This window comes from Deltaproteobacteria bacterium IMCC39524 (assembly GCA_029667085.1).
Lineage (GTDB): Bacteria > Desulfobacterota > Desulfuromonadia > Desulfuromonadales > BM103 > M0040.
This window is the reverse complement of record JARUHJ010000006.1, coordinates 1-57,671: the sequence shown is the minus strand read 5'-3', so window position 1 is coordinate 57,671 and position 57,671 is coordinate 1. Positions and strand designations below refer to the sequence as shown.

The following is a 57,671-nucleotide window of genomic DNA, read 5'->3' as shown; positions in this document are numbered from 1 at the left end:
TAGACCTGTTGCTGAGATTGGCGGTCGCTTCCATGTTTCTCTTGCCATGATGATTGAGGAGGTCTGCTCGCAAGTTCGCAAGCAAACCGGCCTTTCTTTGGTCGTTCTTTCCGGAGGGGTTTTTCAGAATTGCCTGCTCACCGAACTGGCCTTAACCCGTCTTGAGCGGTCCGGTTTTCAGGTCCTGACCCACTCACTGGTTCCGCCTAATGATGGGGGTATTGCTTTGGGTCAGACTGCTGTGGCCGTGAGTTAAATCCCCAAAGTCGCCGCCAGCTTGAGCAAAGTCTCATCAATGTTTCTGCGACCGGCCTGAACAGTTTTCTCCAGATCTGTCTGGATAATCGCTCCGCAGCCAAGCCCCAGCATTTTCCCTGATGTCCTTTGAAGAAGCGCCTCTACTGCGGTCACGCCGAAGCGGGCGGCCAAAAGTCTGTCAAAAGAAGAAGGCGAGCCTCCGCGCTGATAATGGCCAAGCACCATGATGCGTGTTTCAAAGCCGATACGATCCTTGATCTGGTCGGCGATGTCCTGGGCTTTGCCCGCTCCTTCCGCGACCATGATAATCGAGTTGTCTCGACCCTCCTGAAAACGCTGCAACAGGTGTTTGCTGATCTCGTCGATGTCGTAGGCTGATTCTGGAATCAGGGCGTACTCGGCACCGCAGGCAATACCGGAGACGAGGGCGAGGTAGCCGCAGTCTCGGCCCATGGTTTCAACGACAAAGGTGCGGTCGTGGGATGAGGCGGTGTCTTTCAGGCAATCGACGGCGTGCAGGATATTATTCAGGGCCGTGTCGACCCCGAGGGACATGTCGGTAAAGGGGATGTCGTTGTCAATAGAGGCCGGGATCGCTATCACAGGCACGCCGCGTTTTTGCAGTTCATAGCCGCCGCGATGAGAGCCGTCGCCGCCTATGACAACCAGCCCTTCAGCCCCCATCTCTTCAAGGGTTTTGACTGCCTGTCTGCGACCTGGTTCTTCGAGCATTTCCAGACAGCGGGCACTTTGTAAAAACGTTCCGCCGACCTGTAGTTTGCCACTCACCGATTTGGTTGTCAGCAGCTCATATTGTTGATCAATCAGCCCTTGATAACCTTTCTGAATGCCGATCACTTCCAGGTTATTGCTTAGCCCTGAACGGACTACGGCGCGAATCGCTGCGTTCATTCCGGAACAATCGCCGCCGCTGGTCAGTACTGCTATGCGCTTCATATTGTCTCCCCATGTTGATACAGTTTAAATGTGTATGAAGTTAAACAGCAGACAGACCCTTTGTCAAAATCTGGACCGATAGATCGCTCGCTGCGAATTCTGGTTTTTTCCTGCAAAGATGTGATACATCTAAAAAACGTAATGTCTTGCTCGACCGGGCGAGACGACATGGTTATAATGTACGATAACTTAATGAAATAATTTAGATAGGACATAATAAAAATGAGACAGATCAAAGGCTTGAAATATTTACTTTTTGGGGTGCTGCTGCTCGGTTCTGCCGGTATTGCTTTGGCGAGTAGTTCCCTTGAGGAGAAGGTGGTTGAGCATCAACTTGCCAACGGCCTCAAACTACTGGTGGTCGAACGCCATGACACCCCGGTTGTTTCCGCCTATATCACCATCGGGGTCGGTTCGGTGCATGAAACCAGCGAGACCCGTGGCGTCGCTCATCTGCTCGAGCATATGTTGTTCAAGGGCACCAAGACCCTGGGCACTACTGACTACGAGAAAGAAAAACCTCTCCTTGAGAAAATAGAAGTTGTCGGCAGCAGGCTCGATGCCCTGCGTCTGCAGACTGATGCCGATCCGGTCGCTGTTACAGCCCTTAAGGAAGAGCTGTTAGCTCTGCAGGCCGAGCACAAGCAGTACGTGGTCAAAGATGTTTTCTCGAATATTTATTCTGAGAATGGCGGCGTCGGTTATAACGCTTTTACCAGCAAGGATCTGACGACCTACCTGATCTCCCTGCCGTCTAACAAGCTGGAACTCTGGGCACTGATCGAGTCGGATCGCATGAAGAACCCTGTCCTACGTGAGTTTTACACCGAGCGAGACGTTATTCGCGAAGAGCGGCGGCGTTCCTACGACACCAATCCTCGTCGGCGCCACTATGAGACGCTGGTGACCAATGCCTTTACTGTGCACCCCTATCGTAACCCGATCATTGGCTGGCATTCCGATATCGCCAACCTGAGTCCGCAAAAGACCCGTGAGTTTCTGCAGAAATATTACGCTCCGGTCAATACCGTGATCGCGCTGGTCGGTGACGTCAAGGCCGACGATGCTATCGCCATGGTGGAACGCTATTTTGGTGACCTGCAACCGGGCACCCCGGTTCCCAATGTATCGGCTATTGAGCCGGAACAGAATGGCGAAAAACGGGTGATCGATATCTTTGATGCCGAACCGCGTCTCGCCATGGCCTGGCACAAGCCGACCATGCCGCATAAGGACGATTACGCCTTTGACCTCATTGATCAGATCCTCGGCAACGGTCGGACGTCGCGACTTTACAGGTCCCTGGTTGAAGAGAAGAAACTGGCGACCTCCGTCTCCGTGTATGGCGCGCCGGGTTCGCGCTATGCCAACCTGTTTGTGATCGATGCCGTCCCACGTTATCCCCACACCACGGCTGAGCTTGAGGAGGCCGTTTACGCTGAGCTGGATAAGCTCAAGCAGGAGCTGGTCGAGGTGGCCGAGCTCGATAAGGTCCGTAACCGCCTGTTGACCGACCAGTTACGTCAACTCAGAAGTAACTCAGGCCTTGCCCGGCTACTCACCAGCTATCAATCTCTTGCCGGAGACTGGCGCTATGTCTCGAATTATCAACGTGAAATCGAACAGTTGACGGTTGAGGATATCAAGCTTGTCGCGAACACTTATTTCACAGACTCCAACCGCACGGTTGTCGTTCTGAAGCGGGAGGACGCGTTATGATGTATCTTCGCCAGCTACAACTGTGCCTGGTCGGCATGACCTCTGCTCTGGTTTTCTCCGGGTGCGGCGCGCCTCTGCCAACCTCTTACCAGCAGCTTGAATATCCCGATCTGACGTTCCAGCTCCCTGAAGTGGAAACTCTGGTTCTGGACAACGGCATTCGTCTTTACCTCAAGGCTGATGATGAGTTGCCCCTGGTGCAAGTAACAGCCATGATCGGTTCTGGTGGGATCAGCTCTGCAGAGGAGAAGACAGGGTTCGATGATCTCTTTGGCAGCGTCTGGCGCAGTGGTGGTGCGGGCGACCGGACGCCTGAAGCCCTGGATGAATACCTTGACTTCCTGGCAGCTAACCTGAGTTCCAGTATGGACACCTATTCGTCCCAGCTGGATCTCTCTTTACGGTCAGCAGATCTCCCCGCAGGGTTGAGCATACTGAGTGATCTGTTGTTACGTCCTGGCTTTGACTCAGAAAGACTCGAACTGGCTCGACTCCAGGCGCAGGAGCATCTGCGGCGTCAGAACGACAACCCCGGTTCCATCTCCCGACGACTCCTGATGAAGGCGCTCTATCCGGGTCATTATCTCGGCAGAACCGCAACCGAGCAAAGCCTGGCGGCAATCACCAGACAGGATCTGGTTGATTTTCATGACACTTATTTTGCACCGAACAACCTCTGGATTGCCGTGTCTGGTGACTTCGATCGAGACACTCTGCTGGAGGCCCTCAATAAGGAACTGGGCGATTGGCCTCAAGGTCATGTCCCCGAACAGCAACTGCCTCCGGTTAAGGCCCCTGATGCCGGCCTGATTCAATTGGCGGCCAAGGACCTGTCGCAGACCTCCATCCTTATTGGAGACCTGGGTTTGAGTAAAGAGAATCCCGATCAATACGCTGTCCGGGTGCTTAACTATATCCTCGGTGGCGGCGGTTTTAATTCACGCATGATGCGTGAGATCCGTTCAAACCGAGGTCTGGCCTATTCAGCCTACTCCTATTTTCAAGTCGGTCGACGTTTACCCGGACCTTTTGTTGCGGGCACTGAGACCAAGAATGAGTCTGTTGTTCCGGCGCTCAGTCTGACGCGAGAAATCATGAACGATTTGCGTGACACCCCGGTCACTGATGAGGAGTTGCAGCTTGCCAAAGAAAGCCAGATTAACTCCTTCGTTTTCGGTTTTGAAAACACCCATTCGGTCGTCAGTCAACAGATGTCTCTGGCATTTTTCGAGTATCCGGCGAATTACCTCGCTGACTATCGTGACAAGATTGCCGCTGTGACGATTGCCGATGTGCAGCGGGTGGCACAGGAATTTATTGACCCCTCGAGGCAGCAGATTGTGCTGGTGGGCAACCCGGAAGAATTTAGCGATGAGCTGAAACAGTTCGGCTTGCCCGTCATCGAAGTCGACCTGAATGAGACTCCCTGACGGCTTTCTGGAAAAGTGAGGTTCTCTTGAGCGCATTACATTCTCTGATTGATCGAAGCCGTAATTTCCTGGAGCATGAGCTGTGGGAAATGGATGCGGTTGACAAGCCCTGGTGGCAAAAGTTTCTTGTTAATCAGGGGCAGATACTGGCTATTGTGGTCCGTGGTTTCATTGCTGATGGCTGTATGTTGCGGGCTTCGGCGCTGACCTTTACGACTCTTTTGTCACTTGTTCCCCTACTGGCGTTGGTCTTTTCGGTTCTCAAGGGTTTTGGTGTGCAAAATGAACTTGAACCACTCCTCCTCGAGCAGTTGGCCGTTGGTGGTGGCGCCGCAGTCACCAAGATCGTTGAATACATCAATAACACCAATGTTGCCCGTCTGGGCAGTTATGGCCTGATTTTCCTGATCGTTACCGTACTGACTCTTTTGTCCAATATCGAAAAATCATTTAACCGTGTCTGGGGAGTTGTGGAAACACGCCCTATGCTGAGACGTTTTACCGATTATTTCTCGGTAGTCACCATTGGTCCGTTGTTGGTGGTGGTTGCAATTTCCATGACCAGTACTTTGAAAAGCCAGCAGCTGGTGATAACCCTGATTAAGTACGAATACCTTGGAGAGGTTTTACTCTTCATGTTCGAAATCTTACCGTTTATGGTGATGTGGCTGGTGTTTGCCGGGCTGTATCTCTTTATGCCGAACGTCAAGGTCAGCCCACGAGCTGCCCTGATCGGTGGAGTCTTCGGTGGTACACTCTGGCAACTGAGCCAGTGGGGTTATCTTAACTTTCAGGTTGGCGTGGCCCGTTACAACGCTATTTACGGAACTATGGCGGCCCTGCCAATCCTCATGATCTGGATTTATCTTTCCTGGATGATCGTTCTCCTGGGCCTGGAAATGACCTACGCCACGCAGAACCTGAGGACTATTCGTCAGGATCTCAGGGGCCAGAGGGTTAGTTTCGCCAGTATCGAGTTTATTGCTCTGACGGTGCTTCTCTTTGTCTCCCGGCGCTTCTACGCCGGCAAACCGGCTCTGGGTCAAGAGGACCTGGCTTCGCATCTTGATGTCCCCCCTCGTCTTTTACGGACAATTCTTGAGGAGTTGACGCGTCTCGGTTTTGTTGTGGAGACGACACAGGAAATCGATGGCTCCGGATACCAGCCAGCGCGGGCTCTGGAAAAGATCCGCTTGCACGATGTGATTCGAGGTTTGGCCGTTGACGGTACAGACTACAGCCACCTTCGTCAGAGTCCTGAACGTGGGATGGTCGCCAGCCTAGAAGAGACTTTGCAACGGGCCGAGCGTGAGGCGCTGGCTGATATGACGTTAAGAGATCTGGTCTTAAGGGTCGAAGAATCGGGCGATCAGGATACAGAATTGGACGGGTTGGTGTCGACCGGGTAGGTCTTCAGGCTGAAGGCGTGGTTTTCGTAGACTGCGTAGGAAAATTGCGTGATCCAGTCACCCAGGGCGATGTGTTCTCCATCGCCCAGTTTTTCGTGAAAAGGGTGATGGTAATGACCGGTGACAAGAGCCTGGTAACCTTCGGCAAGAATTGCTTCAGCGTAGGGCCGCAAGATTTCGCGAGCCGGCCAGCGACTGCGCCTTTCCCCCACACTCTTCCGGCTGTTGTAGCTGCCCCGGGTCGCTATAGCCATGGTCAGGCTGTTTGGCGCGAAACGGAGCAGAGTGCGTATCAAACCGCTGCGCAGAAAGGTGCGCAGGCGGCGATAGCTTTTGTCTGCGGGGTTGGCAAGGTCGCCGTGCGCGAGGAACACTTTTTTGCCGTCAAGCTCAATACTGCCGCCCTCAGGCAGAACCTGGCAAGCTAACCGATCGGTAAAGATCGGCCCCAGGTGGAAGTCGTGGTTGCCCTCCACGTAAACCAGTTTTGTGCCTTGCTGGTGCATTCTCTCGAGGGCATCGATGACAGGCACGTAGGCTTCAACCACGCTTGCCTTGCCGATCCAGAATTCGAAGATGTCGCCAAGCAGAACCAGCGTGTCCGTTTTGCCGCACTGATCTTTAAGGAAGGCCAGCATGGCATGGTAGTTCGGATCGGAGGGCTCGCAAAGGTGCGCGTCTGCCAGGAAAATTGCTCTCATGGCCGTCACTATAGGACTGGGCTTTGGATATGTCAACATCACTAGGAAGAGTGCTTAAAATATGGAAATAACAGAGGAACAGGTTCCGCCAATCCTGCAGCGTATTCGTTTTGGGGCCATCGAAGGCTGGTGGACGGTTTTTAAGATGATCAAGTTTGTCCTGCCGCTCTATATTATTGTCGACCTCTGCAAAGCCTATGGTCTGCTCGACAGTCTGGGGGTCTGGTGTGCTCCGCTCATGGAACTGTTCGGTCTGCCTGGGGCAACGGCTTTTGCCTTTATCGCCGGGGGACTGATCAACCTCTACGCCGCTATTGCGGTTCTGGCACCCCTTGACCTGACGCCATGGCAGGTTACCCAGTGCGGGGTCATGATGGGCATCGCCCATAACCTGGTCCTTGAAGGCGGTGTGTTAAGCAGTACCGGTGCCCGTGGTGGCGTTCTGACTCTCTGCCGCATTCTGCTTGCGGCCGTGGCCGGCTGGTTGATGTTCGGCATGCAGGTCCTGGGGGTGGCAGGATGATGACGATCCTCTATGAGGCCATCCTCGGCGGATTGATGCTATGTGGTAAGCTGGTAATCATAGTCGTGCCACTGGTAGCAGCCTTTGAAGTCCTGCGTTATGTCAGAGTGTTTCGTGACCTCGGTTCACGGACCGAACCGGCTATGCGTTGTCTTGGCTTGGGAAAATCTGCTGTTCTGCCGCTCTTTACCGGGATATTCCTCGGCATCGCTTATGGCGCTGGCATTATCATTCGTTCGGCGGCTACCGGGCAGATGGATAAGCGCGAGCTTTTTCTTACGGGACTCTTTCTGGCCACCTGCCATGCTGTGATTGAAGACGTTTTGATCTTTGTTGTTTTAGGCGGCGATGCTGTTGTCATGCTTGGTCTGCGACTCGCCTTGGCCATCTTCTTAACCAGCCTGCTGGCCTGGCTCTGGAAACCTCAAGAGGGATCATTCGGTCCGGAGGTTTGATTCTTGACCACAAAAGCTGAAATCACTTTGCCGATCTACGGCATGAGCTGTCAAAAGTGTGTTGCCAAGGTCTCTGCGGCCTTGCAGGCGGTGGACGGGGTGAGTGCGGTTGTGGTCTCGTTAGAAGAGCAACAGGGTCGAGTTCAGGTTGTGGGTGGAGGCCCTGGTCGCGAAGAGCTGCTGGGTGTCGTTGTCGCTACGGGCTTTCAGGTCGTGGCACCTATTGCCAAGGATGAAGCTGAGACAGCAGAGAACCGTGCTCCCGAGAATTCCGTCAAGATGGAAAAAAAACGCACGAGTACATTTTTCTTGCAGGGAATGACTTGCGCCAATTGTGCGCAAACCATTGAAAAAGGCCTCGCCAGAATGCCTGGTGTCTCTTCGGCCACTGTCAACTTTGCTGCCGAAAAACTCTCTGTTAGCTATGATCCCAATCTCGTGCAAAGCACTGATCTGATCCTCAAGGTCGACGCTCTCGGGTATCGCGCTGCCGCCGAAGATTCCGAAGATCTGCATGAAGGTCGCAGACAACTCTATTGGCTGATTTTTGCCGCCAGCCTGTCACTGCCGATCATGCCGCTGATGTGGTTCACCCCTTTCGGTTCCGCAACTCTCTATCTCATCTGTGGTCTGTCGACTCTGGTTCAGTTCAGTGCCGGTTTAACTTTTTATCGCAGCGCCATGAAATCGCTTAAAAATCTTTCGACCAATATGGATGTGCTGGTCGCTATGGGGATCACTGCCGCCTATGGCTATTCGCTGCTGGCCTTCTTTCATATCTTTGGTCTTTTCGGTGAAGTTTTTTTCGAAACCAGCGCTATGCTGATCACCTTTATCCGTTTCGGCAAGTGGCTGGAAGCCCGTGCGAAAGGGAAGGCCAGCCAGGCGTTGAAAACGCTTTTAAACCTGCAGGCCGATCGCGCCCTGCTGCTGGTGGATGGCAAGGAAGAGGAAGTGCCTGCCAGTCAGCTGCGGGTCGGTGACCAGGTGGTGGTCCGCCCCGGTGAGAAAATCCCTGTGGATGGCATTGTTGTGGAAGGTTCTTCGGCAGTTGATGAGGCGATGGTCACAGGTGAATCGCTGCCGGCGGAAAAAGTGCCGGGAGCCGAGGTTACCGGAGCGACGATCAACACCTGTGGCCGGCTGGTTGTTGAAGCGACCCGGGTTGGCAGTGAAACAGTGCTGGCGCAGATTGTGCGCATGGTCGAAGAGGCCCAGGGCGATAAAGCGCCGATCCAGAGATTGGCTGATGCGGTCTCCAACTGGTTTGTGCCGGTTGTCGTGGTCATTTCAACCCTGACTTTTATCACCTGGTACAGCCTGGTCGATGCCGGCTTCCTGTTTGCCTTTAAGATGGCGATTGCTGTCCTGGTGATTGCCTGCCCCTGTGCTCTTGGCCTGGCCACACCAACGGCGATTATGGTGGGCAGTTCCGTTGGCCTTTCAGCCGGGATTCTTTTCAAAAAGGCTTCGGTTTTGGAAAACATCTCGCGCTTGCAGGTGATCCTGCTCGATAAAACCGGAACTCTGACCAAAGGCGCGTTTTCCGTGACTGATTTGCAGAGCGTAGATGCTGTTAGTGACGCTGAGTTGCTCAAGTACGCGGCCGCCGTGGAGGCGGCCAGCAGTCATCCCCTCGCCAGGGCCGTTGTCGAGCATGCCGAGAGCAATGCGGTCACTTACCCGTCGGTTGGTGATGTTGAGGAAGTGGGCGGCTACGGTCTGGTCTGCCAGGTTGATGGTGCTCGGCTTCTGGCTGGAAGCCATCGCTTGATGGAACGTGAGTCGATCGACGTTGCGGCTTTTCAAGATCAGGTCAACGCCTGGGCCGAGGTTGGCAAGTCTGTGATTTATGTGGCCAGGGACGGGCAGGCGATGGGCGTCCTTGCTCTGGCTGACACGATCAAGGAAGGGGCCGCAGAAACAATCTCCCGATTACGGCAGCTCGGTTTGGAAACGGTCATGATGACCGGAGACCGGCTGGCTGCAGCCGATGCAGTTGCCTCTCAACTGGGCATTGACCTTGTTGAAGCCGAAGTCTTGCCTGCCGACAAACTCAACGTGGTGAGGCGCTACCAGGAGAAGGGCAGACGGACCGGTATGGTTGGAGACGGTATCAACGATGCTCCGGCTTTGGCTCAGGCTGATGTCGGCATTGCGATTGGCAGTGGTACCGATGTCGCCAAGGAAACCGGTGACCTGGTTTTGGTTAAAGGGGATATCCGTGATGTCGAGCGTAGTATCCGCCTTGGCCGTAAGACACTTGCCAAAATCAAACAGAACCTGTTTTGGGCATTCTTCTATAATGTTGTTGGCATCCCGATAGCTGCAGGCCTGCTCTACCCGGCTTTCGGTATTGTCCTCAAACCGGAGTTCGCCGGACTGGCCATGGCTTTCTCGAGTGTGTCTGTGGTGACAAATAGTTTGCTGCTAAAGAGGTTTGCCGGAAAACTTTGATAATGCAGGAGATGAAGGGAAAATTGGTGACAGTGACCTCATCCAAATGTTGTGTTGAGAAATGAGGTGACTGTCACCTTATTTTTGTGTCCGGTTTACTTGCTGCCACCCATTGGCATCGAGCCGAGCAACGGCATCAGTTGCGCCAGGTCCAAGCCGCTTTCCTGAACGATGCCGAGGAAGACAGGCAATAGCTGCATCAGAAAAGTTTTGTCTTCCATGGCATCCTTCGCCAGGCCGGGAAGGGTTTCAAGGATGAATGCTTGTTTTTCTTCGAGTGATAGCGCCATTACGGCATCGGTGATCTCTTGCTGAGTCATAGATTGGACCTTTCTTGTTTCGTTAAATAATTACCCGCAGCACTTTTTATATTTCTTGCTGCTGCCACAACTGCATGGATCATTGCGACCGATTTTGTTTGCGGTTATCGGCTGAGATTTGACCCTCTCACCTTCTGTGAACAGCCATGTTCCCTTCTCGCGTTTGAATTGACCTCGCTCGTGATGGCTGCGTCGACCTTCTTTGTCGCGGAATTTGGCAATAAATTCCACTTCCCCTTGCTTGTCTTCGGGGCCACCTTGGCTGGTGCTGACAATCTCCAGGCCATACCATTCCGATTCCTCGGCCCACTTGCGTGTTCCCTTGTGATCGTAGCCTTCTCGATGTTTGGGATGGGTGCTGTTGTAAATGAAGTCGACCTCGACTTTTACATGAGCTGAATAACGCGCCCGCATCGTTTGTTCTGCTGTGTCGGCCTTCTTCGTGCCGCTTATGATCGGTTCGCAGCAGGCAGCGTAATCATTGCCACTTCCGCATGGACAGCTGTTCATAGGTTTATTCTCCTTGATTGGTCATCAGACCGGCTTCAAAAGTCTGCCGAAGTCTATTCATCCAGGGGGCGGCTGTCAAGATAACCGTCCCCTTTAAAAACCGAGTCGAGGAGATAAAAGCCCCTGCTGTCAGTAAAACAGGGTACCCATTTCAGTTTTTTCAACTATAATCTAACGGATATTCTTTAATGGTTACATTTTCTGTGGAGGTACTTGAAACATGATCCAGTCCAACACCAACGAATATTTCAGACTCTTTTTCGAAACGGCCCAGGCGATTCTTTCTGCTAGCAGCTTGCAGGAAACTCTCGATTCTCTGGTGCAACGTACTGTTGCTGCTCTGGAGATTAAAGCGGGCGGCTTGCGACTGATTGATGAGGAGAGCCATAACCTGAAACAGGTTTCATCGTTCGGTTTAAGTGAAACCTATTTGAATAAAGGCGCGCTTAATGCTGACCAGAGTATCCCTGAAGTGTTGGATGGGCTGGTCGTTTATGTCAAGGACGCCTGTAGCGACCCTCGTATCCAGTACCCGGAGGCCATGCGCGCAGAAGGGATCGCTTCTGTTCTGTCGGTGCCTGTTATTGCCAGCGATAAAGTGATTGGTGTGTTGCGCCTCTATAGCGCGGAGCCTCATGATTACAGTGATGAGGATATCGAGTTCGTCTCGGCTCTTGCTGAAATGGGCGGTATGGCGATTGTCAATGCACGGATTTATCAGGATAAGGATGAGCAGCTTGCATCCCTGTTCGAAGAGATAGGTGTAGACCTGCCGACGACGGTTGAAGCGGTAATCCAGGAGCTCAGCGTCTCTGCCGTCCAGGAGATTGATCCGAGTAAGAGTCTGGGCTATTTCCGCACGCTGCATGAAATCACCAGTGCGGTTCTCTCGACTCTTGATTCCAAAGAGGTTGTCCAGCTGATTGTTGATAAGGTGATCAGCATCATGCAGGTTAAAGCGAGCGCGCTGCGCCTGAGGAATGAAACAACCCATGAGCTTGAGCTGATCGCCACGTCTGGTCTGAGTGAGACGTTCCTGGCCAAAGGGCAACCGCACACTGACCAGAGTATCAGCGAGACCCTGGCCGGAAGGCCCGTTCTGATTACTGACACCGCCAATGATCCGCGCCTGGAATACCCTGTTGAAACCGTTGCCGAAGGGATTGCTTCGATTCTCTCCATGCCGATCATCGCCCAGCAACGTGTGGTTGGCGTTCTCCGCCTTTACAGTGCCGAGAAGAGACTCTACAGCCAGGAGGAGATTACCTTCCTCTCTGCCTTGGCTGAGATCTCTGGTATCGCCATCATGAATGCGAAAATCTACGAAAAAACCAACAATGACCTGTCTTTCTGGACGGCGACTCTTGGCTACATGCAGGACTGATCCTTACACACCACCATGCAGGCAAATCGGGGGCACATCACTGATGTGTCCCCGATTTTTTTGATTATTGTTTTGTGAATTGCAGATGTGTATCAACACAAGCGTAGTTGACCATCCTCGTCACTGTCGAATTCTGACTCTTCCCTGACCGGAACCGATTCCTGTTTGACCGGCGGTAAAGGCTCGGCTACGGCCTCTTCGAACGCCACGGCCTTCTCGGGTGAATGGGTCTCTTCAGTCTTTCTGATATTGACTTCGACTGCACGCTTGGCCAGCTTGTCACAACGTTCATTGAACGGGTGCCCTGAGTGCCCACGAACCCATTCCCAGGATATTTCATGTTGTTTGGAGAGAATTTCAAGCTGTTTCCAGAGATCCTGGTTGGCGAGTGCCCCCGGTTCTTCCAGTCGTCCATTGCGAGTCCAGTTGTGAATCCATTTGACCATGCCCTGGACGAGATACTGGGAGTCGCTGAACACATGAACCCTGCTGCGGTTATTCAGGGCCTCCAGACCCTTGATCGCAGCGATCAGCTCCATCCGTTGCGATGTCGACTCAGGTTCATAACCACTCAACTCTTTTTCGTGACCTGCATAGCGCAGCACGACACCAAATCCACCGGGGCCTGAGTCCGTGCCCGAGCCGTCACTGTAGAGCTCAACCACACCCGGAGCCGGTGCTGTAAAAGCAATTTCCAAAGCCTCGAACTCCAGCTCGCGCAACAAGGGTATCAAGGTCATAAGGTTCGGTTCCTGTCTTGCGAGATCGTCAAGAGAAACGTCTAGCTCAACATCGTAGCGGACTGTTGCAAGAGTTTTCGATAGTCTGGCCTGGTCGGCATAGAGTTGCAGGTTCTCCTTTCGTTTTTTGCCACTCACCAGATGTTTCCATTTGAGGACATCTTCGAGTGAGCCAAAGCGTCGAACCAGTTCGGCTGCGGTCTTCTCACCAACCCCGGGAACACCCGGAATGTTGTCCGAGGTGTCTCCGGCCAACCCCAGTACGTCTGGTACACTTTCTGCGGGGACCCCGAAGCGCTCAAGAACCTCCTGGGGGCCGGAACGTTTATCCTTCATGGTGTCCAGCAGGGAGATCTTTTGGTCGACAATCTGCATCAAGTCTTTGTCGCCGGTAACGACGGTCACCTGCAGTTCTTCGCTGGTATAGCGTCGCGCCAGCGTCGCAATGACATCGTCAGCCTCAAAGCCGGCAATTTTCATCGTTGAAATATTGAGTGCCTGCAGAATTTTCCTGATGTACTGAATCTGGTCGGCCAGGTCTTCAGGCATGGCGTCCCGATTTGCTTTGTACTCTGGGTAGAGCTCTCTCCGAAAGGTCTCTTCTCTGGGAGGATCAAAGATGATGGCCAGGTAATCGGGTTGCTTCTCCTGAAGAAGATTCAGGAGCATCTTTGTGAAGCCGAAGACGGCATTGGTTGGCATGCCGGTCGAGGTCGCAAGATCTCTGTAGCCGTAGTAGGCCCGATATATGTAGCTCGATCCATCGAGCAGGTAGAGTTCTCGAGGCGTCTCTGCCGGCTCTGATGATATGCGGCTCTCAGCGGGTTGATTTATTGTTTTCATGATGGTTTTAGAATCGCATATTCCGGGCGTTCATCAAACAGCTTTGTTTTGCTCCTGCGTTGCTGCTTTGTGGACGTTTAAAGGGTGCATGTCGGTGAAGCCGCTGCGCATCAACGCCTTGTCAGGCTTCTTACTATGTCAACTTCTCTCTGTCGGCCCAGCGCTCTTAGCGTTTCAATCGTACTCTCGCTGTGTTCTTTTGCTTCTCCGGTGAGGTACGCAAACAGAAAGGATGCCAGCGTGGCCTGTGCGGTCGCGTGCTTTTCTCTCAACGTTGTCCTCTTCCCGGCTTCGAGCCACAGCTCACCGGAACGCTTCTGGTGAAAGGCAATGGCCTCGCTCGTGATTGCCAGTTGCTTCTCCAGGGTCTGGTCTTCGTCGTATTTAAAGGCTTCCACAATTTTTTCGGGGAAGTCCTCCTGGATATAATCAGCAAGTTGCCTCAGTTTATTTCTCACGATGACCCCTGTCGCTTGTGAATTCTGGTGTTTCCCCGTTGGCTTAATGCAGAAAATGATAATATGCTCTTCTCTGGCTGACGGCCAGATTTGTTTTTGTCTTCAGCCATGATTATACTGAGTGCGCAGACACTGACTGTTCCTTCTTTCTGTCGTCCTGTTTTGCGTTTTTCTTTTTTTTGGGGTTTAATGCTTCTTCGAGTTTAAACGCCTGCTTGTATTTTAGAGACCTTCATGAACAATTGTTGTAAAACGATTATCGGTGTTATCGGTGCTTCGCAACCTTCGCCAGAGGGCCTGGTTATGGCAGAAGCTGTCGGTCGTGAGATTGCCTCGCAGGGCGCGGTTCTTGCCTGTGGCGGTCTCGGTGGTGTTATGGAAGCCGCTGCAAAGGGGGCAAACGAGGCCGGAGGCGAAGTGCTTGGAGTCCTGCCAGGCTCTGACAAGGCACATGTAAACCCTTACGTGACAATTGCGGTGCCGACAAATATGGGCCATGCTCGCAATGTGATTATTGCTCATACTGCTGATGCTTTGATCGCTGTTGAGGGGGAGTACGGTACCCTCTCCGAGGCGGCGATTGCGTGTAAACTCTGCAAGCCGGTCTTTGTCTTGCCCGGCGGGCCACAACTTGCTGGAACTGTCGCAGTGAGTTCTCCGCAGGAAGCGGTGACTCTTGCTTTTGAAAGTATGAAACGATGACCTCAAAAATGGACTGTAACAAATCTCACTCTAAAGAGTTCTCTACGGAGATTATAGAAGGACTTCGTGGCAAGGGGTCAATCCTGATTGTCACCCACGATCATCCTGATCCCGACGCCCTTGCCGCTGCGGTGGCTTTGCAACATTTGATCCTGGTTAAGACCGGACAGGAAGCCACGATCGCTTTCGGTGGCGTTATTGGTCGCCGTGAAAACCTGGTGATGGTTAACGAACTGGAGATCAAGACAAAGTCGATCGACGATCTTGACCTTGATACGTTTAATGCGATTTGCATGGTTGATACCCAGCCGGGTACCGGCAATAATTCTTATCCGGCTGATCGGCGAGTGGATCTGGTGATTGATCATCATCAGATAAAAGAGTGCACACAGGCAAGTCGTTGGGTTGATGTTCGTCCTGAATACGGGGCTTCGGCCAGTATCCTTTTCGAATATCTGCAGTCTCAGGAGGTCAAGATCGCCACCAAGTTGGCAACAATCCTCTTTTATGCGATCAAGTCAGAGACAGAAGACCTCGGTCGAGACTGGACCAAGTCGGATCGTGACGCCTACTTGAAACTGATGCCCCTTTGCAATAATCGCATCCTGCATGAAATCACCCATCCAAAATCATCTCGGGTTTATTTTAAGTATTTTGATACGGGTATAAAGAATGCGAAGATTTATGGAAATGCGTTGATTTTTAATCTTTACTTGATTGATCACCCTGAAATTGTCGCGGAAATTGCGGATTTTCTGATGCGTGTTGAGGGCATAGAAATCGTTTTAGGCATAGGTTGTTACCACGAAGAGGGTGTTCTTTCCATGCGAACCAGTCATCAGGAGACCCATGCCGGGATTCTCATGCAAAAGATAGTTGAAGGTCTTGGTACCGGTGGTGGTCATAGTATGACGGCTGGTGGTCAGGTCCGGTCTTTGCCGGCTGAGCGCAGGAGTCTCGGTGCCTTGGAGTATGATTTGGCCGGCCGTCTTCTGGCCGCCCTGGGTCGGGAGCACAGCGAACCTGAACTTCTGGTTAATCACTAGTATTCCCTCGAAAATGTCTGCGTTGACACCCTCGCGCATCTGGAGTATAAAACGCGCCATGCCTCGCTTTACACTGCAATCATTCTGTCTGTTCATTTTTCTGCTTGTGGCCGTTTTGCCGGCCAGTGCTCTTGTTGAAATTGGTCGCCCCGGTGAAGAGTCTCTGGTGGTTGAGGATGTCTACCTGCGTGAGGGAACGGCCTTTGTTTCCATCGATGATGTTATGGCGGCCCTCGCTTTGGAGGGTGAATGGAATTCTGTCGCCCATGTTTATGTCATTAAAACTCCGCATGGCCGGGCCATTATATCCCCCGGGAGTCAGTATCTGAAGTTGGGTGACAACTTTATCCCGATCTCTCATCGTCCACGCTTTATCGACGGCAAACTGCAAATTTCAGAAGTCTTTCTGCTGCAGCAGTTGGCACCTCTGCTGACAGAGCCTATTCACTATCGCAATCATAATCCTCCCGCGCCGACACAAAATGAGGACCCCCTCGATCGTCTCTTTGCTTTCCTGTTGCGCAAGAAAGAGCCGGTCGCTGATGGCAGCAAGTGGACGGTTTCCATTGATCCCGGACATGGCGGAGAGGATAGCGGAGCGCTGGGCTTGAACGGTAGTAAAGAGAAGGCTGTGACGCTCGCTGTCGGCCAGCGACTGGAAAAGCTTCTGAAGATGCATCAGGATGCACCGGTTGTTCTGACGCGTGACGGAGATTACGCTCTCGACATGGACCGTCGGCTTGAAGTTGTTGCACAGGGCCAGTCTGATGTGTTGATCTCCTTGCATGCCCAGGCGTTTTTCTCTGAAGAGGCTTCAGGCGTCAATCTTTATGTCCAGCCGCAAACCGAGCGCGATGTTCCCGATGGTCTGGTTGTGGAGAACTCCAGTTTGAAGCTCGCTGAAAGGTTACGTGAAAAGCTGCAGAAAAACGGCTTTGACGTTAACGCTATTAAAGAGCTTCCGATTTATCCCCTTGGACGAGGTGACTTGCCTCGCGTACTGGTAGAGATGGGCAGCTTGAGCAACTCTATCGACTTTACCACCTTGCAGGATCCGATTCGTCAACAGGATTTCGCCCGCGCTCTCTTTGATGGTTTGCAGGCGTTTTTCGATAGCTTCTCTGGAGTCAATCAATGAGTTCTACTCTACCCGCCCGTCACGATGGCCGTCGGGCCAATCAGCTTCGCCAGGTTAAGATCGAACGTGGTTTTACTCGCTATGCGGAAGGCTCGGTGCTGATCTGTTTCGGAGAAACGCGAGTCCTCTGTAACGCTTCTGTTGAAGAGAAGGTGCCATCATTCATGCGCGGCCAGGGTCGTGGTTGGGTGACCGCCGAATACAGCATGCTGCCACGTGCGACGCAAACCCGCTCCGGGCGTGAAGCCGCTCGTGGCAAGCTGGGTGGCCGGACTATGGAGATCCAGAGACTGATCGGTCGGGCTTTACGCGCCATCGTCGATTTCGAGTTGCTTGGAGAACGTACTATCGTCATTGACTGTGATGTCCTGCAGGCCGACGGGGGAACCCGTACTGCTTCAATCACCGGGGCCTGGATTGCTCTTGCCGACGCGGTAGAAACGCTACTCGAGCAGGGGCTGATCAAAAAGTCGCCTTTGAAAGACAGCGTTGCAGCGATCAGTTCGGGAATTTTTAAGGGCCAGCCGGTCCTCGACCTCGACTACGTTGAAGACTCCGGCGCCGAGGTTGACATGAACTTTGTAATGACCGGTGAGGGTCGGTTTGTCGAAGTTCAAGGTACGGCAGAAGAGGAGCCTTTTACAGCCGACCAACTGGATTCACTACGGGAGTTGGCCAGTCATGGTTGTCGTGAGTTGACGACACTACAGCTGGATGCCCTCAAGTAACCGTGATGGAACTCGTTGTCGCCACACGAAATGCAGGTAAACTCAAAGAGATTCGTCGGCTCCTCGAAGCACAAGGTGTCGGTGTTCTCGGCCTGGACCAGTTCCCTGAGCTTCCGGATGTCGAAGAGGATGGTGACACCTTTGCGGCCAACGCCACCAAGAAGGCCGAGGAAGTTGCCCGTGCTACGGGTTTGCCTTGCCTGGCCGATGACTCCGGCTTGACCGTTGCTGCTCTTGATGGCCGCCCGGGGGTTTATTCTGCACGTTTCTCCGGTGAAGAGGCCACTGACTGCAGCAATAACCGCAAACTGCTTGTGGAGATGGCTTCAGTCCCTGAGAATGAACGCCAGGCGGCTTTTTGTTGCGTGATGGCCCTCTGTCTGCCCGGTCAACAAACACGTCTGTTCGAAGGTCGTGTTGAGGGTCATATCCTGAAACAGTTACAGGGGGATGGTGGCTTTGGTTATGACCCTCTCTTCTGGTTGTCTGAATTCAACTGCACCATGGCGGAGTTACCGCTTGATGTTAAAAATCGTATCAGCCATCGTGGGCAGGCGTTACGACAAATTGTTGAGTTCCTCACATAGCTCTTCGCTCCAAATTCACCTCCAATCTTTAGTGTTGTTGTGTTCACCCTGAACCTTAGAAAAGGGACTATTCCTGTAAGGTTTTGAGGGAAAACTGATAAAGCCATTTTCTTTAAATTTTTACTTTATTTTTTCTCAAACGGTGTTTAGTATACGGAAGTCTTGTATACAGTATGCAGTTATATGTGCGGCGAATCAGGAGAGAGAGAAGTATCGCTGGTCGCTGCAGTGTGACAAGGGCTATTAATATGGGATTGTCAAGTCGTTGGCGAGGACCTCCTCGGTAGGCATGGCAAGGCAGCTCGTCTTGTTTTGTTTTGTGAACTGGTTCAACCGGTTTTCGAGTTGGTCTTTTTCGGGTTTCATCCATCAACACATTGAGTAAGGGATCAAAATCATGCAACTGACGCAAAGTTCTGTGGGCAGAAAGATCATCATGGCCGTTACCGGCATCGTGTTGGTCGGCTTTGTTTGTGTGCACCTCCTGGGCAATTCGTCCATGTTTGTCGGTGCAGACGCAATCAACGCTTATGCGCAGAAGCTGCACAGTCTCGGACCATTCGTCTGGGTCTTCCGGCTGGTTATGCTGGTAGCTTTTGCTTTACACATCGCTTTTGGGATCCAGTTAACACTGGAGAACAAGGCCGCAACCCCCGAGGCGAATGTTCAAGTTAAACGCCTGAAGACAGGTTTCGGTGCCGAAACCATGATCGTTTCGGGCCTGGTGATGTTGGCTTTTGTCATCTATCACCTGCTGCACTTCACCGTTCGAGTGACTAATCCTGAGATCTACGTTCCGCTCGGTGACCATGGCATGGTCGATGTCTACTTCATGGTGGTCAATGGGTTCAAGAGTGTCTTGCCGGTCATTATTTATCTCGCCGGTATGCTCTTCCTGTTCCTGCACGTCAGTCACGGCTTCCAAAGCCTGTTCCAGACTCTGGGACTGAGCAATGACAAGTCACTCCCGGTCACGGGAATGGTCAGCAAATTGGTTGGTTTTGTTCTCCTCCTGGGGTACATCGCCATTCCTTTGTCGATCGTTTTCGGCTGCATCAAGCTTTAGGAGGTCGATTTAATGATACTCGACGGTAAGTGTCCAACAGGACCAATTGAAACTTCATGGGATCGTCATCGCTTCGAATCGAAGCTTGTCAATCCAGCTAATAAACGTAAATACAAAGTTCTCTGTGTTGGTACCGGCCTCGCCGGTGGCGCCGCAGCTGCATCACTCGGTGAACTCGGCTATCAGGTCGAAGCTTTCTGTTACCAGGACAGCGCCCGCCGTGCTCACTCTATCGCTGCACAGGGCGGCATCAATGCTGCGAAGAACTACCCGAACGACGGTGACTCTGTTTATCGTCTCTTTTACGACACTATCAAGGGCGGTGACTTCCGTGCCCGTGAAGCAGACGTCTGGCGTCTGGCCCAGGTGTCAAACAACATCATTGATCAGTGCGTTGCTCAGGGCGTCCCTTTCGCTCGCGACTACGCTGGCTACCTTGACAACCGCTCCTTCGGTGGCGCCCAGGTCTCCCGTACCTTTTATGCTCGTGGTCAAACCGGTCAGCAACTGCTTCTCGGCGCTTATTCGGCGCTCTCTCGCCAGGTTAAGGCTGGTACGGTTAAGCTCTTTGAGCGCCGTGAGATGCTTGACCTGGTTGTCGTTGACGGTGTTGCCAGGGGTATTACCTGCCGCAACATGGTTTCGGGTGAGATCGAGTCCTACTGGGGTGATGCTGTCATTCTGGCCACTGGTGGATACGTCAACGTTTTCTACCTTTCGACCAACGCCATGGGCTGTAGCGTTACTGCCGCCTGGAAGGCCGCCAGAAAAGGCGCCTACATGGCTAATCCTTGCTACACACAGATTCACCCGACCTGTATTCCGCAGCATGGTGATCAGCAGTCGAAACTGACTCTGATGTCTGAATCGCTTCGTAACGACGGTCGCTGCTGGGTTCCAAAGAAGGTAGAAGATTGTGAGAAGCCTGCGGCAGATATCGCAGATGAAGATCGTGACTACTACCTGGAGCGTAAATACCCATCTTTCGGTAACCTCGCCCCACGTGATATCGCATCCCGTGCTGCCAAAGAGCAGTGTGACGAAAATCGTGGCGTCGGCCCCGGTAAACGTGGTGTTTATCTCGACTACCAATCAGCAATCGACCGTGTTGGTGAAGATACCATTCGTGAGCGTTACGGTAACCTCTTCGAGATGTACGAGAAGATTACAGACGAAAATGCTTATAAGCAACCGATGCGCATCTACCCTGCACCACACTACTCCATGGGTGGTCTCTGGGTCGATTATAACTGCATGAGCAACGTCCCAGGCCTGTTCGTTCTCGGTGAGGCAAACTTCTCCGTTCACGGCGCCAACCGTCTCGGTGCTTCGGCACTGATGCAGGGCCTGGCCGATGGCTACTTCGTTATTCCTTACACGATTGCCAACTACCTGGTAACTGTGAAGCCGGGCGAAGTAAAAGGCGATCACGAGGCATTCAAACAGTCTGCCGATGAGGTCAAAGCCAACATCGACAAGCTACTTTCGATCAACGGCACCAAGACTCCTTCTGAGTTCCATCGTGAACTCGGAAAGATCATGTGGGAGAACGTTGGCATGGCTCGTAGTGATGAAAGCCTCAAGGAAGCTCTCAAGCTTATCCCGGCGCTTCGCGATGATTTCTGGAAGAACGTCAAAGTGGTTGGCACCAATGAGCAGTTCAACCAGGAGCTCGAAAATGCCGGTCGACTGGCTGACTTCTTCGAGTTTGCCGAAATTCTCGCTAAGGATGCACTCAACCGCGAAGAGTCTTGCGGCGGTCACTTCCGTACCGAGCATCAGACTGATGATGGCGAAGCGATGCGTAACGATGAAGACTTCTGTTACGTTGCTGCCTGGGAGTTCAAAGGTGCGGGTGTTGAGCCTGAACTGCACAAAGAGCCTTTGAAATTTGATAATGTCAAGCTGGCCGTAAGGAGTTACAAATAATGAAACTCAAACTGCACGTATGGCGCCAAAACGGGCCAACAGATAAAGGAAAGTTGGAGACGATTGATGCTCCAAATGTAAGTCCTGACCAGTCTTTTCTGGAGATGTTGGACGACGTCAATCAAGCTCTGGCTCTTGAAGGCAAAGATGTTATTGCATTCGATCACGATTGTCGCGAAGGGATCTGCGGCATGTGCTCACAGGTTATCAATGGAGTTCCTCACGGCGGCCAGGACCGGACTACGGTCTGCCAGCTGCATATGCGGAAATTCAACGATGGCGATGAGATCTTCATCGAGCCTTGGAAAGCACGTGCTTTTCCGGTGATCAAGGACCTGGTCGTTGATCGTAACGGTCTGGAGAAAATTATGCAGGCTGGTGGTTACACCTCCTGCCATACCGGTGGTGTTGCCGATGGTAACGCGCTGCTGATTGGCAAGCCTGAAGCTGACTACGCTATGGATGCTGCAGAGTGCATCGGCTGTGGTGCCTGTGTTGCTTCTTGCCCTAACAGCTCTGCGATGCTCTACACCAGCGCCAAGGTGGCTCAGCTTGCTGTCCTGCCTCAAGGTAAGATAGAAGCTGCTAAGCGTGTTATGGCTATGACCGAAGCTGCCAAGGACAATGGCTTTGGTAACTGCTCAAACCATTACGAGTGCCAGGCATCGTGTCCGAAAGGCGTCGATGTCAAGTTCATCTCCAAGCTCAACCGGGAGTACATGAAGGCACTGGTCAAGTAATTCAATATCATCTTATGGATGAGTTAAGGGCGAACCAAATGGTTCGCCCTTTTTTTTACATTAATCTAAAAAATGATTTAACTCAAAGAAGTGCGCGCTTTCGAACCAAGATGTAAAAAGAACGTCTCAAAACTAGTTATATAGAGAATTGTTCATTTTTTTTGCATCTTAGCGCCTCTGCGTTAATAAACGGTTTGGCTTGAATTGTTTTTTATTTAAAGGGTTTCCGGATAAAATCGCTTTTTTGAGGTGAATGGGCGTAGGACTGTCGGCTAGCTTTGCCTGATCATCAAGGCGGTACTGAATTCCTCGAGCATATGATTGGAGACAACCTCGCAACCCATTCGTTCATAAGCCTGCCGCACATCAAAGTTGTATTCCCACAAGATGCCAGACAGTAAGAGCAATCCGCCTGGCTTCAGTTTTGTCGTCAATGATTCTGCAAGGTCGAGCAGGATGTCCCCGTAGATGTTTGCCAGTATGAAGTCAAAATTGTTTTCGGTAACCGCATCAAGAGTGCCTGTGATGTGGGTCACCTGGTGATCGATATGATTGAGTCGGCAGTTGATACGTGCCGATTCAACGGCGTCCTGCTCGATGTCAACGCAGACCACATGACTTGCACCGAGTTTAAGTGCGGCTATCGCCAGAATCCCGGTGCCGCTTCCCAGATCAAGAACCTGCGCGCCTTTCACTTCCGGTCTCTGCTCAAGAAGTTTCAGGCAACTCTCTGTGGTCTCGTGTTCACCTGAACCGAAGGCTCCCCTTTGCATGACAAGATCAACACAGCTGCCTGTGCCGGCAGGGCCGTTCGGTGGTGTGATGCGAAACTGAGATCCAATCGTGAAGGGTTTGTACATGCTGACTCCGGATTGTACCGATGCGGACGCTCTGATTTAAATCCGCGCGGCTTGCCATGATAGGCTGGCGGCTAAATCCCCTGGCTGCGTAAAATCAACAAAGCAACTGTGTAGGTTACTGCCGAGAGAAGCGTGGAGAGCATAACGATTGTTCCAGCCAGTTCCGCATCTCCCTTAAGCTGATCCGCCATTATATAATTTGCTGTTGCCGCAGGTGTCCCGGCGATCAGAACTCCGATCCCCAGATCCATTCCTTCGACGCCCATGCTTATCAAAAGTGCTGCGGCGAGGATCGGCAGCCAGATGGTCTTTATACCGCTCGCCATAGCCGCCTTAAAGAGGTCTCCGCGAAGGCGTTCAACAGAGAATCCTCCGCCGATAGCCAGCAGGGCCAGAGGCAGGGTCATCCCGGTTGCTATCTTCAGACTGCGTTCAAAAACCAGAGGTGTTGGCAAATCCAGAAAACTCCAGATGATGCCAAGGAACGAAGCAATAATCAGAGGGTTAAGGATGATTTGACGAAGCCAGAAACTTGCCCCACGTTGTTCGCCATCTCCTCGATGAGGCCAGAGCAGGGCGAAGATTGCGTAGAGGTTTAGAAAGGGCACCAGGAAACCCATAAGGATGCCAGCCTTGGTCAGGCCTGTTTCGCCATAAGCGTTGAGGGTGATCGCCAGACCCATGTAGGCAAGGTTTCCCCTGAAGGCTCCTTGAGCAAAAACGCCTCGAGCGTTGTTCGGGTAATCGCGGAAAACTGAGTAAGCGTAAGAGGCGATAAAGGTAACGGTAATCGCGATGATTGAGCCGACAATAAGGCGGCCATTGAAGTTTGCAAAGAAGTCTGCCGAACCAATTTTGTAGAAGAGCAGCAACGGTAAACAGACATAATAAACCAGCCTGTTCGTCTGCTTTAAGAAGGTGCTGTCAATCAATCCAATGCGGCGCAACAGCCAGCCGAGAGCGATGACAGAGAAAACCGGCAGAACAATATTAATAATGTCAGTAAAAAGGTGCATTTAGAAACTTTCTGTTCAATTGTTACAGAATACAAAATTCAAACGGCTGAATATACATAAAAAACAACCTGGTTCTCTATTTAGTCTATGTGAGGGGCCAATTCTTTCTTACGAAGTCAAAGGACAGACCTTTTGGAAGAGGCGCTTAGGGCGCTGGTTATGAACGAATAATTTTTCAGAACTTCCCTTTTTGGCCTGTTGTGTAATATTCTACAAATATAGAAGTATTCACTTGTTTATTCGTGCCATCACCATAAAGGGTTTGTATGCCGAGTATTCTAAAAGCAAATCGATTACGTCTTTCAATCATTGCTGGCTTGTTGTTAGCGGTGACTGCCATGCATTACCTGACAACAACACAGTTGGTTAATGCCCATGACGTCTATCGGCGCCTATACTACGTGCCGATTGTCCTTGGGGGGGTCTGGTTTGCTTTGCGTGGAGGGATTGTGACTTCGATCCTTGCCTCTTTGCTTTATATGCCGCATGTCCTTTTCCATTGGCAACATCATCCGAGTATCGCTCTCGAACAATACCTGGAAATCGTCCTGTACAACGTGATCGGTTGTCTTACCGGCTTTCTGGCGGAACGGGAACGACAGCAGAAATTGCGTTATCAGAAGACGGCCGAGACGCTGGAAGAAAGTTATCGCAAGTTGCGCGAGCAGGCAGACCAGATCATAGAAATTGAAGGGCAGTTAAGGCGCGCGGACCGACTCTCCGCTCTCGGCGAGCTTTCTGCGGGTATGGCCCATGAGATACGCAACCCGCTGGGATCTATCAAGGGGACGGCAGAAATTTTACGCGACGGTGTGGCGCCTGATGACCCCAAGTTGGAGTTTGCCGATATCTTGATCAAGGAAGTCGATCGTCTCAATAAGGTTCTGGAAGACTTTTTGCGTTTTGCTCGACCGGAACCTGTTGAGCTTGGTCGTTTTTCACCAAATAAAGTTATTGAAGAAGTTCTTGAATTGACCCGGCAGCAGGCTCTCAGCAACCGGGTCGAAGTCGAGGTTGCCCTCGCTGAAGATATGGAAATCCCCGGGCGGGGAGAACAGATCCAGCAGGCTCTGCTCAACCTGGTCCTGAATGCCCTGCAGGTGATGCCCGATGGCGGACAACTTAAGGTGTCATCGACGGTTCATGGCAATGAAGTCGGCATTCATGTCAGCGATAGCGGTCCGGGGATTGCCATGGAAGACCGTGATAGAATCTTCAATCCCTTTGTTACGACCCGTGACAGCGGCACCGGCCTCGGCCTGGCCATAACCCAGAGAATCATCCAGGGCCATGACGGTCATATCGATCTTGAGAGTACGCCTGGCCAGGGTTCAAGTTTCACCCTCTGCCTGCCTATTTCGATGAGAGACATGGAGAATGAGAAATCATGAGTGTACAACAGCCTCATACACCCTCCCGTAAGGTTTTGTTGATTGATGATGATGCCTCGCTCCGGCGCGTAACAGAGTATTCTCTCCATTCTGCCGGATTCCAGGTCTTAAGCGCGTCCGATGGAAAACAGGGGTTGGCATCTTTCCAGGCTGACCATCCCCAGGTGGTCATCACCGATATACAGATGCCTGGCGTTTCAGGGTACGAAGTCCTGCAACAGATCAAAGCTGCGCGACCGGAAACCGTCGTCATTGTCATTACTGCTTACAGCTCTGTAGAAAAAGCTGTTGAAGCTATGAAGCAGGGTGCCTATGACTATCTGGCCAAACCCTTCAGTCGTGATGAACTGGTCATGGTTGTGGAAAAAGCCTTTAACCTGCTTGGCTTGCAGGAAGAGAACCAGAGGCTGAGGGAGCAACTTGAACACCATGTCGATTTTAGCCATATGGTTGGCAGCTCAGACGCTATGCAGAAGGTCTTCGATGTCGTCAGAAGGGTCGCGCCAACGGAGGCTGGCGTGCTAATCACTGGTGAGAGTGGCACGGGAAAGGAATTGATTGCCAAGGCCATTCACCAGGGAGGGGGGCGCAGTAAAGAGCCTTTCGTTGCGATCAACTGTGCGGCTATTCCTGCCAACCTTCTGGAGAGTGAACTCTTCGGCCATGTGCGTGGCGCCTTTACCGATGCGGTACGCGATCGTGTCGGGAAATTCGAGCAGGCTGATGGCGGCACACTTTTTCTCGACGAAGTCGGTGAGATGCCCCTGGAGCTGCAGCCGAAATTGTTACGAGTTCTACAGGAGATGGAAGTCGAACCGATTGGCGGAAAAGTCCGTTCTGTTGATGTACGTATCATTGCAGCCACCAACCAGGATGTGGAACTCGCAATAGAGGAAGGACGCTTCCGTGAAGACCTTTACTACCGACTGGCTATCATCCCGATTGAACTACCGCCCTTGCGTGAGCGTCTGGACGATATCCCGCTTTTGATTGAATATTTCCTGAAACGCTTCAGCGACGGGGCTCCAATTTCTGTTAGCCCTGCTGCCTTTGAATGTCTAAAAGCCTACACCTGGCCAGGAAATGTCAGGGAGTTGCAAAATGCCATTGAACGTCTGGTTGTATTAAGCCACGGTGATGTGGTTGAACCAGAGCACCTTCCCACCAAGTTTCGCGCGGCACCCACTGCTAAAAGGAGTCGTGTCGTTGAGCTCCCCCCGGAAGGCTATTCTCTTGAAACGCTGGAGCGGGAGGTGGTGGTCCAGGCTCTGGAACGAAATGACTGGAATCAGACCCGGGCTGCCGATTTTCTGCAGATTCCAAGACATACCTTGATTTACCGGATGGAAAAATATGATATCAAGAAAAGCTGAGGAGCGTGGCGCGTGGCGCGTGGCGCGAGGAACTTGTAAAATCCTGTTGCTGACGATACTTGTCATAATCATCACCTTGCCATCGTTGGCCTATGAACGGCGTTCTGCCGTGGTCGATACGGTTGCCAAGGCAGGTCCGGCGGTCGTCAATATTCGCACTGAACAGATTGTCCAGCGACGCAGCTCGCCTTTTTTCGGTTTCGGCGATTCCTTCTTTGATGACTTCTTCCGCCAGTTTTCACAGACGCGCAGCTATCGGACACAGTCCCTCGGCTCGGGAGCGATTATCGACAGTCGCGGCTACCTGGTGACAAACGCTCACGTTGTAGAAAAAGCTTCGAAAATTTATGTTGCCCTGCCTGGAGAACACAAGGAGCGTGAAGCCTCTTTGGTCGGCCTGGACCAGGCGACGGATCTTGCCGTAATCAAGGTGGTTACAGAGCAGAGTCTGCCGAATCTTACTTTTGCTGATGATGACGATCTCTTGCTCGGAGAAACGGTTATTGCGATCGGTAACCCCCTCGGCCTGGAGAACTCGGTAACGACCGGGGTTGTCAGTGCGCCAAAGCGCAGACTGCCGGACGGGGAGGGGGGCGTTGCAGCTTTTATCCAGACCGACGCCCTGATTAACCCCGGCAACTCCGGTGGGCCCCTTCTGGATATCAACGGAAGGCTGATCGGGATCAATACGGCCATTGCCCAACAGGCCCAGGGAATAGGCTTCGCCATCCCCGTCAAGGTCGTTCGCCGGGTGGTTAACGACCTGGTTGTACATGGTCGCTTACGTTCAGCTTATGCGGGGATTCTTCCAGGCGAGATCAGCAAATCCATGGTGAAATCACGAGGAGCCGGCGGTGCCCTGGTAACTGAGGTCGATCATGGCTCTCCTGCGGAAAAAGCAGGGATTAATGTCGCTGACGTCATTCTGGAAGTCGATGGCGTGCAAACCGATTCAGCTTCGGAATACCTGGCTTTGTTACGTACCTACCCGCCGGGAGCAAAAATCATATTGATGTTGTTGCGCGGCGAAGAGGTGCTAAGTCAAACGATCAACCTTGTGGAGCTTCCTTCGGGATACGCGATGCGTTATTTAGAGCGGATTTTCGGCCTTTCGGTAGAAGAAGACCGACAGGGGATTGTTATTACAAAAGTTCTCTCAAGGTCGCCGGCGGCGCAGATAGAGTTAAGGCCAGGTGATCGGATCACAGAACTTGAAGGCGTTCGTGTGGATAGTCTGGAAGCTTTTGTTGCGCGGATGGAAGAGACTCTCGGCCGCTTGCCGTTGCGCTTCACTCTCTTCAGGGGACAACGTGGCTACCTGGTTGAGATGCCTTAGAAAACTGTGAATGTGTTATGAAAGGGACGTTCAATGAAGTTGTATTCAGATCCTGATGAGCCCAGGCAGTCCGAGGTTGTACAGTTTGAACTCGAAGAGTGGATCGATAGCTCCCCTTTTGAACGGCTGCTGGGAGTGCAGATTCTCAGCGCTGAAGAGGGTCAGGCTCATTTATCCTTGCCATTCACTCTCAAGCTTTCCAATGGCGGCGGAGTCATGCATGGCGGGGCCTTGACTTCCCTAGCGGATACGGCCGTCGCCATGGCGATAAAAAGCCTGCTGCCGCCCGGAACCGTCTTTGCGACGACTGATCTGTCCATGCAGTTTATTGCTCCGGTTCTTGAGGGGCAGGTCCACGCCTATGCCAGCGTTCGGGAAACAGGAGAGCGGTCTTTTAATGGTGAGTGTGCGTTGCTTGGTGAGGATGATGAAACCTATGCTCTTCTGACCACTGTTTTTAAAGTTTCTCGCCAGGATAAATGACTTTGTCTCGGCCGGAATGGCAACCAACCCGGTTGACATTTTTCCCCTGTAAGGTTACATGTTAGGTCAATATTGTTTTTCCTATATGTCTTTAAAACTTAATCACATCTAATCTTTTTTGACTCAAAAGAAGGGCTCTTCCATGCGTCGTCTCGTTCTTATCATTGTTGTCATTCTCCTGGTTTGCGGATCCGTTTATCTCGTCACTGCAAGCAGTTCACGACCCTCTTATGAGCCGGTTAAGATTGTTGATATGGGTGATCAGGCGCCTGATTTCCTGCTGGAGGATACCGCTGGAAACAAGGTCTCCCTTGCGTCATTAAGAGGCAAGGTTGTCTTGGTGAACTTCTGGGCGACCTGGTGTCCCCCGTGCCGGGCGGAAATGCCCTCAATGGAGAAGCTCAATGAGGCTATGGCCGGTGAAGACTTCGTAATGCTGGCGATCAATGTCGAGGAAAATGGGCGGAGTGTCGTCCCTGAATTCCTGAAGAAATCGCCACATAAGTTCTCTGTCCTTTACGATGATCAGGGCGTTGCGCAGAATCTTTACGGAGTATACAAGTTCCCGGAGTCTTATGTGATTCGAAAAGATGGTGTCGTTGATGATAAAATTATTGGTGCTATAGACTGGGCGCACCCTACGACGATTGAGTATTTTAAGGAGTTGGCGAAAGGCTAATCCGCTTGCAGCAAGCCGCTAACATAACTTACTGGATTGCTTTTACCGCCGGGATTCTATCCTTCGCTTCTCCATGCGTGTTGCCACTGATCCCGTCTTACTTGACTTACATTACCGGGCTCTCGTTCAGCCAACTTGAAGACGCACATCCCAATGCGAGAGTGCGGATCACGGTTCTTCTGCATTCGCTCTGTTTTATCCTCGGCTTCACTGTCGTATTTGTCATGCTGGGAGCCATTGCCGGAGTTGCTTCGAGTAAGTTTCAATTCTATTTGCGCGAAGGCTTGGAATGGGTCGAAAAGATTGGCGGTTTATTAATTTTCCTCTTCGGTGTTCATATGACAGGCCTCTTTCATTTCGGTGTGTTGCTTGGTGAGAAGAGGGTTCAACTGCACAAGAAACCCAGCGGTTACATCGGTACCTTTGTGGTTGGTGTTGCCTTTGCCGCGGGCTGGACGCCCTGTATCGGGCCGATCCTGGCGTCCATTCTGATGATTGCTGCGTCGTCTGGGCATATTGGTGAGGGCATTGGACTGCTCGCTGTTTATTCTCTGGGTCTCGGAGTTCCCTTCCTGCTCGCAGGCCTTCTGTTTCACCAGTTTTTGGTTGCCTTCAACAGGTTCAGGAAATATATCCGTCTCGTTGAAGTTTTTACCGGAGCCATGCTGATGGCCGTTGGCATCATGCTCATGTTCAACCTGATGGGCAAGCTCACCATGTATCTTTACCAGATTTTCCCTGTCCAGGGTTAGCCAGCAGAGGGAGTTTCTTCTCTCAAATTTCACTTGACAGTATCTCTTTTCTTGTTTAATTTGAAAATCGTTTTCAATTGGAATGGGTTTATGGGACATGCTGACAGCAAAAAAAAATTTAAAGATTTCCTTCTTTCTCAGGGGTTGAAATCAACCAACCAACGTGAGCTTATTCTCGCGGAGTTTCTTCGTGCCGGGTCACATCTTTCGACGGAAGAGCTTTATCTGCGTTTGCGCAAGCAGCACCCTAGTATCGGTTATGCAACTGTTCATCGCAGCTTGAAACTGTTTGCACAATGCGGTATCGCCGAGCAACGTCATTTTGGAGATGGCCAGGCACGTTACGAGGCCAGCGATCATGACGAGCATCATGATCACCTGATCTGCGTCTCCTGCGGGAAAATCGTCGAATTTGAGGACCCTCGTATCGAGGCTCTCCAGGTGGAAGTCGCCGGAGAGCATGGCTTTTCTATTGAACGCCATCGTCTTGAGCTTTACGGTTCTTGCGCAGACTGTTCCCCTAACAACTTAAGATAAGTCTCTTTTTTTTGTGTTGTTCTGAAAATGATTATCAATAACAAGATGGAAGGCTCTCCGTACGTCTATGCAAAGCCAAACGCAAACTGAAAAGAAAATTATCCTGGTTGGTAACCCGAATGTCGGTAAAAGTGTGGTGTTCAATACCATGACCGGCAGCTACACGACAGTTTCCAATTACCCTGGTACCTCTGTTGAGGTCTCTCGGGGCCAATGCGAGATTGCCGGTGAGCATTATCAGGTTCTTGATACACCTGGTATGTACTCTTTGCTTCCTATTACCGAGGAAGAGCGGGTGGCCAGGCGGATTCTCCTTGAGGAATCGCCGCATGTGGTGGTGCACGTCATCGATGCACGCAATCTTGAGAGAATGCTGCCGATGACACTCCAGCTCATCGAAGCCGGGTTGCCGGTTGTCCTTCTGATCAACATTATGGATGAGGCGGAACGGGTCGGCATGCATGTCGATATCGCCCTTCTGCAGGAGAAGTTGCAAATCCCTGTTGTTGGCGGTGCGATGGGACGTGCCAAACGAGGCCTGTGGGAGCTGCGAGATGCGATACGTGATTTTGAAGTCAGTAAAGCGACCTTTAACTATGCAACAGATCTCGAAAAAGACATCCATGGCATCAGTGAACTGATGCAAGGGGACTACACCCTCAACCGGCGTAGCTTGACCCTTATGCTGTTACAGCGTGATGAGGAGATTGCTGAGAGAGTCAAGGACAGGGAAGGTGATCGCTACGAAAGGGTGGAAAAGGCTGTTAACGACACCATCTTTGATCGACGAGTGGACCTGCATCTGCGTATCAGCCTGGAGCGCAAACGGATCTGTAACGGCCTCCTGGGTGGCGTCATAACTCAGAAAGATGGCAATCAGCAGACCTTCGCCGATCATGTCTCCAACTGGACCATGAACCCCTGGACCGGTGTGCCCTTGCTGCTGATCGTCCTCTATCTGGGCCTCTACCAGTTTGTCGGCGGCTTCGGTGCAGGAACCATTGTTGATTTCCTTGAGGGGGCTGTTTTTGAAGAGTTTCTCAACCCCTGGGTGATCGGTCTGTGTGAGACGTATATCCCCTGGTACTGGCTTAACGAACTGCTCGTCGGTGAATACGGTTTGTTCACCCTCGGGGTTCGCTATGCCGTTGCAATCATCCTGCCGATTGTCGGAACCTTCTTTGTTGCCTTTGCCGTCATCGAAGACAGTGGCTATTTCCCCCGTTTGGCGATGTTGGTTGACAGGGTCTTTAAAAAAATTGGCCTGAACGGGCGTGCGGTTATCCCCATGGTCCTCGGTTTCGGTTGCGATACCATGGCAACGGTTGTCACCCGCACTCTTGAGTCGACCCGTGAACGGATTATTGCGACCCTGCTGCTGGCTCTGGCCATCCCCTGCAGTGCACAGATGGGAGTTATCCTTGGCCTTCTCTCTGGAGTTCCTGGCGCCTTGATGGCCTGGATGGTGAGCATGGTCGGTGTGTTCTTGCTGGTTGGCTTTCTGGCTGCGCAAATCGTGCCCGGTGAGCGGCCGATGTTCTACATGGAAATCCCGCCGATGCGTCTGCCCCAGATACAGAACGTAATGATCAAGACCCTCACCCGCATGCAGTGGTATTTTATGGAAATTTTCCCGCTTTTCATGATCGCGTCTGTTTTGCTCGTGGCTGGAAAACTTTCCGGGGCGTTGGAATGGCTGGTCGGCATGTTCAACCCGGTGATGCGTTTGCTCGGCTTGCCGAACGAGGCTTCGGCAGCGTTTATCTTCGGTTTCTTTCGCCGTGATTTTGGCGCGGCCGGCCTTTATGATCTGCAGACAGAAGGTTTGCTTGACCCTGTCCAACTGACGGTTGCCGCGGTCACCCTGACCTTGTTTGTCCCCTGTGTTGCGCAGTTCCTGGTTATGCAGAAGGAGCGTGGCTGGAAAACCTCTCTGACGATCTTCTTCCTGGTGACCGGTCTGGCTTTTGCCGTGGGCTGGGCACTTAATAAGTTCTTGTTGATGACGGGGTTTCTTGTGTGAAGTGTACTTTCTGCGAACATGAATTGACTCCCGAGATGCTCCGTGAAAAAGGCTGCGGTGGCTGTCTCGGCGGATGTCGCAAAATTCATTGCCCCTACTGTGGCCAGGAAAATCCGATCGTGCCAGAGTTGCTCGAAAAATTTCTTAAAGATGATAAACATAAAGCTTAGTAACCCGCTTGTTGATAGTCCGGCAGGCTGTAAGAAAGGGAACACTGCATGAACGTTTCGGCCAAGGCTGAGGAAATCCTCGAATCTCTCTGGATAACAACGGAAGAGAAGGGCGAAGATGCCGCTCATTTCGAGAGACTTAATATTGCTCCGGATAACGAAGGCCTGACTGAACTGGTTGGTCTGGCCTTTGTTGAGGTCACTGGCGAATGGGTTCGTTTGCGCAAGGAAGGTCGCGAAGAAGCACGCATGACCGTCCGTCGGCATCGTCTCGCGGAGCGCCTGATGATGGATATCCTTGATATCAAAGGGGTGACTGGTGATGAACGGGCCTGTGAGTTCGAGCATCTGTTGCACCATGGCGTGGACACCAAGATTTGCACCCTTCTGAATCATCCAACCACTTGTCCTCATGGCAAGCCGATCCCTCCGGGGAGTTGCTGTGAACAAGCGCGTCAGGAAGGTGAGGTCGGTGTTGTCGCCCTGACCGAACTTAAAGCTGGAGAGAAGGGCGAAATCGCCTACCTGGCTGCAACTGATGTCAGTAAAATGCAGAAATTGATGAGTATGGGCGTCCTGCCGGGTAGCGACCTTGTGGTCACCAGAACCTTCCCGTCGTACATCTTTAAGGTGGGGTATTCGGAGTTCGCGGTGGATGCTGAGCTTGCCAGGGAAATCTTTGTGCGCAAAGCTTAGTTGTTTTCTGACTATTCAAGAGTTCTTTATCTCTTGCAACCAACTTTGTGATTACCTATAGTTAGTAATCTTTTATGCCATCCTCCGGGTGGTCGATGATTATGGTTGGGGGCTCCCTGAAGAAGGAGGAATGAGTGGAAACTCTGGGAATTGATATCGGCTTCGGTTTTACGAAGGCGACAGATGGCAAACGTGACCTGGTTTTTAAATCTGTTCTGGGTGAATCGACAGATATACAGTTTCGCGACGAGATGATTGCTGCACCTGGTGAAGATGAAAAACATCTGCAGATCGAGGTCGACGGCAAATCTTATTTTGTCGGTGAACTTGCTGAGAGGCAAAGTAATGTACGTTTCTTTACTCTCGACCAGGCCCAGTTTATAGGGAAGTTTGCCAAGGTCTTTGCCCTGGCGGCTACGGCTCAAATGGTTAAAGGCTTTGTCCCCGTTAACCTGGTGACCGGTTTGCCGATCGGCTATTACCGGCAGTACAAGGATGAGTTGGCCAAGCTCCTTGTCGGCGAGCACAAGGTAACCGTGATTGATGCCGACGGTAAGCAGGACGAGAAGTCGCTCAGCATCAACAAAGTTCGTGTTGTACCGCAACCCTTTGGTTCTCTTTTCAACATGATGCTCAATGACCTTGGTGAAATGGGTGACAAACGTCTGATCAAGGATAAAATCGGTATCATCGATGTCGGTTTCCGTACCTCCGATTACACCATCTCTGACAAAATGCGCTATTCCGAACGAGGTAGCCGCACCACGGATTCTGGTATTGCCAGGGCTTTCAATGTGATTGCGACCAAGTTGCGTGAGAACAGCGGTATCAATGTTGAACTCTACCGTCTTTATGAAGCGATTGATGAAGGCAGTATCAAGATCAGAGGCAAGGTCTACGATCTTAAAAGTTTGACAGATCAGGTTTTCAGCCAGCTGGCGACATCGATCGCCAATGAAGTTGATCGTCTCTGGGTCGATGACTGGGATATCGATGCCATGGTTATCACTGGTGGCGGTGGAGCGGTCCTGGCTAAATATCTCAAGCCGCTTCTCAATGGCGAGATCATGGAGACTGACCCTGACCTGGATATGCGGCTTTACAATGTGCATGGCTATCGCAAATTCGGGCAACACCTCTGGGCCCGTGGCAACACCCCGCCTAAGGCACCGGCAGCGCCTACAACTTAAATGCTTCCGATACGCCCCCATTTTTTGGGGGCGTTTTTATTGGTCAGGAACTATCCCCGAACGGGTGCTGCCCGTTGTTTAAATGATTATTGATGAAAGGGAAGGCCCCTAAACAGACCCTGCCTTAAGTGGAGGCGCAGAAACCGCAGAGGTCAAATTTAACGAAAGCCTTTATGCTCACTCTGCGATCTCTGCGCCTCGAGTGAGCAGAGCGAACGGGCTAGAATCTGTTCATGTTTTTCCGGTTTCACGTTTCTGTAGTATGTTTATTGAAGCGAAGTTGATAGCTAGCAGCCTGTCAGACAGGTTGCTAGAATAATTATTGACAATAATCCCCTAAGCAGAGACAAACCACAGGCAATATGAACAAAATGGATTTCAACGACATCCTCGAGTTATTGCAGAAGCGTGCCAATCGTCCTCTGGGCCTTAAAGAGCTCCAGTCGATGCTTGATCTGAGCGCTGGTGAGCGCAAGCTGCTCGGCAAGAGCCTGAAAGACATGGTTCGGGACGGCTCTCTGGTGCAACTGAAAGGGGGAAAGTTTGCCTTGCCGCATAAGGTAAACCTAGTCGTTGGAACGATCTCTGTGCACCGCGACGGTTACGGTTTTGTTTCTCCGGCTGATGAGAACGCCCAGGATGTTTTTATTCCCGCTCGCCATCTTCGTCCGGCGATGCATGGCGACATGGTGGTTGTGCGCCTGGAACGATCTGCACGAACCGGAAAGCCCGAAGGTCGTGTGATTCGTGTTGAGAAGAGGGCGCATAGAACTCTCGTTGGCCGGTATCAGCTGGAGCATGGAGTCGGTTATGTTTCTCCTGTTGATTCCCGTCTTCAGGATGACATCCTGATCCCTCCCGGCGCCTCCGGTAGCGCTCGTCAGGGACAGATGGTCCTGGTTGATATTGAAAACTACCCGGGTCGCTCGCGTGGTGCTGTTGGTCGCATCACTGAAGTCATTGGTGACGCGACCGATCCTGAAGTTGAGATCAAGATTGCGGCCATCCAGTTCGGCCTGCCTTATGAATTTTCTGCTGAAGTGCTCGCCGCGGCAGGCAGAGTTCCTCTGCAGGTTTCTAACGAGGATATCGCCGGACGCGAAGACCTGCGTCATGTGAATTTCGTGACGATTGATGGTGAAACAGCGAAAGATTTCGATGACGCGGTCGCCGTTGCACGGAGCGCTGATGGCTACCGTCTCTGGGTAGCGATTGCTGATGTTGCTCATTACGTTACCGTTGGCAGTGTGATCGACAAGGAGGCTCTTGAACGCGGCACCAGCGTCTACTTCCCCGGGACCTGTCTGCCGATGCTTCCCGAGGCTCTGAGCAACGGCATCTGTTCTTTGAACCCACAGGTCGATCGACTGGTGATGGTCGCTGAGCTTGATTTCGATTCGACTGGCAAGCGTGTCGGAATGCGCTTTTGCCAGGCGGTTATGCATAGCCGGGCTCGTTTGACCTACACCACGGTTGCTGCGATCCTTGTTGAGGAGGACACGGACGCTCGTATTGAGCATGAAGTCCTGATTGACGATCTTGAACTCATGCGTGAGCTTGCCGAGTTACGTATCGCTTGTCGTCATCAGCGCGGTAGCCTGGACTTCGACCTCCCTGAGGCCCAGATCATTCTGGATCTGCGGGGGCGTCCGGAAAATGTTATCCGGACCGAACGCAACCTGGCGCATCGATTGATCGAGGAATTCATGTTGGCGGCTAATGAGGCGGTCGCTCTTTGGCTGGTGCAACAGCGGGAGCCGATGATCTTCCGGGTTCATGAGTCTCCAAGTGAAGGGAAGATGGCAGCCTTTCAGGAGTTTATTGCCTACTTCAATCAGGGGATTTCTTTGCCGGTGGAAGGTGTTAAGCCGAAGCTCCTGCAGGAATTTCTTGAGCGGGTGGCTGGTCAGCCGGAAGAGCACGTTATTAATCACGTCCTGTTGCGGAGTTTGCCGCAGGCTTACTACTCAGTGAATAACCTGGGTCATTTCGGTTTGGCCGCTGACAACTACTGCCATTTTACCTCACCAATTCGGCGCTACCCTGACCTTATGGTCCATCGTGTCCTGAAGAAAAAGCTGGAGAAGGGGTCGTTGGCAGGGCCGCTGAGTGAGTTGCCATTGGCTGAGATTGCTCAAATTTCTTCAGTTACGGAGCGACGGGCAATGGAGGCTGAACGGGACATCGTCAAGCTGAAAAAATGTCAATTTGTTACAGATAAAGTAGGCGAAAAATTTTCTGGCATGGTAACCTCGGTGCACGCTTTCGGCTTCTTTGTCGAATTGCATGAAATCTACGTTGAAGGGCTGGTTCATGTCTCCAGCCTGGAGGACGATTTCTATCAATACGAAGAGGAACGTCATCGCTTGATCGGTATGAATCGCAGGCGTGAGTTCAGCATCGGTTCCCCGGTTGAGGTGTCTGTTCATAAGGTTGATCTTGACCGCCGTGAAATCGATTTCCGTCTAGTTGAAGAAAAACACCCGGTACGAGGAACGCGGCGCGAGGGGCGCGGCAAAAGAAAACGCTAAGGATAATGTAAACTGTGAGGGACCGTTTCCGAACAAGGCCGTCCTCTTTAAACGATAGGTTTCAGGAAGGGGCCTCCGCCATTCGGAGGTAGCCCGATATTGCAATGCAGGTAGTCAGAGATCTCAATAATTTTCCAGAAAGACCTTGCCGGACGGTTCTGACGATCGGCAATTTTGACGGTGTCCATCTTGGCCATCGAGAGATCTTTCGGCGCGTCGTTGCCAGAGCGCGCGAGTTGAAGGGCAAGGCTGCAGTGGTGACCTTTGAGCCGCATCCGCTACATATGCTGGCGCCCGAGAAGGCCCCGCTGCGTTTGAACACCCCTGAAGAAAAAGTTCGTCTTCTTACTGCTTCCTGTATCGATCTACTGGTCGTCCTCAACTTTAATAAGCAACTTGCCGAAATGTCCGCCGAAGATTTTGTCCGTGATCTGCTCGTTGGCAAGTTGGGCGTCAAACACCTGATCATCGGTTATGACTATGCTTTTGGTCGCAATCGTGAGGGCAATGCCTCTTTCCTTGAGGAGAAGAGCCGGGAGTATGGATTTACGCTGGAAGTTCTGGAGCCGGTCCAGGTTTCGCAACAGGTGCATAGCTCAACGGCCATCCGGGAAATTCTGAAAGATGGCAGGGTTGCCGATGCGGTGAACGTTCTCGGTCGTAATTATACTCTCGATGGTGTTGTTGTTCACGGTGACGGGCGAGGGCGAAAACTCGGTTTCCCGACCGCGAACCTCTCTACAGAAAAGGAGCTCCTTCCTTGTGATGGCGTCTATGCCGTCAAGGTGAAGTGGCGTGATCGTTATTTCAATGGCGTTATCAATATCGGCCATAGACCAACTTTTTCCGGGGAGAAAACAACGCTGGAGATTCATCTCCTCGATTTTCAGGGTGATCTTTATGCGGAACGATTGAGAATCTACTTTGTTGACCGACTGCGCGGCGAACGGAAATTTGCCTCGGTTGACGCGTTGCAGGAAGCGGTCCTCATGGATATTGATCGGGCCCGCGGTAAATTGGCAGACGCACAGGTTGTTGAATATCGAGAATACCTCGATTGTGGTGATAACGTCAGGCCCAGTGGAGCGAAGTGATATGCAGGTGAGCGGCAAGACAGATGTGGTGGGCATCTTTGGTGATCCGGTAGCACATTCCCTTTCGCCATGTATGCAGAACGCGGCGATTAAGGCCAGTGCCCTGGACGCGGTATACGTGCCATTTCACGTCACCGCGGCACAGTTATGTGACGCTGTGAAAGCAATTCGTGCCATGTCGATACGAGGAGTCAATCTGACCATCCCGCACAAAGAAGCTTCCTGCCACCTGGTCGATGAACTTGATCCCTCGGCGCAAATGATTGGTGCGATCAATACAATCGTTAACGATAACGGCCGCCTCAAGGGTTACAATACAGATGGCCTCGGCCTGTTAAAGGCTCTGAAACAGGAGCTTGGCTGCGATGTGGCTGGTAAGCGGGTCCTCTTGCTTGGGGCCGGTGGCGCATGTCGTGCTGCTTTGGTTGCTCTTTGTCAGGCAAAGGTGTCCTGGGTCGGGATTGCCAATAGAACGCGTAACAGGTCGCAAAAACTGGTCGAAGAGTTCTCCGGTAAGTTTTCAGGCACGGCTTTTGCTGAGTATGAACTGGGCACATCCTTGCTGAACACATGTGACGAGCCGGTTGATTTACTGGTTAACACCACGGCAGTTGGCCTCAAAGGGGAAGACTTCGGTTTTCCGGTTGTGGATTGCCTCAAGCCCCGTGGTGCCGTGTTTGACATGGTCTATACTCCTGAGCCGACGGTGTTGCTTGATCAGGCGAGGAAGTGTGGCCTGGCCGCCGCCGATGGTCTGGGGATGCTCGCAGCACAGGGTGAGGCCGCATTTGCTCTCTGGTTTGGTCAAGCTCCTGAGCCGCTTGTCATGCGCCGGGCCCTGGATGTGTCAGATGAGATTTGATTTTTGATTCCAGCGGGTTACATGGTATCTCGCTTGACAGGCCTCTTGCGCTTTCGCTAGAATGCCAGAATTGTTTTTATTGTGAGGCTGTCTGCTTTGACAGCCGGTATAGAGGGATTGGGTGTCGGTGTCAGATAATGCTTTAAGTTGTAGACCTTTATCAGACCCGACGGGCTTCCGGGGGAAGAAGATTATTTTTTATGGCTGCTAATCGTCTCGGCGAACTTCTGGTTCGCAACAAACTGATTGACGAACAACAACTTACCAAGGCTCTTGAAGAACAGAAAGCCACTGGTGGCCGACTTGGTGCCAGTCTGGTTAAACTTGGTTTCTTGAAAGAAGAAGACCTCGCGGCTTTTCTGTCACGTCAATATGGCGTCCCGTCGATTAATCTCAGTGAATTTGAAATCGATGAAAGCGTCATCAAGTTGATTCCTGCCGAAGTCGTGCAGAAGTATCAGCTGATTCCGGTCAACCGCGCAGGCTCGACGCTGATCGTCGCCATGGCCGACCCTTCCAATATCTTCGCCATCGACGATATCAAGTTCATGACCGGCTATAACGTCGAAATCGTTGTCTCTGCCGAAAACAGCATCAAGTCCGCTATCGATAAATATTACGACCAGAGCGCGTCCTTCGATGATGTCATGGGCGACCTTGATGATATTGATCTTGAGGTTATTGACGACGATGATGAAATTGATACCAGCGAGCTTGAAAGATCCAGTGAGGATGCTCCGGTTGTCAAGCTGGTCAACCTGATCCTTACTGATGCGATCAAAAAAGGCGCCTCCGATATCCACGTCGAACCCTACGAAAAATCATTCAGGGTCCGTTACCGTATTGACGGTGTTCTTCACGAAGTTATGAAGCCACCTTTGAAGCTCAAGAACGCTCTGACTTCACGTATCAAAATCATGTCGGAGATGGACATCTCTGAACGACGTTTGCCTCAGGATGGTCGTATCAAGATTAAACTGCCCGGGGGCAAAGACATGGACTACCGCGTCAGCTGCCTGCCGACCCTGTTTGGCGAAAAGATTGTTCTGCGTCTGCTCGATAAGTCGAACCTGCAGTTGGATATGACCAAGCTCGGTTACGAAGAGCAGTCGCTGAAATGGTTCAAGGAACAGATCCACAAGCCTTTCGGAATGGTTCTGGTGACCGGGCCAACGGGTTCTGGTAAAACCGTTTCCCTCTATTCCGCTCTGGGTGAATTGAATACGCCTTCGGAAAACATCTCAACAGCTGAAGACCCTGTCGAGTTCAACTTCGCAGGTATCAACCAATGTCAGATGCATGAAGAGATAGGTCTTAACTTCGCGGCTGCACTGCGTTCCTTTTTGCGACAGGATCCGGATATCATCATGATTGGTGAGATCCGTGACTTTGAGACGGCTGAGATCGGGGTCAAGGCCGCACTGACTGGTCACTTGGTCCTTTCCACGCTGCACACCAATGACTGCCCGAGTACTGTCAACCGTCTTCTCAACATGGGGATCGAACCCTTCCTTGTGGCTTCCGCAGTCAACCTGATTACCGGCCAGCGTCTTGGCCGTCGCCTTTGTCAGGAATGCCAGGTGCCGGAAGATATCCCCAAAGAGACACTTGTTCAGGCCGGTGTCCCCGAAGACCAGGTCGATAGTTTTAACAGCTACAAGGGTGAGGGTTGTGTAAAGTGTAATGACACGGGCTACAAAGGCCGGGTCGGTTTCTACCAGGTTATGCCGATGTTCGAGGAGTTGCGCGAGCTGATTCTGGCTGGTGCCAACACTGCAGAGCTGAAACGTGAGTCGATGCGTCTTGGCGTCAAGACCATGCGCCAGGCGGCTCTGACGAAGATGGACGAGAGAATTACCTCGTTTGAAGAAACACTGCGCTGCACCATCGCTGACGACTAGACTCCGGTAGCGGGTAGCGCGTAGCGCGAGTATAAAAAACTTGCGAAGCTTTTAGAGAACTGCTCATTACGGCTTCGTCGGAACAGATCAAACAAGGGGATTATCCCTAAAAATGTCCGCGCCACGCGCCACGCGCCACGCGCCACACTGTCCCAGGTGAATTATGTCAGATTTTTCGATTCAACAAATGCTCAAGCACATGGTGGAGCTCGGCGCTTCTGACCTCCATATCACGACTGGAACGCCGCCGCAGATTCGTGTCAATGGCAAGATGACACCGATGAAGATGCGCTCCTTGTTGCCATCTGACACCAAGAACATCTGTTACAGCATCCTGACCGAAACCCAGAAACGCAAATTTGAAGAGATCAACGAACTCGATTTCTCTTTCGGCGTCAAGGGACTGGCCCGTTTCCGTGGCAATGTCTTCGTCCAGCGTGGTGCTCTCGCTGGCGTTTTTCGCCTGATCCCTTACAAGTTCCTTTCCTTTGAGGAACTTGGCCTGCCGCCGGTTATCAGGACTATTTCCAATAAGTCGAACGGTCTCGTTCTTGTGACAGGCCCAACCGGGTCAGGTAAGTCCACCACTCTGGCTTCGATGATTGACAGGATCAACTCAGAACGTGAAGATCATATCGTCACGATTGAAGACCCGATTGAATACCTGCATCCGCACAAAAAGTGTGTCGTCAATCAACGGGAAGTTGGTTCAGATACCCATTCCTTCAAAAATGCCCTGAAGTACATTCTTCGTCAGGATCCGGACATAGTCCTGCTTGGCGAGTTACGTGATCTGGAAACGATCGAAGCTGCACTGACAATCGCAGAGACCGGTCACCTTTGTTTTGCCACGCTGCATACCAACGGTGCGGTGCAGACGATCAATCGTATCGTTGATGTTTTCCCCACGAATCAGCAGCAGCAGGTGCGAACCCAACTCTCGTTCGTTCTGGAAGGTGTCCTCTCGCAAACCTTGCTGCCACGTATGGATGGCAAGGGGCGGGCGCTGGCTCTCGAAATCATGGTGCCGAATACAGCAATTCGTGCCCTGATCCGTGATGACAAGGTTCACCAACTTTATTCTCAGATGCAGATGGGCCAGGAAAAGTACGGCATGCAAACGATGAACCAGAGCCTCTTCTCTTTGTACCATACGAAAAAGATTACCATGGATGATGCTCTGTCCCGCTCATCGGATATTGAGGAACTCAAAGAGATGATGGCCAATCCTAATGCGGCTCTCAAGCGAGGAGTTCAATCCGGTACTGGTGCGAAAAGGTAGGAGCAGGGGCTGGATGCTGGGGGTTGGGGGCTGTTTTAAGGCGGACAAAGTAAATTCAATAATTTGTGATTTTATAACGGTTTAATAACTGACGAGGTTGATCATGGGTAAATTTAAATGGGAAGGCACGACAAAGTCCGGTCAGTCCATGAAAGGGCAGATGGATGCCCCTAATGCTGAGGCTGTTCAGGCTCAACTTCGTCGTCAGGGGATCTCTCCCGGGGATATCAAGGAGGCTGGTAAGGGTTTTGATATGGAGATCAAAATCCCCGGATTTGAGCCGAAGGTTACCACCAAAGATATCGTCGTATTTACCCGTCAGTTCGCCACCATGATCGATGCGGGTCTGCCGCTTGTGCAGTGTCTCGATATCCTGAGTAAACAGCAGGAGAATAAAACCTTTAAAGCAAATCTTACTCAGGTCAAAGAAGATGTAGAGGCCGGTTCAACTTTTGCCGATGCCTTAAAAAAACATCCCAATGCCTTTGATACTCTCTATGTCAACTTGGTTGCTGCTGGTGAGATTGGCGGTATTCTCGATACCATCCTAAATCGCCTTGCGGCTTACATCGAAAAGGCTATGAAGCTGAAAAAACAGGTCAAGAGCGCAATGACATATCCGGCAACGATTATCGGTATAGCTGTTATTGTCATTGCTGTTATTCTGGTTTTTGTTATCCCCCAGTTTCAATCTATGTTTGAGTCCTTTGGCCAGCAATTACCGTTACCGACCCGCATTGTTATTGCCATGAGTGCCTTTATCCAGAGCTATATTTTTGTGATTGTTGGTGGTTGTTATGGAACCCTTTGGATTTTAAAGCGTATTTACAAGACGCCTAAAGGCCAGCTATTTATGGACGCCTTTTTCCTTAAGTTGCCTGTTATGGGCATGCTGATTCGTAAGGTTGCCGTAGCCAAATTCACTAGAACCCTAGGCACCATGATCTCCAGTGGTGTGCCGATTCTAGACGGTCTGGATATTGTCGCCAAAACGGCAGGTAACAAGATCGTCGAGAATGCAATTTACAAAGTGGCTAAGAGTATTAGTGAAGGTAAAACAATTGCTGAACCATTAGAACAATCAGGCGTTTTTCCTGCGATGGTTTGCCAGATGATTGCTATTGGTGAGCAGTCCGGCTCTATTGATACCATGCTTAATAAAATCGCAGACTTCTATGACGATGAGGTTGATGATGCCGTAGGTAACCTCACGGCGATGATGGAACCGTTGCTGATGCTTTTCCTCGGTACCACGGTTGGAGGTCTGGTTATCGCCATGTACTTGCCTATCTTCCAAATGGCCGGTGCGGTTGGATAAAACATTCCAGAGCCATTGCCAGATTAACAGAATAACAGTCCCTCTCCGCCATTTGTCCCGGGGACAGGTATCTTCCTATGGCGGCAACGCCTGTACAAATTGACGTTCATAGCGTGCCACGCAGATTTCTGTCGTGGTATCTTGCCGTTCGTTTGGCTGTTGTCTGCCTTTTCCTTGGTGGTACAATATTTTATCAGTTGCAGCAAGGCTCATGGGCCTCTTCTTCTGCTGCACGTTATCTAACGTACCTTACTCTCTTTGCTGTCCTGCAGACGATTGCGTCGGGCTTTATACTGTTACGATTAAAACACTATCGGAACTTTATTAATGCTCAACTCAGTTGGGATCTCCTTTTTGTCGTTTTAATTCTTTACCTGACCGGTGGCGTCGAAAGCCTCTACTCTTTCCTTTTTATCCTGGTTATCATTGCCTCGAGTATTTTCTGCCCCAGACCTCAGTTGTTGTTGGTCGCTTCCGCTTCTTCTATTCTTTACGGCAGCTTGCTTGACCTCCAATACTATGGCTACCTGCCGGTCGTTACGGGAACTCTAGATTCTAAAGACCTTCAACATTACGATGTTTTTTATGCCGTTTTCTTGCATGTAGGTGCATTTTTCTTGACGGCCTTATTGAGTGGCGCTTTGGCAGAGCGGTTACGTCGCAGCGAAGAGGCACGAGAAAAACGGGAGATTGATTACGGCGAACTCGAACGCTTGAATCAGGCGATTTTGACTAATATCAATAGCGGTTTGATGGTTGTAAATGCTGCCGGACGCATTCGCTCTTTCAACAGCGCGGCAAGCAAAATCACCGGTTATAGTTTGGAAGAAGTTTATAACCGCCCAATCGAGGAGATCCTTCCGGAGTTTGGCCCCTTTGACCCTGTTGGCATGGTTGATGTTGAGCGTGGAGAGACTGATTACTTCAAAAACGAAAAAGAAGTTTTGACCTTGGGGTATTCAGCCAGTCGGGTTGTTGATAAAAATGATTACTTTTTGGGCCTTTTGATTGCTTTCCAGGATTTAACGGAATACAAGGCTCTTGAAGAACAACTTAAACGCTCCGACCGTCTGGCAGCTGTTGGTCGCCTGGCGTCGGGGCTGGCACACGAAATTCGCAATCCCCTGGCATCGATCAGTGGTTCGGTGCAGTTGCTTCTCGAAGATGAAAAAGTCAGTGAGGAGGATCGCCTCTTGATGAACATTGTTGTCAAGGAGGCCGATCGTTTAAGCTCGTTGCTCAGCGATTTTCTCAACTTTGCCAGACCATCGGCTTTGCAGCTGGAGTTGATTGATATATCGGCGTTGCTTGATGAATTGATTGCATTAATTAATGCAAGTGGTCAATTCCAGGGTATAGCCATTGAAAAAGACTATCAGGGGCCGATTCAGATGAATGTTGACCCCCAGAAGATGCATCAGGTTTTTTGGGACCTTCTTATCAATGCCGGTGATGCTGCCAGGCCTGAGGGCAGGGTACGGATTGAAGTTAATGCAGCACAAGGTGAAATCGTCATTGAGGATACCGGTGCAGGTATTGCCAATGTTGATCGGGACAGGTTGTTTGAGCCCTTTTTCACGACGAAAGATAAGGGGACAGGTCTTGGCTTGGCAAACGTTTACGCAAATGTTGAAGCGCACCGGGGGCGGATTTACGTAGAGCCCGGAAATCTCGGTGGTGCGAGGTTTATTGTAGAGCTTCCTGAACAATGTCGAATGGCTTCTTCTCCTATCGTTGAAAAAGGGGGATTGGAGACTCGGGGCTAGAGGCTGGAGTTTGCAGAATATGTAGGATGTGCTAAGGGACGAATCGCTTTGATCAATATCCTAAACAGGCTTTTTATGTTTAACAGGGATAAAGGGGTTGAATAGGATAGAACAATATCGAAAGCTTTTGGTCTTACCTATCCCATTTATCCCCTTCATCCCTGTAAATTAAGTGTGTTAATTGTTTAAGCTTGAGTTTGCACCTGTCCACTACAAAGGAGTTGTTTACATATGAGCGCAAAACAAAATAAATATCGCATCCTGATCGTCGACGACGAAGAAAGTATGCGTGATTTTTTAAGTATTATGCTTCATCGCGAAGGTTATCACGTCGATACCGCCGTGGATGGTTCACAGGCTGTTGCTCATCTGCGTGACCACAGCTACGATCTGGTTATATCGGACATTCAAATGCCGCGTATGACAGGCCTGGAATTGCTCGCCCACATCAAGGAGCGCACACCAGAAACAGTTGTTTTGATGGTGACGGCTTTTTCAACGACGGATGAAGCCGTGGAGGCCATGAAGCAGGGAGCTTATGATTACATAACCAAACCCTTCAAGAATGAAGAGATCCGCCTTATTGTTAAAAACGCCCTTGAACGTCGTGAGCTGCGCCAGGAAAATCTGGCACTGAAAGAGGAGTTGGGACGACGTTTCTCTTTTGAAGGGCTGGTTGGCAAATCGAAGGCGATGCAGGGTGTCTTCACAATGGTCAAAAAAGTCGCAGCCAGTCCTGTTAAGGTCCTGGTGACCGGTGAATCTGGTACTGGAAAAGAACTGATTGCAAGAGCGATTCATTACAACAGCGACCGTCGTGAAGGTCCTTTTGTGCCGATTAACTGTGGCGCTATCCCTGAGAATCTTCTGGAAAGTGAACTCTTCGGACACGAAAAAGGCTCCTTTACAGGAGCGATAAAACAGAAGCAGGGTTTATTCGAAACCGCCGCTGGCGGGACAATCTTTCTTGACGAAATTGGCGAGTTGCCTGCAATGATGCAGGTTAAACTATTGCGTATTCTGCAGGAGAATGAGTTCCGTCGGGTGGGTGGAACAAAAGATATCAAAACAGACGTACGTGTTCTGGCAGCGACCAATCGTCACCTTGAGGACGCTGTTAGCGAAGGCTCTTTTCGTGAGGATCTTTACTATCGCTTCAACGTTATTCGTGTCGATTTGCCACCGTTGCGACAAAGGCGCGAAGATATTCCGGTCATGATTGATTTTTTCTGGGAGAGATTTACCGGAGAGGCAGGAGTCAAGGTGGCCGAGGATGCCATGCGCCGTTTGATCGACTATCATTGGCCGGGCAACGTACGGGAACTGGAGAATGTTATTGAACGTGCTACAGTCTTGGGTAGAGAGAATGAGATAACCCTCGACTGTCTTCCGCCAAACCTAGTGACCGGGATGTCCTCATCTGTGACACCCCTGACCGATATCCCTGATGCTGGCATGGATCTGGACGCTTACCTCGGTGAAATTGAGAAAGAGATCCTGGTTAAGGCCCTTCTCAAGACCGATGGTGTGCGAAAGGGAGCTGCGGGGCTTTTAGGGATCACCTTTCGCTCAATCCGTTATCGGCTCACCAAGTATGGCTTAGGTGACGATGACTCAGAAGAGTGACACGGCGTGACCAAATTTGTCACTTAGGGTGTCACTCCCTGTCCCTTGTAGGCAAAACGGAGCCCCCACCAGCACTCGTTCATCCCCTCCGATTGCTTTATTTTCTGGCGTTGAGGGCTTTCCTTTTTTGTTTTACTGTGGTTAAGCTTATTGGCACAGTGATTGCTTTATTAACTTCGCGAACGGTAGAAAATCGTAAAAATATACATGGACATGATGTCCACATTCGAAAGGAGAAAGATTATGCTTAAGAAGTTTCGCAAGTCCCAAAAGGGTTTTACCCTGATCGAGTTGCTGATCGTTGTTGCGATCATTGGTATCCTCGCTGCTATCGCTATCCCTCAGTTTTCTGCTTATCGCCAGAAGGCTTACAATAGCGCGGCCAACAGCGACCTGAAGAACATCAAGACAGGCTTTGAGGCTTACATGGCCGAGACCCAGAGATACCCGGCAGCTCTCAATCAGCGCTAATTAATCTAACTAAAAACGGAGGATGAATAAATGAAAAAGATAGTTTTTCTTACCATGGTGATGATACTTGCTGTTAGTGGCTACGCCTTTGCCGACGGAGCAGCTCTTGCTTCGAACACTGTGACGACAACTGACGGCATGCAAATTTACGGTGGTGTTGATGCTGCTGACGCTGCTCGTACCAATGGCGTGTTGCTTGGTAAAATGTCTAAGGGCGTCAGCTTTAGGTCTGCATACTTAGTCGGTGGTTTTTCTGCAGCGACATATCATATGAGCGGCAGTAAGTCTTATGGCACGGCCCACAACTCCACAGCAATCTTCTTCCAAGATATCGGCGATCAGGCCGCTGCCGGTGCGTGGTCATTGTCTTCGGCTGACAACGGCGCGTTCGGTGATGCCTGGACTTCGATGTAAGCTGACATCCTTTCACTTAATACTGAAAGCCGGCGGGATTGACTCCCGTCGGCTTTTCCTTTAGCATCCACCTATGTTTGACCAATTCATAATCCTTACCAAATGCCATTTGCAGGGTATTCTGAGAGACCGCGTACTGTACGGTGTCTTAGGCGTTTCTGTTTTTATGATCCTTATGATTCCCTCCATGAGCAGTTTCTCTATGCGTCAAGTTCAGGAGCTTTCGATAACTCTTTCCCTCTCAGTGATTTCCGGGACCTTGTTGGTGACCACTCTGTTGCTAGGTGCTTCCTCAGTCTGGCGCGATATCGAGCGTCGTTATCTCCACTCGATACTGACTCTGCCGATCAGTCGCGCAACTTTTCTTGTCAGTAAGTTCTGTAGCATCCTCCTCTTCCTGACACTGTCTACCATGGTGCTCGGTATGGGCTGTGCGGTAGCCATTAAGCTGGCCTCATCTTCTTATCCGTCAGATATTCCGATTCACTGGGGGAATATTCTGTTGACGATAGGTGGAGACCTCTTCAAGTACATGTTGCTGACTGCCTTTTCTTTACTGTTATCTTCCCTTAGCACTTCATTCTACCTGCCTTTTTTTGGTACCTTGGTCATCTATTTCTGTGGGTCAGCCTCTCAAGAAGTTTATGAGTACGTAACCGGTGAATTTGGCAGCGGTATGTCTCTAATGGCGATCTCAGCTGTTAAAGGTGCATATTATCTTCTGCCTAACTTTGCTGCCTTCGATTTCCACGTGCATGCTGTTTATGGTCTGCCGGTGTCACTCACCGGGCTATCGTTAACCATGTTGTATACTTTAGTTTATACTGGCATCCTTCTGTTGCTTGCAGTGGTTAATTTCGAAAGAAGAGAGCTACCATGAACAAGCGCCTGTTCTTCGGTGTTCTGCTTGTGATCTATGTCTTATTGATCATACCTTTTGTCAATTTACAGAAAAATAGACCGATAGAAGTCAAACTGGGGTATCTCCCGCATGCGCAGGTTTTGAAGGTAATCAGCGGTGAGCACCGTTCGTCAGTTGCCGGGATGCTTGTCATGCGTGTGTTGTTTTACTTCGGGTCAATTTTACAAAAGTTCCAGGATAATGTAATTGTCTCTCCAGAATTCCTGAATATGTACCGGACTATCCGGTCTATTGTTGCTCTTGATCCATATAATATGGACTCTTACTATTTCGCCCAATCTGTGTTTACATGGGATCTTGGACGTGTTCAAGAAGTTAATGCACTTCTTGAGCAGGGCGCTAAATATCGTACCTGGGATCCATATATACCTTTCTATCTCGGTTTCAATTACTCCTATTTCCTTAAAGATTATACAAAGGCAGCAGAATATATGCAGTCTGCCGCGGAGCTCTCGGGGAACCCGCTGTATGCACAACTTGCCGCACGCTATTTTTACGAATCCGAACAAGCTGCTTTGGGGCTTGCCTTTCTGGAAACGATGATAAACAACGCCCGGGATAAAACTGTACGCAGGAATTATGAACTGCGCCGTGATGCATTGCTTGCAACCTTGGCCATCGAACGCGCGCGAGATGCCTATCGTGAGCGATACGGTGCCATGCCGATAGATCTTGAGCAACTACTTAATTTTGGGTTGTTGTCAGCAGCACCTGATGATCCCTATGGCGGAAGCTTCTATCTAGATGAGCGTGGACGGGTTCGCACCACCAGCGAACTTATTCAACATGAGTCGATGTCTGATGAAAACGGGAACGCTTATGGCGATTGAGATAAAAGGCTTGTCCAAGACATTCCGTGGTAAAAAACGACAGCGAGTAGAGGCTCTCAAGGATCTCAGCTTATTAGTGGCTGAAGGTGAGGTGTTTGGTTTTTTAGGGCCTAACGGAGCAGGGAAAAGCACCACGATCAAAACACTGGTCGGCCAGATTAATCCGACCTGTGGTTATGCCCGCATATTCAATCAACCTGTGTCTTCTCCTAAGACGCGGCTCAAGGTCGGATACTTGCCAGAAAATCCCGCTTTCTACGACTACTTAACTGCTCGGGAATATCTCGGCCTAGTCGGCCGCAGTTTCAGCATGTCTGCGGCAAAAATTGCCCGTGAGTCGGAACGTGTACTTGAGTTGCTTGATCTGGCCGATTCTGCGAACCGCCCTGTCCGCGGTTACAGCAAAGGTATGGTGCAGCGCCTGGGTTTGGCTCAAACCTTACTTCACAATCCGGAACTGTATATTCTTGATGAACCGATGAGTGGTCTTGACCCAGTGGGGCGTGCCTTAGTTAAGCAGATCATGTTAGACCTTAAGCGGCGGGGGAAAACAGTATTTTTCAGTACTCATGTTATAGCAGACGTCGAGGCGGTCTGCGATCGAGTCGGAATTGTTGCCAAAGGTGAATTGCGCACTGAGACTGCCGTCAGTACGATCATTTCCAAAGGTGTAGATGGTTACCTTGTCCGTCTTGAGCAGGATACTCCCGTAAGTTTGCAAGAATATTCCCTTGAACATATTCCGGCTGATTCACCAGAACTGTTTGTTCCCTGCAAGAAGTTGAGCGTCTTTATGCGGCAAGTGGATGAGGCTGGTTGTGCAGTGCAAATGATTGAACCACACCGCAAAAGTCTGGAAGATTTTTTTCTGAAAATAATCAAATAGGGAAATTCGTGAAGTTTAAATGCTGGCATGCTATTGCGTTCATTACTTGTGTTGTCTGGATTGTTTATTACCCCGCACTGTCAGCCCCCCTCAACTCTGTTGATGATTTGCGACTGGCCCATGATTTGCTCAATCGCTCCGAGTTTACTTGGGGTGACTTCTGGATTCCTAAATCTAAAAGCTATTTTCGACCGCTTGTTAACTCTTCATTTATAGTTGATTCCTTGGTCTGGGGCTTTGAAGCCTCGTTTGTGCATTTGGAAAATGTCTTGCTTCACTGGCTGAATACTTTGCTTGTTTATTGTGTTGCAATGCAGGTTGCCCAGCGTAAGGGCCTGAACACGGTGGCCATCCCGACCATCGCGGCCTTATTCTTTGGACTACATCCGATCAATACTGAAGCTGTGATTTGGGTGGCTGGGAGGGCAGATCTGCTCGCCACCACCTTTGTGCTTGTATCTCTGGCCTGCGCAATTAAGTTCTACAATAGTGGCGTTGTTACTTGGTGTGTTGCTGCGGTTTTTGCGTTTTTTGTTGGTTCTTTGGCCAAGGAGACATCACTCTTTCTGTTGCCGGGTTTATTCATTATGGGGTGGCTTGTATGTAAAGAATCGCTGATTATGCCGAAGGCATTTCTGGTAAACAAGGCTTTCCTGCCTGCTTTGGGTTGTCTGCTCAGTGCAGTAATATATGCTCTCTTGCGCGTGTCGGTATTACGGGATAGTGATGCTGGAGTGCGCCAGGTCTCTCAGGTTTTATCTGGCTCTTACAGTCCTGGAGTAAGATCTTATAGTGAAGGCCTTGATTTTACTGGCTGGCTGGAATCATTAGATATTGCTCTGCGTGGCGCCGGTTTTTATGCCTGTAAGCTGGTGCAGCCTTTTCCTCTTAATTTTGGTATCATTGAGGTGCCTGATTGGTATTTCTGGGTCGGGTGTCTTCTTGTCTTCTTGATAACTATTCTTCTCCGGCGTTTAACCTGGGAGGGGAGTTTTGTGTTGATCGCAATGAGTCTTACTTCTGTCGCGCTATTGGTGGCTATGGGGAATATTTCATGGACACCATTTGCAGAACGTTACATGTACGCTCCAGCAGCAATGCTGGCAATTAGTGGCAGCCTTGTCGGGGGAGAGTGGTTGCGAGACAAAGGCTATGGTGCTTGGCAGCTATCTATAGGTTTAGGGGTTGCGAGTCTCCTCCTGTTTTGTGCTGTAGCGGTTTTTCAACGCGGAATCGTTTGGCAGGACAACTTGACACTATTTACTGACACGGTCAAAAAATCCCCCGGATTTGCCTTAGGGCGTAACCAGATGGCCGAGGCCTTATGGAAAAGGGGCCGGAAACAAGAAGCTCTCGAGATCCTCCGTGAACTGAAAATCCCCGACACGCAGGTCGCTTTTTTGAACAAGGTGCTGATATTGATGGAGGAGGGGCGCCTTGAGGAGGCCAGGGAGTTCCTCCTGGAAAATCTCAATAAATCCAGTACCAATGGATATCATACGGTAATACTTGAACGTTTGATTGTTGTTGTCGAACGATTGAGCGTGCAGAGCACCTCTCTGGCCCTCCGTGATACCTATAATGATGAAATTGTAAGCTACCTAGAACAGCTGTGGCGACGAACGAAAAAGCCATTTTACCTTTACCGCCTCGGTCAAAAGCATTTGGAATGGGGTAATTGTTCTGCTGCCCAGGTGAGTTTTTCCCTAGCCTATAGTGAACTCCCTGATAACTCGATCTACAAGGAACCGGCACGAAAATTGGCCGAAAGTTTGAAGGGGAAATGCATCCAATCAGTATGGTAAAAATACTTCGCCTTCATCAATGGTTGAAAAATCTGATGTTGTTCTTCCCTCCCTTTCTGGGTGGGGCGTTAATGCAACCCGGTATGGCACTGCGCGGAATAGTGCCTTTTTTGGCTTTTTCCCTCGCTTCAAGTGCGACCTACATCTTCAATGACCTGAGAGACCAGGAGCGCGACAGGCAACACCCGACAAAATGTCGACGACCGCTTGCTTCTGGTGCATTGAGTAAGACTCAGGCAGTCGTACTGATGGTCATATTGCTGTTCGGCAGCGGTCTTCTAGGGAGTCAGATCTCCTCCCGTTTCCTTGTTTATGTCGGGCTCTACCTATTCTTCTCCGGGTTTTACTCATGGACCCTGAAGGACTGGCCGATCGTCGATGTTTTCTGTGTTTCGCTCGGTTTTGTGCTGCGGCTTTATGCCGGAGGTGAAGCTTTTGGTGTCTATATTACTGACTGGCTGTTCCTGACTGTTTTTCTGCTTTCATTGTTTCTGAGCCTGGGTAAACGGCAAAGTGAGAAAATCAACCTTGGTGAGAAGGCTGGACACCATCGCCGAACGCTTGAAGTCTACCCGGATGGTTTTTTGGAAAATGCCATGTTCCTTTGTGGCGGATCTGTGATCGTTACTTACTCGGTCTATGCTTTGAGTCGGCCGTATATGGTCTATACCGTGCCGCTCTGCATGTTCGGCCTGCTGCGGTACCTCTTCCGGGTCAAGTCCGGGAAGAGTGGCGACCCGACCAATGCCTTGCTGAAGGACTTGCCACTTCTGGTCGTCGGATTCCTCTGGGTCGTCTTGGTGTTCTGGAGCATATACCAGTGAACAAGGTCTATATTCTGCTGCTTAATTGGAATAACTGGCCAGATACTGTCGAGTGCCTGGAAAGCCTTCTACGTATTGATTATTCTGATTTCAGAATTGTCGTCTGCGACAACGGCTCGTCTGATCATTCCTTGGAACACATTAAAGATTGGGCCGACGGGAAAATTGATGTTCTGGTCCTGGGTGAATTGCAGCGTTACTCTTTCCCACCTGTTGATAAACCTGTCCATTTTTCTGAACTTGACAGGAAAGCTGCGGAAACACCTGACAACGAGAGTGAGGAGTCCGCTTCGCTGACCTTGATTCAAAATGGGGCAAACCTTGGTTTCGCTGGTGGTAATAATGTCGGTCTCAGATATGCGTTAGGCAAAGAAGATTGTGATTTTGTCTGGCTTCTGAATAATGACACTGTTGTCGATCCGGGCGCCCTTAAGGCCTTGGTAGGTCGTTTGAAGGATAAAAAGGCGGCTGGCATGTGCGGCTCAACCCTTCTGGAGTATGATCGCCCCGAGAGGGTCCAGGCTCTTGGGGGAGCTTATTATAGCAGATGGTTTGCTTATGCCTGGCATCTGGGGCGCTTCAGAAAGAGGAGTGAGAGAGTCGATCCTTCACGCATTGAATCCTGGATGGACTACGTGGTCGGTGCTTCGATGCTAGTTTCCAAAGCATGTCTCAAGGAGGTCGGTTTGATGTGCGAGGATTATTTCCTTTTCTTCGAAGAAATCGATTGGGCAATGCGTGCCAAGCCTTTGTTTTCACTGGCCTTTGCTGCAGACAGTCTGGTCTATCACAAGGTGGGGGCGTCTGTTGGCACTAGTAGTCATCCTGGCAGGAAGAGTATTGTTTGTGATTTTTGCAATATACGCAACCGGTTGTTTTTCACTTGGAAATTTTTCCCATGGGCACTGCCTACAGTTTATGTCAGTCTCGTAGGGACTCTACTGAGTCGCGCCTTATTAGGGCAGTGGGATAGAGTACGGATGATTCTCTCTTTATGCCTGAACTTTCGTTCCGCCAAGTTGCCAGTACCGGAAGCCTAGTGACAGGGATAGGTAAAATAACTGTGATTACTGCCGTGTTGAATGCGGTAGATTCCATTGAAGAAACCATCAAAAGTGTATTGGATTGCTGCTATGAAAATCTTGAATACATTATTATTGATGGCATCTCTACCGATGGAACTCTCGATGTAATTGGGAAGTACCAAGAGAGGCTAAAGGCCTGGGTGAGCGAGAAGGATCATGGCGTATATGATGCCATGAACAAGGGATGGGCGTTAGCGGACCCGGAGAGTTGGGTGATTTTCCTAGGAGCGGGAGACCGATTATTGTCGTTGCCAGTAAGCTTGGATGCGCCGCGTGAGCCCTACAGCGTTCTTTACGGGAATGTTAGTTTGGAAAAGCAGTTAGTGTTTTATGCCGGTGTCGATTTCCGATTGAGACTCTACAATACATTGCATCACCAGGGCCTGCTGATTCCGAAAAGACTCCATCCCGAACCGCCATTTGATACAATCTATCGGTTGTACGCGGATTTTGATTTCAACCAGAGGTTGTACAAGCGTAATGTAAAATTCTTTTTCGAACCTGCCTTACAAGGTTATGCAGCACCAGATGGCCTTACCGAACGTTTACAGTTGCAAGAGTTAACGCAGATCGTCCGTAAAAATTTTGGATTTTTCTGGTGGGGGTTGTCTCTTGCAGGGTTCACCTTGGTAAGGTGTTTGCCCTTTTTGAGAAAATATCGGACGATAAAAAGTGTTTAATGGCGTTATAAATTACGGGTAGGGATGCGAAGATTAGACAGGCGGAAGCAATGTCAGGGTTTATTAGGCCAATAACGTTGAGCAGGTGTTTAAGTGCCAGCAAATAACATTCTCGTTACCGGTGGTGCCGGTTATATCGGAAGCCATACCTGTAAGGTTCTGGCTGAATCCGGTTATCGACCCGTGGTCTACGACAACTTGGTTGCCGGCCATGAATGGGCTGTGAAGTGGGGTCCTTTAGAGATCGGCGATATAGCCGATCGTGACCGCCTTGATGAAGTCATTGAGAAGTACCAACCCTCAGCCGTCCTGCATTTTGCTGCCTTCGCTTATGTCGGAGAGTCTGTTGAGAACCCGGGCAAATATTATCGCAACAATGTTGCAGATACCTTGACACTGCTCGAAACAATGAGCGACCATGACATCGATAAGCTCGTCTTTTCAAGTACCTGCGCTACCTATGGTGAGCCGCTACAAGTGCCGATTGCTGAAGATCATTCGCAGAACCCGATTAATCCGTACGGCATGAGCAAATTGATGGTGGAAAAGATGATCAAAGATTGTGGCTCGGCTTATGGGTTGCGGTCTATAACTTTACGCTATTTCAATGCTGCAGGTGCCGATCCGGATGGAGATATTGGAGAAGATCATAACCCTGAAACACATCTGATACCTATATTGCTTGATGTGGCGGCTGGCAAGAGACTTCATGTTACAGTGTTCGGTGAAGACTATCCGACTTACGATGGCACCTGCATTCGTGACTATATCCATGTCACCGATTTGGGCCAAGCACATGTTGTGGCTCTTCAAGAATTAGAACGATTGGAAACGCTGAGAGTCACATGTTCCCCTGCTCGAGCTTACAATTTAGGCAACGGTCAAGGGTTTTCAGTCAAAGAAGTGATTGAGGCTGTTGGTGAGGTTACGGGAAAAACTATCCCGGTGCAAATCGGCGAGCGGCGCCCAGGTGACCCGCCTATTTTGGTTGGAGACGCCACCCGAATTTGTCAGGAGCTGAATTGGCAACCACAATATAAAGACCTCAAAGCGATAATTGAAACAGCATGGCAATGGACGAGAAAAAGGGAGCGTTTAAATCTCTGAATAGACTCAATAAATAACTCAACGATTTAGTGTGGCGCAGATTAACACTGAATGGGCATGTTTTAGAGCCCAAATACCGATCTTAGATTTATATTTTGGTCAGAGCACATCGAGAAAATCAACGTCCAATTTGTTTGTTATCTTTTGAAATACAACTTATGCAATGAGGGGTTATGAAAAAGAAGTCTCTGGAGGTGAGGCTGGAAAATTCCCGCGGTAAATTTGATCTGGTTCTAGAAGGTCAGGAGCCTTTGCGCTCAGCAATACAAGAAATTCGTGGCGACCTGTCGGCCAAGTTATAAAACAGCACTTTTCTGATCATTGCGCTGAATCAGAATATCGATGGCTTTGACGATAACCTGGCGGCAAAGCTCTATGGGCTGATGACAAACTGAGCAATAAGTTTGTTCCTGTTACCGTAGACCTTTTAGCACATCGCGACTATACCGAAGTGCCTTCGCACATTGAAAGCTGCTACTAACTTAAATCGGTTTAACAAATCAACGCTTCAACTGGTTACTAATCCTCTTTCCTCTTGCTGATAACAATTAAATAACAACGGTTTCCAGAAAATGAGAAATTCAACCATTCATCAAGTCAACGATTCAACCGCCCCTATCCAATGGACCAAGACCATCCGTCCTGTCTCAGGTTGGTTTGATCTCCAACTCAGTGAATTATGGAGCTACCGCGACCTGATCATGCTCTTTGTGCGCAGGGATTTCGTGGCGATCTACAAGCAGACCATCCTTGGCCCCTTGTGGTACTTGATCCAGCCGGTTATGACGACCCTGATCTTTACAGTGATTTTCAGCAAGGTTGCCAATATTTCTACCGATGGACTGCCCCCAGTTATGTTTTATCTCTCCGGTGTCGTCGCGTGGTGTTATTTCGCCGACTGTTTGACGAAAACCTCCAACACGTTCGTCGGTAATGCTCATGTTTTTGGCAAGGTTTATTTTCCGAGATTGACCGTACCGCTGTCTGTGGTGATCAGCAACCTGATTGCCTTTGCCATACAGTTGGTTCTATTCGCTGGTTTCTGGCTTTACTTTTACGCCAAAGGCACTGCAATTCAATTACAGTTTGCCGCGCTACTCATGCCGTTCTTGGTCCTGCAGATGGCTGCCTTGGGTCTTGGTTGCGGCATTATCGTCTCCTCACTCACCACCAAGTATCGTGACCTGACTCAACTGGTAGGTTTCGGCGTGCAACTCTGGATGTATGCAACTCCGGTTGTCTACCCTTCTAGTATCCTCCCCGAAAAATATCAGTGGCTGATGGCGCTCAATCCTATGGCACCGATCATCGAAGCCTTCCGTTATGCTTTCTTGGGTGTTGGTACCGTGGATATCGGCAGCATCGTGACGAGTGCAGTGATGACTCTGGTGCTGCTTTTCGTGGGGGTGGTTTTGTTCTCGCGGATTGAGAAGAGTTTTATGGACACGGTTTGACGCGGAGCGTCAATAAATGAAAAATGAAACGTTAAAGTTGAAAAGAATTTTAGTTGTTAAAAGTTAAACGTAAAAAATAAGGGGCTGTCCTAGATAACTGAATTTCGTCTAGGATAGCAGTATGCGTAAAAGTCGTTTAAGTGAGTCCAAACAACAACGCTTAATTGAGCTCTTTATTTCAGGGTCAACGGCCCGAACAGCCGCTGC

The 57,671-nt window shown here is 50.6% G+C and carries 56 protein-coding genes (1 of these 56 running past the window's edge); 48 read left to right on the top strand and 8 right to left on the bottom strand.

Annotated elements, in window-relative coordinates:
- Positions 1 to 256: the 3' end of a carbamoyltransferase HypF gene (gene hypF / locus P9J64_14595; protein MDG5469557.1), read on the top strand. The gene continues 1,997 nt to the left of window position 1, outside the view; only the last 256 of its 2,253 coding nucleotides appear in the window; its start codon lies off the left edge, out of view; the stop codon is at positions 254 to 256.
- On the opposite strand, the gene pfkA is transcribed toward hypF, so the two are convergent.
- A complete protein-coding gene (gene pfkA / locus P9J64_14590) occupies positions 253 to 1,215 on the bottom strand; it encodes a 6-phosphofructokinase (protein ID MDG5469556.1) in 963 nt (320 codons plus the stop codon). The genes hypF and pfkA overlap by 4 nt on opposite strands.
- Before the next feature lie 222 nt (positions 1,216 to 1,437).
- Between pfkA and P9J64_14585 the strand changes: the two genes are divergently transcribed.
- The 3 genes from P9J64_14585 to P9J64_14575 are packed head-to-tail and all read left to right on the top strand — an operon-like array spanning position 1,438 to position 5,773.
- Entirely contained in the window at positions 1,438 to 2,934 is a 1,497-nt protein-coding gene (locus P9J64_14585; protein ID MDG5469555.1) for a pitrilysin family protein, read from the top strand.
- Positions 2,931 to 4,364, top strand: a complete 1,434-nt coding sequence (locus P9J64_14580) for a pitrilysin family protein (protein ID MDG5469554.1) — start codon at positions 2,931 to 2,933, stop codon at positions 4,362 to 4,364. Before P9J64_14585 ends, P9J64_14580 begins: the two co-directional genes overlap by 4 nt.
- 26 nt (positions 4,365 to 4,390) lie before the next feature.
- Positions 4,391 to 5,773 (top strand): YhjD/YihY/BrkB family envelope integrity protein, encoded by a 1,383-nt coding sequence (locus P9J64_14575; GenBank protein ID MDG5469553.1) that lies wholly within the window; start codon positions 4,391 to 4,393, stop codon positions 5,771 to 5,773.
- Here the strand turns inward: P9J64_14575 and P9J64_14570 are convergent.
- On the bottom strand, positions 5,734 to 6,474 hold the full coding sequence (locus tag P9J64_14570) for a UDP-2,3-diacylglucosamine diphosphatase (protein ID MDG5469552.1): 741 nt from the start codon (positions 6,472 to 6,474) through the stop codon (positions 5,734 to 5,736). The genes P9J64_14575 and P9J64_14570 overlap by 40 nt on opposite strands.
- Before the next feature lie 61 nt (positions 6,475 to 6,535).
- Between P9J64_14570 and P9J64_14565 the strand changes: the two genes are divergently transcribed.
- Genes P9J64_14565 through P9J64_14555 form a run of 3 tightly spaced genes read left to right on the top strand, consistent with a single transcriptional unit; the run spans position 6,536 to position 9,909 of the window.
- Positions 6,536 to 6,997 carry a nucleoside recognition protein gene (locus P9J64_14565; GenBank protein ID MDG5469551.1) on the top strand — a complete coding sequence of 154 codons (462 nt, stop codon included), beginning with the start codon at positions 6,536 to 6,538 and terminating at the stop codon, positions 6,995 to 6,997.
- The gene (locus P9J64_14560; GenBank protein MDG5469550.1) at positions 6,994 to 7,452 is read left to right on the top strand and encodes a nucleoside recognition protein; all 459 of its coding nucleotides are present in this window, start codon (positions 6,994 to 6,996) and stop codon (positions 7,450 to 7,452) included. Before P9J64_14565 ends, P9J64_14560 begins: the two co-directional genes overlap by 4 nt.
- A 3-nt stretch (positions 7,453 to 7,455) precedes the next feature.
- Entirely contained in the window at positions 7,456 to 9,909 is a 2,454-nt protein-coding gene (locus P9J64_14555) for a heavy metal translocating P-type ATPase (protein ID MDG5469549.1), read from the top strand.
- A 95-nt stretch (positions 9,910 to 10,004) separates the two neighbouring features.
- Here the strand turns inward: P9J64_14555 and P9J64_14550 are convergent, their stop codons facing one another.
- Both P9J64_14550 and P9J64_14545 read right to left on the bottom strand, forming a co-directional pair.
- The gene (locus P9J64_14550; GenBank protein ID MDG5469548.1) at positions 10,005 to 10,229 is read right to left on the bottom strand and encodes a hypothetical protein; all 225 of its coding nucleotides are present in this window, start codon (positions 10,227 to 10,229) and stop codon (positions 10,005 to 10,007) included.
- A gap of 30 nt (positions 10,230 to 10,259) precedes the next feature.
- Positions 10,260 to 10,739: a YchJ family protein gene (locus tag P9J64_14545; GenBank protein ID MDG5469547.1), complete on the bottom strand. Its 480-nt coding sequence runs from the start codon at positions 10,737 to 10,739 to the stop codon at positions 10,260 to 10,262.
- A gap of 220 nt (positions 10,740 to 10,959) precedes the next feature.
- Here P9J64_14545 and P9J64_14540 point away from each other — a divergent pair, with 220 nt between their 5' ends.
- Positions 10,960 to 12,123, top strand: coding sequence for a GAF domain-containing protein (locus P9J64_14540; GenBank protein MDG5469546.1), 1,164 nt, complete (start codon positions 10,960 to 10,962; stop codon positions 12,121 to 12,123).
- 92 nt (positions 12,124 to 12,215) lie between these two features.
- On the opposite strand, the gene rnhA is transcribed toward P9J64_14540, so the two are convergent.
- A complete protein-coding gene (rnhA, locus tag P9J64_14535) occupies positions 12,216 to 13,706 on the bottom strand; it encodes a ribonuclease HI (GenBank protein ID MDG5469545.1) in 1,491 nt (496 codons plus the stop codon).
- Positions 13,707 to 13,816: 110 nt separating this feature from the next.
- On the bottom strand, positions 13,817 to 14,164 hold the full coding sequence (locus P9J64_14530; GenBank protein ID MDG5469544.1) for a hypothetical protein: 348 nt from the start codon (positions 14,162 to 14,164) through the stop codon (positions 13,817 to 13,819).
- 234 nt (positions 14,165 to 14,398) lie between these two features.
- Between P9J64_14530 and P9J64_14525 the strand changes: the two genes are divergently transcribed.
- The 8 genes from P9J64_14525 (at position 14,399) to P9J64_14490 (ending at position 22,100) form a co-directional block, all read left to right on the top strand.
- Positions 14,399 to 14,866: a TIGR00725 family protein gene (locus P9J64_14525; protein ID MDG5469543.1), complete on the top strand. Its 468-nt coding sequence runs from the start codon at positions 14,399 to 14,401 to the stop codon at positions 14,864 to 14,866.
- An 8-nt stretch (positions 14,867 to 14,874) separates the two neighbouring features.
- Positions 14,875 to 15,912: a DHH family phosphoesterase gene (locus tag P9J64_14520; protein ID MDG5469542.1), complete on the top strand. Its 1,038-nt coding sequence runs from the start codon at positions 14,875 to 14,877 to the stop codon at positions 15,910 to 15,912.
- A gap of 58 nt (positions 15,913 to 15,970) precedes the next feature.
- Complete coding sequence (locus P9J64_14515) at positions 15,971 to 17,050, top strand: N-acetylmuramoyl-L-alanine amidase (GenBank protein ID MDG5469541.1); 1,080 nt, start codon at positions 15,971 to 15,973, stop codon at positions 17,048 to 17,050.
- Entirely contained in the window at positions 17,047 to 17,778 is a 732-nt protein-coding gene (gene rph / locus P9J64_14510; protein MDG5469540.1) for a ribonuclease PH, read from the top strand. The genes P9J64_14515 and rph overlap by 4 nt, the downstream gene beginning before the upstream one ends.
- A gap of 2 nt (positions 17,779 to 17,780) precedes the next feature.
- A complete protein-coding gene (locus P9J64_14505) occupies positions 17,781 to 18,365 on the top strand; it encodes an XTP/dITP diphosphatase (GenBank protein ID MDG5469539.1) in 585 nt (194 codons plus the stop codon).
- A gap of 397 nt (positions 18,366 to 18,762) precedes the next feature.
- On the top strand, positions 18,763 to 19,431 hold the full coding sequence (locus tag P9J64_14500; protein MDG5469538.1) for a succinate dehydrogenase cytochrome b subunit: 669 nt from the start codon (positions 18,763 to 18,765) through the stop codon (positions 19,429 to 19,431).
- A gap of 12 nt (positions 19,432 to 19,443) precedes the next feature.
- Positions 19,444 to 21,360: a fumarate reductase/succinate dehydrogenase flavoprotein subunit gene (locus P9J64_14495; GenBank protein ID MDG5469537.1), complete on the top strand. Its 1,917-nt coding sequence runs from the start codon at positions 19,444 to 19,446 to the stop codon at positions 21,358 to 21,360.
- Positions 21,360 to 22,100 (top strand): succinate dehydrogenase/fumarate reductase iron-sulfur subunit, encoded by a 741-nt coding sequence (locus P9J64_14490; GenBank protein MDG5469536.1) that lies wholly within the window; start codon positions 21,360 to 21,362, stop codon positions 22,098 to 22,100. The genes P9J64_14495 and P9J64_14490 overlap by 1 nt, the downstream gene beginning before the upstream one ends.
- Before the next feature lie 272 nt (positions 22,101 to 22,372).
- Here the strand turns inward: P9J64_14490 and P9J64_14485 are convergent, their stop codons facing one another.
- Complete coding sequence (locus P9J64_14485) at positions 22,373 to 22,960, bottom strand: 50S ribosomal protein L11 methyltransferase (protein ID MDG5469535.1); 588 nt, start codon at positions 22,958 to 22,960, stop codon at positions 22,373 to 22,375.
- Positions 22,961 to 23,031: 71 nt separating this feature from the next.
- Positions 23,032 to 23,976 (bottom strand): AEC family transporter, encoded by a 945-nt coding sequence (locus P9J64_14480; protein MDG5469534.1) that lies wholly within the window; start codon positions 23,974 to 23,976, stop codon positions 23,032 to 23,034.
- A 266-nt stretch (positions 23,977 to 24,242) separates the two neighbouring features.
- Here P9J64_14480 and P9J64_14475 point away from each other — a divergent pair, with 266 nt between their 5' ends.
- From P9J64_14475 to P9J64_14320, 32 genes are all read left to right on the top strand, one after another.
- Positions 24,243 to 25,367, top strand: coding sequence for an ATP-binding protein (locus P9J64_14475; GenBank protein MDG5469533.1), 1,125 nt, complete (start codon positions 24,243 to 24,245; stop codon positions 25,365 to 25,367).
- The gene (locus P9J64_14470) at positions 25,364 to 26,740 is read left to right on the top strand and encodes a sigma-54 dependent transcriptional regulator (protein MDG5469532.1); all 1,377 of its coding nucleotides are present in this window, start codon (positions 25,364 to 25,366) and stop codon (positions 26,738 to 26,740) included. The genes P9J64_14475 and P9J64_14470 overlap by 4 nt, the downstream gene beginning before the upstream one ends.
- The gene (locus P9J64_14465; GenBank protein ID MDG5469531.1) at positions 26,721 to 28,076 is read left to right on the top strand and encodes a trypsin-like peptidase domain-containing protein; all 1,356 of its coding nucleotides are present in this window, start codon (positions 26,721 to 26,723) and stop codon (positions 28,074 to 28,076) included. Before P9J64_14470 ends, P9J64_14465 begins: the two co-directional genes overlap by 20 nt.
- 33 nt (positions 28,077 to 28,109) lie before the next feature.
- Positions 28,110 to 28,559, top strand: a complete 450-nt coding sequence (locus tag P9J64_14460) for a PaaI family thioesterase (GenBank protein ID MDG5469530.1) — start codon at positions 28,110 to 28,112, stop codon at positions 28,557 to 28,559.
- Positions 28,560 to 28,701: 142 nt separating this feature from the next.
- A complete protein-coding gene (locus tag P9J64_14455; GenBank protein MDG5469529.1) occupies positions 28,702 to 29,238 on the top strand; it encodes a TlpA disulfide reductase family protein in 537 nt (178 codons plus the stop codon).
- Between the two features lie 5 nt (positions 29,239 to 29,243).
- Complete coding sequence (locus P9J64_14450; protein ID MDG5469528.1) at positions 29,244 to 29,990, top strand: cytochrome c biogenesis protein CcdA; 747 nt, start codon at positions 29,244 to 29,246, stop codon at positions 29,988 to 29,990.
- A gap of 90 nt (positions 29,991 to 30,080) precedes the next feature.
- On the top strand, positions 30,081 to 30,527 hold the full coding sequence (locus tag P9J64_14445; GenBank protein ID MDG5469527.1) for a transcriptional repressor: 447 nt from the start codon (positions 30,081 to 30,083) through the stop codon (positions 30,525 to 30,527).
- 67 nt (positions 30,528 to 30,594) lie between these two features.
- Positions 30,595 to 32,550, top strand: a complete 1,956-nt coding sequence (feoB, locus tag P9J64_14440; protein MDG5469526.1) for a ferrous iron transport protein B — start codon at positions 30,595 to 30,597, stop codon at positions 32,548 to 32,550.
- Entirely contained in the window at positions 32,547 to 32,720 is a 174-nt protein-coding gene (locus P9J64_14435) for a hypothetical protein (GenBank protein ID MDG5469525.1), read from the top strand. Before feoB ends, P9J64_14435 begins: the two co-directional genes overlap by 4 nt.
- 48 nt (positions 32,721 to 32,768) lie before the next feature.
- Positions 32,769 to 33,416: a metal-dependent transcriptional regulator gene (locus P9J64_14430; protein MDG5469524.1), complete on the top strand. Its 648-nt coding sequence runs from the start codon at positions 32,769 to 32,771 to the stop codon at positions 33,414 to 33,416.
- A gap of 134 nt (positions 33,417 to 33,550) precedes the next feature.
- Positions 33,551 to 34,606: a ParM/StbA family protein gene (locus P9J64_14425; GenBank protein MDG5469523.1), complete on the top strand. Its 1,056-nt coding sequence runs from the start codon at positions 33,551 to 33,553 to the stop codon at positions 34,604 to 34,606.
- Positions 34,607 to 34,968: 362 nt separating this feature from the next.
- Positions 34,969 to 37,137: a ribonuclease R gene (gene rnr, locus P9J64_14420; GenBank protein MDG5469522.1), complete on the top strand. Its 2,169-nt coding sequence runs from the start codon at positions 34,969 to 34,971 to the stop codon at positions 37,135 to 37,137.
- Positions 37,138 to 37,241: 104 nt separating this feature from the next.
- The gene (locus P9J64_14415) at positions 37,242 to 38,231 is read left to right on the top strand and encodes a bifunctional riboflavin kinase/FAD synthetase (protein MDG5469521.1); all 990 of its coding nucleotides are present in this window, start codon (positions 37,242 to 37,244) and stop codon (positions 38,229 to 38,231) included.
- Positions 38,218 to 39,093 (top strand): shikimate dehydrogenase, encoded by an 876-nt coding sequence (gene aroE / locus P9J64_14410; GenBank protein MDG5469520.1) that lies wholly within the window; start codon positions 38,218 to 38,220, stop codon positions 39,091 to 39,093. The genes P9J64_14415 and aroE overlap by 14 nt, the downstream gene beginning before the upstream one ends.
- A gap of 200 nt (positions 39,094 to 39,293) precedes the next feature.
- Complete coding sequence (pilB, locus tag P9J64_14405) at positions 39,294 to 40,994, top strand: type IV-A pilus assembly ATPase PilB (protein ID MDG5469519.1); 1,701 nt, start codon at positions 39,294 to 39,296, stop codon at positions 40,992 to 40,994.
- Between the two features lie 163 nt (positions 40,995 to 41,157).
- Positions 41,158 to 42,276 (top strand): PilT/PilU family type 4a pilus ATPase, encoded by a 1,119-nt coding sequence (locus P9J64_14400; GenBank protein ID MDG5469518.1) that lies wholly within the window; start codon positions 41,158 to 41,160, stop codon positions 42,274 to 42,276.
- Positions 42,277 to 42,379: 103 nt separating this feature from the next.
- Entirely contained in the window at positions 42,380 to 43,594 is a 1,215-nt protein-coding gene (locus P9J64_14395; GenBank protein ID MDG5469517.1) for a type II secretion system F family protein, read from the top strand.
- A 77-nt stretch (positions 43,595 to 43,671) separates the two neighbouring features.
- On the top strand, positions 43,672 to 45,360 hold the full coding sequence (locus tag P9J64_14390) for an ATP-binding protein (GenBank protein MDG5469516.1): 1,689 nt from the start codon (positions 43,672 to 43,674) through the stop codon (positions 45,358 to 45,360).
- A 231-nt stretch (positions 45,361 to 45,591) separates the two neighbouring features.
- Positions 45,592 to 46,986 (top strand): sigma-54 dependent transcriptional regulator, encoded by a 1,395-nt coding sequence (locus tag P9J64_14385; GenBank protein ID MDG5469515.1) that lies wholly within the window; start codon positions 45,592 to 45,594, stop codon positions 46,984 to 46,986.
- 243 nt (positions 46,987 to 47,229) lie between these two features.
- Positions 47,230 to 47,457 (top strand): prepilin-type N-terminal cleavage/methylation domain-containing protein, encoded by a 228-nt coding sequence (locus tag P9J64_14380; protein MDG5469514.1) that lies wholly within the window; start codon positions 47,230 to 47,232, stop codon positions 47,455 to 47,457.
- 30 nt (positions 47,458 to 47,487) lie between these two features.
- Entirely contained in the window at positions 47,488 to 47,871 is a 384-nt protein-coding gene (locus P9J64_14375; protein ID MDG5469513.1) for a hypothetical protein, read from the top strand.
- A 73-nt stretch (positions 47,872 to 47,944) separates the two neighbouring features.
- A complete protein-coding gene (locus P9J64_14370) occupies positions 47,945 to 48,751 on the top strand; it encodes an ABC transporter permease (protein MDG5469512.1) in 807 nt (268 codons plus the stop codon).
- Positions 48,748 to 49,623, top strand: a complete 876-nt coding sequence (locus P9J64_14365) for a hypothetical protein (GenBank protein ID MDG5469511.1) — start codon at positions 48,748 to 48,750, stop codon at positions 49,621 to 49,623. Before P9J64_14370 ends, P9J64_14365 begins: the two co-directional genes overlap by 4 nt.
- Positions 49,613 to 50,509, top strand: a complete 897-nt coding sequence (locus tag P9J64_14360) for an ABC transporter ATP-binding protein (protein ID MDG5469510.1) — start codon at positions 49,613 to 49,615, stop codon at positions 50,507 to 50,509. Before P9J64_14365 ends, P9J64_14360 begins: the two co-directional genes overlap by 11 nt.
- An 8-nt stretch (positions 50,510 to 50,517) precedes the next feature.
- Positions 50,518 to 52,314, top strand: coding sequence for a hypothetical protein (locus tag P9J64_14355; protein MDG5469509.1), 1,797 nt, complete (start codon positions 50,518 to 50,520; stop codon positions 52,312 to 52,314).
- Entirely contained in the window at positions 52,293 to 53,138 is an 846-nt protein-coding gene (locus P9J64_14350; protein ID MDG5469508.1) for a decaprenyl-phosphate phosphoribosyltransferase, read from the top strand. Before P9J64_14355 ends, P9J64_14350 begins: the two co-directional genes overlap by 22 nt.
- Positions 53,135 to 54,178, top strand: coding sequence for a glycosyltransferase family 2 protein (locus P9J64_14345; protein ID MDG5469507.1), 1,044 nt, complete (start codon positions 53,135 to 53,137; stop codon positions 54,176 to 54,178). The genes P9J64_14350 and P9J64_14345 overlap by 4 nt, the downstream gene beginning before the upstream one ends.
- On the top strand, positions 54,133 to 54,903 hold the full coding sequence (locus tag P9J64_14340; GenBank protein ID MDG5469506.1) for a glycosyltransferase family 2 protein: 771 nt from the start codon (positions 54,133 to 54,135) through the stop codon (positions 54,901 to 54,903). The genes P9J64_14345 and P9J64_14340 overlap by 46 nt, the downstream gene beginning before the upstream one ends.
- A 93-nt stretch (positions 54,904 to 54,996) precedes the next feature.
- The gene (gene galE / locus P9J64_14335; GenBank protein MDG5469505.1) at positions 54,997 to 56,010 is read left to right on the top strand and encodes a UDP-glucose 4-epimerase GalE; all 1,014 of its coding nucleotides are present in this window, start codon (positions 54,997 to 54,999) and stop codon (positions 56,008 to 56,010) included.
- A 173-nt stretch (positions 56,011 to 56,183) separates the two neighbouring features.
- Positions 56,184 to 56,312, top strand: coding sequence for a hypothetical protein (locus P9J64_14330; protein MDG5469504.1), 129 nt, complete (start codon positions 56,184 to 56,186; stop codon positions 56,310 to 56,312).
- Positions 56,313 to 56,582: 270 nt separating this feature from the next.
- On the top strand, positions 56,583 to 57,464 hold the full coding sequence (locus tag P9J64_14325) for an ABC transporter permease (protein ID MDG5469503.1): 882 nt from the start codon (positions 56,583 to 56,585) through the stop codon (positions 57,462 to 57,464).
- Between the two features lie 121 nt (positions 57,465 to 57,585).
- The coding region (locus tag P9J64_14320; GenBank protein MDG5469502.1) for an IS1595 family transposase at positions 57,586 to 57,671 on the top strand (86 nt) is incomplete at its 3' end.

Bases quoted from the DNA above. Each gene is read 5' to 3' on its own strand.
- P9J64_14490 (MDG5469536.1), top strand. From the start codon at position 21,360: ATGAAACTCAAACTGCACGTATGGCGCCAAAACGGGCCAACAGATAAA.
- pilB (MDG5469519.1), top strand. From the start codon at position 39,294: ATGGCTGCTAATCGTCTCGGCGAACTTCTGGTTCGCAACAAACTGATT.
- P9J64_14560 (MDG5469550.1), top strand. From the start codon at position 6,994: ATGATGACGATCCTCTATGAGGCCATCCTCGGCGGATTGATGCTATGT.
- P9J64_14485 (MDG5469535.1), bottom strand. From the start codon at position 22,960: ATGTACAAACCCTTCACGATTGGATCTCAGTTTCGCATCACACCACCG.
- P9J64_14415 (MDG5469521.1), top strand. From the start codon at position 37,242: ATGCAGGTAGTCAGAGATCTCAATAATTTTCCAGAAAGACCTTGCCGG.
- P9J64_14430 (MDG5469524.1), top strand. From the start codon at position 32,769: ATGAACGTTTCGGCCAAGGCTGAGGAAATCCTCGAATCTCTCTGGATA.
- P9J64_14395 (MDG5469517.1), top strand. From the start codon at position 42,380: ATGGGTAAATTTAAATGGGAAGGCACGACAAAGTCCGGTCAGTCCATG.
- P9J64_14580 (MDG5469554.1), top strand. From the start codon at position 2,931: ATGATGTATCTTCGCCAGCTACAACTGTGCCTGGTCGGCATGACCTCT.
- P9J64_14495 (MDG5469537.1), top strand. From the start codon at position 19,444: ATGATACTCGACGGTAAGTGTCCAACAGGACCAATTGAAACTTCATGG.
- P9J64_14365 (MDG5469511.1), top strand. From the start codon at position 48,748: ATGAACAAGCGCCTGTTCTTCGGTGTTCTGCTTGTGATCTATGTCTTA.
- rph (MDG5469540.1), top strand. From the start codon at position 17,047: ATGAGTTCTACTCTACCCGCCCGTCACGATGGCCGTCGGGCCAATCAG.
- P9J64_14475 (MDG5469533.1), top strand. From the start codon at position 24,243: ATGCCGAGTATTCTAAAAGCAAATCGATTACGTCTTTCAATCATTGCT.
- P9J64_14385 (MDG5469515.1), top strand. From the start codon at position 45,592: ATGAGCGCAAAACAAAATAAATATCGCATCCTGATCGTCGACGACGAA.
- P9J64_14455 (MDG5469529.1), top strand. From the start codon at position 28,702: ATGCGTCGTCTCGTTCTTATCATTGTTGTCATTCTCCTGGTTTGCGGA.
- P9J64_14445 (MDG5469527.1), top strand. From the start codon at position 30,081: ATGGGACATGCTGACAGCAAAAAAAAATTTAAAGATTTCCTTCTTTCT.
- P9J64_14480 (MDG5469534.1), bottom strand. From the start codon at position 23,976: ATGCACCTTTTTACTGACATTATTAATATTGTTCTGCCGGTTTTCTCT.
- P9J64_14585 (MDG5469555.1), top strand. From the start codon at position 1,438: ATGAGACAGATCAAAGGCTTGAAATATTTACTTTTTGGGGTGCTGCTG.
- P9J64_14350 (MDG5469508.1), top strand. From the start codon at position 52,293: ATGCATCCAATCAGTATGGTAAAAATACTTCGCCTTCATCAATGGTTG.
- P9J64_14390 (MDG5469516.1), top strand. From the start codon at position 43,672: ATGGCGGCAACGCCTGTACAAATTGACGTTCATAGCGTGCCACGCAGA.
- P9J64_14570 (MDG5469552.1), bottom strand. From the start codon at position 6,474: ATGAGAGCAATTTTCCTGGCAGACGCGCACCTTTGCGAGCCCTCCGAT.
- rnhA (MDG5469545.1), bottom strand. From the start codon at position 13,706: ATGAAAACAATAAATCAACCCGCTGAGAGCCGCATATCATCAGAGCCG.
- pfkA (MDG5469556.1), bottom strand. From the start codon at position 1,215: ATGAAGCGCATAGCAGTACTGACCAGCGGCGGCGATTGTTCCGGAATG.
- P9J64_14500 (MDG5469538.1), top strand. From the start codon at position 18,763: ATGCAACTGACGCAAAGTTCTGTGGGCAGAAAGATCATCATGGCCGTT.
- P9J64_14545 (MDG5469547.1), bottom strand. From the start codon at position 10,739: ATGAACAGCTGTCCATGCGGAAGTGGCAATGATTACGCTGCCTGCTGC.
- P9J64_14470 (MDG5469532.1), top strand. From the start codon at position 25,364: ATGAGTGTACAACAGCCTCATACACCCTCCCGTAAGGTTTTGTTGATT.
- P9J64_14525 (MDG5469543.1), top strand. From the start codon at position 14,399: ATGAACAATTGTTGTAAAACGATTATCGGTGTTATCGGTGCTTCGCAA.
- P9J64_14325 (MDG5469503.1), top strand. From the start codon at position 56,583: ATGAGAAATTCAACCATTCATCAAGTCAACGATTCAACCGCCCCTATC.
- P9J64_14540 (MDG5469546.1), top strand. From the start codon at position 10,960: ATGATCCAGTCCAACACCAACGAATATTTCAGACTCTTTTTCGAAACG.
- P9J64_14330 (MDG5469504.1), top strand. From the start codon at position 56,184: ATGAAAAAGAAGTCTCTGGAGGTGAGGCTGGAAAATTCCCGCGGTAAA.
- P9J64_14520 (MDG5469542.1), top strand. From the start codon at position 14,875: ATGGACTGTAACAAATCTCACTCTAAAGAGTTCTCTACGGAGATTATA.
- P9J64_14550 (MDG5469548.1), bottom strand. From the start codon at position 10,229: ATGACTCAGCAAGAGATCACCGATGCCGTAATGGCGCTATCACTCGAA.
- P9J64_14380 (MDG5469514.1), top strand. From the start codon at position 47,230: ATGCTTAAGAAGTTTCGCAAGTCCCAAAAGGGTTTTACCCTGATCGAG.
- P9J64_14465 (MDG5469531.1), top strand. From the start codon at position 26,721: ATGATATCAAGAAAAGCTGAGGAGCGTGGCGCGTGGCGCGTGGCGCGA.
- P9J64_14360 (MDG5469510.1), top strand. From the start codon at position 49,613: ATGGCGATTGAGATAAAAGGCTTGTCCAAGACATTCCGTGGTAAAAAA.
- P9J64_14460 (MDG5469530.1), top strand. From the start codon at position 28,110: ATGAAGTTGTATTCAGATCCTGATGAGCCCAGGCAGTCCGAGGTTGTA.
- rnr (MDG5469522.1), top strand. From the start codon at position 34,969: ATGAACAAAATGGATTTCAACGACATCCTCGAGTTATTGCAGAAGCGT.
- P9J64_14565 (MDG5469551.1), top strand. From the start codon at position 6,536: ATGGAAATAACAGAGGAACAGGTTCCGCCAATCCTGCAGCGTATTCGT.
- feoB (MDG5469526.1), top strand. From the start codon at position 30,595: ATGCAAAGCCAAACGCAAACTGAAAAGAAAATTATCCTGGTTGGTAAC.
- P9J64_14375 (MDG5469513.1), top strand. From the start codon at position 47,488: ATGAAAAAGATAGTTTTTCTTACCATGGTGATGATACTTGCTGTTAGT.
- P9J64_14340 (MDG5469506.1), top strand. From the start codon at position 54,133: ATGCCTGAACTTTCGTTCCGCCAAGTTGCCAGTACCGGAAGCCTAGTG.
- P9J64_14400 (MDG5469518.1), top strand. From the start codon at position 41,158: ATGTCAGATTTTTCGATTCAACAAATGCTCAAGCACATGGTGGAGCTC.
- P9J64_14515 (MDG5469541.1), top strand. From the start codon at position 15,971: ATGCCTCGCTTTACACTGCAATCATTCTGTCTGTTCATTTTTCTGCTT.
- P9J64_14370 (MDG5469512.1), top strand. From the start codon at position 47,945: ATGTTTGACCAATTCATAATCCTTACCAAATGCCATTTGCAGGGTATT.